The 56610-nt window shown below is 69.7% G+C and carries 53 protein-coding genes (1 of these 53 running past the window's edge); 29 read left to right on the top strand and 24 right to left on the bottom strand.

Features of this window, described 5'->3' with window-relative positions:
* The 5 genes from ACQPWU_RS16380 to ACQPWU_RS16360 all read right to left on the bottom strand — a co-directional run.
* On the bottom strand, window positions 1–319 hold the 5' portion of the coding sequence (locus tag ACQPWU_RS16380; RefSeq protein WP_433440823.1) for an acyl-CoA dehydrogenase family protein. It extends 1229 nt beyond the left edge of the window; only the first 319 of its 1548 coding nucleotides appear in the window; it begins with the start codon at window positions 317–319; its stop codon lies beyond the left edge, outside the window.
* The gene (locus tag ACQPWU_RS16375) at window positions 312–1172 is read right to left on the bottom strand and encodes an FAS1-like dehydratase domain-containing protein (RefSeq protein ID WP_433440821.1); all 861 of its coding nucleotides are present in this window, start codon (window positions 1170–1172) and stop codon (window positions 312–314) included. The genes ACQPWU_RS16380 and ACQPWU_RS16375 overlap by 8 nt, the downstream gene beginning before the upstream one ends.
* Window positions 1169–1909, bottom strand: a complete 741-nt coding sequence (gene fabG / locus ACQPWU_RS16370) for a 3-oxoacyl-ACP reductase FabG (RefSeq protein WP_433440819.1) — start codon at window positions 1907–1909, stop codon at window positions 1169–1171. Before fabG ends, ACQPWU_RS16375 begins: the two co-directional genes overlap by 4 nt.
* A 6-nt stretch (window positions 1910–1915) precedes the next feature.
* Window positions 1916–3208: a CoA transferase gene (locus ACQPWU_RS16365; RefSeq protein WP_433440817.1), complete on the bottom strand. Its 1293-nt coding sequence runs from the start codon at window positions 3206–3208 to the stop codon at window positions 1916–1918.
* 133 nt (window positions 3209–3341) lie between these two features.
* Window positions 3342–4463, bottom strand: a complete 1122-nt coding sequence (locus tag ACQPWU_RS16360; RefSeq protein WP_433440815.1) for an ROK family protein — start codon at window positions 4461–4463, stop codon at window positions 3342–3344.
* Window positions 4464–4576: 113 nt separating this feature from the next.
* On the opposite strand from ACQPWU_RS16360, the gene ACQPWU_RS16355 reads away from it, so the two are divergent.
* From ACQPWU_RS16355 to ACQPWU_RS16335, 5 genes are read left to right on the top strand one after another with little or no spacing between them, the layout of a single operon-like run.
* Window positions 4577–5845, top strand: a complete 1269-nt coding sequence (locus ACQPWU_RS16355) for an ABC transporter substrate-binding protein (RefSeq protein WP_433440813.1) — start codon at window positions 4577–4579, stop codon at window positions 5843–5845.
* Window positions 5846–6745, top strand: coding sequence for a carbohydrate ABC transporter permease (locus ACQPWU_RS16350; RefSeq protein ID WP_433440811.1), 900 nt, complete (start codon window positions 5846–5848; stop codon window positions 6743–6745).
* The gene (locus ACQPWU_RS16345; RefSeq protein WP_433440809.1) at window positions 6742–7557 is read left to right on the top strand and encodes a carbohydrate ABC transporter permease; all 816 of its coding nucleotides are present in this window, start codon (window positions 6742–6744) and stop codon (window positions 7555–7557) included. The genes ACQPWU_RS16350 and ACQPWU_RS16345 overlap by 4 nt, the downstream gene beginning before the upstream one ends.
* Entirely contained in the window at window positions 7554–8855 is a 1302-nt protein-coding gene (locus ACQPWU_RS16340) for a Gfo/Idh/MocA family protein (protein ID WP_433440807.1), read from the top strand. The genes ACQPWU_RS16345 and ACQPWU_RS16340 overlap by 4 nt, the downstream gene beginning before the upstream one ends.
* Complete coding sequence (locus ACQPWU_RS16335) at window positions 8852–11626, top strand: glycosyl hydrolase family 95 catalytic domain-containing protein (RefSeq protein WP_433440805.1); 2775 nt, start codon at window positions 8852–8854, stop codon at window positions 11624–11626. The genes ACQPWU_RS16340 and ACQPWU_RS16335 overlap by 4 nt, the downstream gene beginning before the upstream one ends.
* A 159-nt stretch (window positions 11627–11785) precedes the next feature.
* Here the strand turns inward: ACQPWU_RS16335 and ACQPWU_RS16330 are convergent, their stop codons facing one another.
* On the bottom strand, window positions 11786–14797 hold the full coding sequence (locus ACQPWU_RS16330) for an MGH1-like glycoside hydrolase domain-containing protein (RefSeq protein WP_433440802.1): 3012 nt from the start codon (window positions 14795–14797) through the stop codon (window positions 11786–11788).
* Between the two features lie 169 nt (window positions 14798–14966).
* Here ACQPWU_RS16330 and ACQPWU_RS16325 point away from each other — a divergent pair, with 169 nt between their 5' ends.
* Window positions 14967–15893 (top strand): TIGR03619 family F420-dependent LLM class oxidoreductase, encoded by a 927-nt coding sequence (locus ACQPWU_RS16325; RefSeq protein WP_433440800.1) that lies wholly within the window; start codon window positions 14967–14969, stop codon window positions 15891–15893.
* A gap of 27 nt (window positions 15894–15920) precedes the next feature.
* Here the strand turns inward: ACQPWU_RS16325 and ACQPWU_RS16320 are convergent, their stop codons facing one another.
* The 8 genes from ACQPWU_RS16320 to ACQPWU_RS16285 all read right to left on the bottom strand — a co-directional run bounded on the left by ACQPWU_RS16320 (window position 15921) and on the right by ACQPWU_RS16285 (window position 22984).
* Complete coding sequence (locus ACQPWU_RS16320; protein WP_433440798.1) at window positions 15921–16292, bottom strand: winged helix-turn-helix transcriptional regulator; 372 nt, start codon at window positions 16290–16292, stop codon at window positions 15921–15923.
* A gap of 21 nt (window positions 16293–16313) precedes the next feature.
* Window positions 16314–16985: a TetR/AcrR family transcriptional regulator gene (locus tag ACQPWU_RS16315; protein ID WP_433445222.1), complete on the bottom strand. Its 672-nt coding sequence runs from the start codon at window positions 16983–16985 to the stop codon at window positions 16314–16316.
* Window positions 16986–16992: 7 nt separating this feature from the next.
* Window positions 16993–18198, bottom strand: coding sequence for a cytochrome P450 (locus ACQPWU_RS16310; protein WP_433440796.1), 1206 nt, complete (start codon window positions 18196–18198; stop codon window positions 16993–16995).
* A 67-nt stretch (window positions 18199–18265) separates the two neighbouring features.
* Window positions 18266–19768, bottom strand: coding sequence for a glycoside hydrolase family 43 protein (locus ACQPWU_RS16305; protein ID WP_433445221.1), 1503 nt, complete (start codon window positions 19766–19768; stop codon window positions 18266–18268).
* 26 nt (window positions 19769–19794) lie between these two features.
* On the bottom strand, window positions 19795–20616 hold the full coding sequence (locus ACQPWU_RS16300; RefSeq protein ID WP_433440794.1) for a carbohydrate ABC transporter permease: 822 nt from the start codon (window positions 20614–20616) through the stop codon (window positions 19795–19797).
* Window positions 20609–21556: a carbohydrate ABC transporter permease gene (locus tag ACQPWU_RS16295; RefSeq protein WP_433440792.1), complete on the bottom strand. Its 948-nt coding sequence runs from the start codon at window positions 21554–21556 to the stop codon at window positions 20609–20611. Before ACQPWU_RS16295 ends, ACQPWU_RS16300 begins: the two co-directional genes overlap by 8 nt.
* The gene (locus tag ACQPWU_RS16290) at window positions 21553–22833 is read right to left on the bottom strand and encodes an ABC transporter substrate-binding protein (RefSeq protein ID WP_433440790.1); all 1281 of its coding nucleotides are present in this window, start codon (window positions 22831–22833) and stop codon (window positions 21553–21555) included. The genes ACQPWU_RS16295 and ACQPWU_RS16290 overlap by 4 nt, the downstream gene beginning before the upstream one ends.
* 28 nt (window positions 22834–22861) lie before the next feature.
* Window positions 22862–22984, bottom strand: coding sequence for a hypothetical protein (locus tag ACQPWU_RS16285; RefSeq protein ID WP_433440788.1), 123 nt, complete (start codon window positions 22982–22984; stop codon window positions 22862–22864).
* Between the two features lie 146 nt (window positions 22985–23130).
* Between ACQPWU_RS16285 and ACQPWU_RS16280 the strand changes: the two genes are divergently transcribed.
* The 5 genes from ACQPWU_RS16280 (at window position 23131) to ACQPWU_RS16260 (ending at window position 28249) form a co-directional block, all read left to right on the top strand.
* Window positions 23131–24174: a LacI family DNA-binding transcriptional regulator gene (locus tag ACQPWU_RS16280; protein ID WP_433440786.1), complete on the top strand. Its 1044-nt coding sequence runs from the start codon at window positions 23131–23133 to the stop codon at window positions 24172–24174.
* 137 nt (window positions 24175–24311) lie between these two features.
* Window positions 24312–26336 carry a family 43 glycosylhydrolase gene (locus tag ACQPWU_RS16275; protein ID WP_433440784.1) on the top strand — a complete coding sequence of 675 codons (2025 nt, stop codon included), beginning with the start codon at window positions 24312–24314 and terminating at the stop codon, window positions 26334–26336.
* A gap of 249 nt (window positions 26337–26585) precedes the next feature.
* Window positions 26586–26978 (top strand): YbaB/EbfC family nucleoid-associated protein, encoded by a 393-nt coding sequence (locus ACQPWU_RS16270; RefSeq protein WP_433440782.1) that lies wholly within the window; start codon window positions 26586–26588, stop codon window positions 26976–26978.
* Window positions 26975–27880, top strand: a complete 906-nt coding sequence (locus ACQPWU_RS16265; protein WP_433440780.1) for a hypothetical protein — start codon at window positions 26975–26977, stop codon at window positions 27878–27880. Before ACQPWU_RS16270 ends, ACQPWU_RS16265 begins: the two co-directional genes overlap by 4 nt.
* Before the next feature lie 9 nt (window positions 27881–27889).
* On the top strand, window positions 27890–28249 hold the full coding sequence (locus ACQPWU_RS16260) for a hypothetical protein (protein ID WP_433440778.1): 360 nt from the start codon (window positions 27890–27892) through the stop codon (window positions 28247–28249).
* An 18-nt stretch (window positions 28250–28267) separates the two neighbouring features.
* Here ACQPWU_RS16260 and ACQPWU_RS16255 read toward each other — a convergent pair whose 3' ends face one another.
* The gene (locus ACQPWU_RS16255; RefSeq protein ID WP_433440776.1) at window positions 28268–29305 is read right to left on the bottom strand and encodes a LacI family DNA-binding transcriptional regulator; all 1038 of its coding nucleotides are present in this window, start codon (window positions 29303–29305) and stop codon (window positions 28268–28270) included.
* A gap of 279 nt (window positions 29306–29584) precedes the next feature.
* On the opposite strand from ACQPWU_RS16255, the gene ACQPWU_RS16250 reads away from it, so the two are divergent.
* The 4 genes from ACQPWU_RS16250 to ACQPWU_RS16235 are packed head-to-tail and all read left to right on the top strand — an operon-like array spanning window position 29585 to window position 35142.
* Window positions 29585–30838 (top strand): ABC transporter substrate-binding protein, encoded by a 1254-nt coding sequence (locus ACQPWU_RS16250; protein WP_433440774.1) that lies wholly within the window; start codon window positions 29585–29587, stop codon window positions 30836–30838.
* Between the two features lie 26 nt (window positions 30839–30864).
* Window positions 30865–31752: a carbohydrate ABC transporter permease gene (locus ACQPWU_RS16245; RefSeq protein ID WP_433440772.1), complete on the top strand. Its 888-nt coding sequence runs from the start codon at window positions 30865–30867 to the stop codon at window positions 31750–31752.
* A complete protein-coding gene (locus ACQPWU_RS16240; protein ID WP_433440770.1) occupies window positions 31749–32576 on the top strand; it encodes a carbohydrate ABC transporter permease in 828 nt (275 codons plus the stop codon). Before ACQPWU_RS16245 ends, ACQPWU_RS16240 begins: the two co-directional genes overlap by 4 nt.
* Before the next feature lie 7 nt (window positions 32577–32583).
* Window positions 32584–35142 carry a family 78 glycoside hydrolase catalytic domain gene (locus ACQPWU_RS16235; RefSeq protein ID WP_433440768.1) on the top strand — a complete coding sequence of 853 codons (2559 nt, stop codon included), beginning with the start codon at window positions 32584–32586 and terminating at the stop codon, window positions 35140–35142.
* A gap of 109 nt (window positions 35143–35251) precedes the next feature.
* Here the strand turns inward: ACQPWU_RS16235 and ACQPWU_RS16230 are convergent, their stop codons facing one another.
* The 3 genes from ACQPWU_RS16230 to ACQPWU_RS16220 are packed head-to-tail and all read right to left on the bottom strand — an operon-like array spanning window position 35252 to window position 37360.
* Window positions 35252–36541 carry a cytochrome P450 gene (locus ACQPWU_RS16230; protein WP_433440766.1) on the bottom strand — a complete coding sequence of 430 codons (1290 nt, stop codon included), beginning with the start codon at window positions 36539–36541 and terminating at the stop codon, window positions 35252–35254.
* A gap of 1 nt (window position 36542) precedes the next feature.
* Complete coding sequence (locus ACQPWU_RS16225) at window positions 36543–36743, bottom strand: ferredoxin (RefSeq protein WP_433440764.1); 201 nt, start codon at window positions 36741–36743, stop codon at window positions 36543–36545.
* Window positions 36740–37360 (bottom strand): TetR family transcriptional regulator, encoded by a 621-nt coding sequence (locus tag ACQPWU_RS16220; protein ID WP_433440762.1) that lies wholly within the window; start codon window positions 37358–37360, stop codon window positions 36740–36742. The genes ACQPWU_RS16225 and ACQPWU_RS16220 overlap by 4 nt, the downstream gene beginning before the upstream one ends.
* 234 nt (window positions 37361–37594) lie before the next feature.
* Between ACQPWU_RS16220 and ACQPWU_RS16215 the strand changes: the two genes are divergently transcribed.
* The gene (locus ACQPWU_RS16215) at window positions 37595–37732 is read left to right on the top strand and encodes a hypothetical protein (protein WP_433440760.1); all 138 of its coding nucleotides are present in this window, start codon (window positions 37595–37597) and stop codon (window positions 37730–37732) included.
* Window positions 37733–37851: 119 nt separating this feature from the next.
* Here ACQPWU_RS16215 and ACQPWU_RS16210 read toward each other — a convergent pair whose 3' ends face one another.
* The gene (locus tag ACQPWU_RS16210; protein WP_433440758.1) at window positions 37852–38199 is read right to left on the bottom strand and encodes a YbaB/EbfC family nucleoid-associated protein; all 348 of its coding nucleotides are present in this window, start codon (window positions 38197–38199) and stop codon (window positions 37852–37854) included.
* 488 nt (window positions 38200–38687) lie between these two features.
* Between ACQPWU_RS16210 and ACQPWU_RS16205 the strand changes: the two genes are divergently transcribed.
* From ACQPWU_RS16205 to ACQPWU_RS16195, 3 genes are read left to right on the top strand one after another with little or no spacing between them, the layout of a single operon-like run.
* Window positions 38688–39038, top strand: coding sequence for a hypothetical protein (locus tag ACQPWU_RS16205; protein ID WP_433440756.1), 351 nt, complete (start codon window positions 38688–38690; stop codon window positions 39036–39038).
* The gene (locus ACQPWU_RS16200) at window positions 39038–39364 is read left to right on the top strand and encodes a hypothetical protein (RefSeq protein WP_433440754.1); all 327 of its coding nucleotides are present in this window, start codon (window positions 39038–39040) and stop codon (window positions 39362–39364) included. The genes ACQPWU_RS16205 and ACQPWU_RS16200 overlap by 1 nt, the downstream gene beginning before the upstream one ends.
* Before the next feature lie 40 nt (window positions 39365–39404).
* A complete protein-coding gene (locus ACQPWU_RS16195; RefSeq protein ID WP_433440752.1) occupies window positions 39405–40412 on the top strand; it encodes a hypothetical protein in 1008 nt (335 codons plus the stop codon).
* Between the two features lie 523 nt (window positions 40413–40935).
* On the opposite strand, the gene ACQPWU_RS16190 is transcribed toward ACQPWU_RS16195, so the two are convergent.
* Complete coding sequence (locus ACQPWU_RS16190; RefSeq protein WP_433433055.1) at window positions 40936–42273, bottom strand: IS4 family transposase; 1338 nt, start codon at window positions 42271–42273, stop codon at window positions 40936–40938.
* Between the two features lie 129 nt (window positions 42274–42402).
* Window positions 42403–42855, bottom strand: a complete 453-nt coding sequence (locus ACQPWU_RS16185; RefSeq protein WP_433440750.1) for a nuclear transport factor 2 family protein — start codon at window positions 42853–42855, stop codon at window positions 42403–42405.
* A gap of 81 nt (window positions 42856–42936) precedes the next feature.
* Here ACQPWU_RS16185 and ACQPWU_RS16180 point away from each other — a divergent pair, with 81 nt between their 5' ends.
* The 4 genes from ACQPWU_RS16180 to ACQPWU_RS16165 all read left to right on the top strand — a co-directional run bounded on the left by ACQPWU_RS16180 (window position 42937) and on the right by ACQPWU_RS16165 (window position 47202).
* Complete coding sequence (locus ACQPWU_RS16180) at window positions 42937–43329, top strand: winged helix-turn-helix transcriptional regulator (RefSeq protein WP_433440748.1); 393 nt, start codon at window positions 42937–42939, stop codon at window positions 43327–43329.
* A 273-nt stretch (window positions 43330–43602) separates the two neighbouring features.
* The gene (locus ACQPWU_RS16175; RefSeq protein ID WP_433440746.1) at window positions 43603–43764 is read left to right on the top strand and encodes a hypothetical protein; all 162 of its coding nucleotides are present in this window, start codon (window positions 43603–43605) and stop codon (window positions 43762–43764) included.
* Between the two features lie 304 nt (window positions 43765–44068).
* Window positions 44069–46546 (top strand): hypothetical protein, encoded by a 2478-nt coding sequence (locus ACQPWU_RS16170; RefSeq protein WP_433440744.1) that lies wholly within the window; start codon window positions 44069–44071, stop codon window positions 46544–46546.
* A gap of 440 nt (window positions 46547–46986) precedes the next feature.
* The gene (locus ACQPWU_RS16165; protein WP_433440742.1) at window positions 46987–47202 is read left to right on the top strand and encodes a hypothetical protein; all 216 of its coding nucleotides are present in this window, start codon (window positions 46987–46989) and stop codon (window positions 47200–47202) included.
* A 411-nt stretch (window positions 47203–47613) separates the two neighbouring features.
* On the opposite strand, the gene ACQPWU_RS16160 is transcribed toward ACQPWU_RS16165, so the two are convergent.
* Together ACQPWU_RS16160 and ACQPWU_RS16155 are read right to left on the bottom strand one after the other, a co-directional pair.
* Window positions 47614–48747: a C39 family peptidase gene (locus ACQPWU_RS16160; RefSeq protein ID WP_433440740.1), complete on the bottom strand. Its 1134-nt coding sequence runs from the start codon at window positions 48745–48747 to the stop codon at window positions 47614–47616.
* A gap of 525 nt (window positions 48748–49272) precedes the next feature.
* Window positions 49273–49857: a TetR/AcrR family transcriptional regulator gene (locus ACQPWU_RS16155; RefSeq protein WP_433440738.1), complete on the bottom strand. Its 585-nt coding sequence runs from the start codon at window positions 49855–49857 to the stop codon at window positions 49273–49275.
* Window positions 49858–49943: 86 nt separating this feature from the next.
* Here ACQPWU_RS16155 and ACQPWU_RS16150 point away from each other — a divergent pair, with 86 nt between their 5' ends.
* The 6 genes from ACQPWU_RS16150 to ACQPWU_RS16125 all read left to right on the top strand — a co-directional run bounded on the left by ACQPWU_RS16150 (window position 49944) and on the right by ACQPWU_RS16125 (window position 55658).
* Window positions 49944–50909 (top strand): oxidoreductase, encoded by a 966-nt coding sequence (locus tag ACQPWU_RS16150; RefSeq protein WP_433440736.1) that lies wholly within the window; start codon window positions 49944–49946, stop codon window positions 50907–50909.
* 26 nt (window positions 50910–50935) lie between these two features.
* Window positions 50936–51343 carry a hypothetical protein gene (locus tag ACQPWU_RS16145; protein WP_433440734.1) on the top strand — a complete coding sequence of 136 codons (408 nt, stop codon included), beginning with the start codon at window positions 50936–50938 and terminating at the stop codon, window positions 51341–51343.
* Between the two features lie 92 nt (window positions 51344–51435).
* Complete coding sequence (locus ACQPWU_RS16140) at window positions 51436–52020, top strand: hypothetical protein (RefSeq protein WP_433440732.1); 585 nt, start codon at window positions 51436–51438, stop codon at window positions 52018–52020.
* 49 nt (window positions 52021–52069) lie between these two features.
* On the top strand, window positions 52070–53629 hold the full coding sequence (locus tag ACQPWU_RS16135) for an alpha/beta fold hydrolase (protein WP_433440730.1): 1560 nt from the start codon (window positions 52070–52072) through the stop codon (window positions 53627–53629).
* A 104-nt stretch (window positions 53630–53733) separates the two neighbouring features.
* Window positions 53734–55215: an MFS transporter gene (locus ACQPWU_RS16130; protein ID WP_433440729.1), complete on the top strand. Its 1482-nt coding sequence runs from the start codon at window positions 53734–53736 to the stop codon at window positions 55213–55215.
* Window positions 55212–55658, top strand: a complete 447-nt coding sequence (locus ACQPWU_RS16125) for a MarR family winged helix-turn-helix transcriptional regulator (RefSeq protein WP_433440727.1) — start codon at window positions 55212–55214, stop codon at window positions 55656–55658. The genes ACQPWU_RS16130 and ACQPWU_RS16125 overlap by 4 nt, the downstream gene beginning before the upstream one ends.
* 117 nt (window positions 55659–55775) lie before the next feature.
* Here ACQPWU_RS16125 and ACQPWU_RS16120 read toward each other — a convergent pair whose 3' ends face one another.
* Window positions 55776–56447, bottom strand: a complete 672-nt coding sequence (locus tag ACQPWU_RS16120) for a hypothetical protein (protein ID WP_433440725.1) — start codon at window positions 56445–56447, stop codon at window positions 55776–55778.
* Window positions 56448–56610 lie beyond the last annotated feature (163 nt).

The following is a 56610-nucleotide window of genomic DNA, read 5'->3' as shown; positions in this document are numbered from 1 at the left end:
GTTCCAGGAAGGCCGGGTCGCGTCCGGCGGCGAGGTGGGCCTCGATGCCGTCCAGTGCCGACCTGCCCACGCCCCACTGGGACTCCCTGCCGGTCATCCGGCCGGCCAGGTCCGCGGCGACGTCGGCGGCGTACAGCAGCGCCAGGTCCGCGTCGTGCTCGAGGAGCTCGGCGGCCGCCGCGACCGCCGACGAGATCGACGCCACGTCGTAGGCCACGGCCTGGTCCTGGTTCGCCGGCGCGATGTGTGCCGCCGCCTCGGCGACGACGGACCGCAGCACGTCGACGACGGCCCGCGCGCGGGTGGCCGCGTCAGACATGGCCGGCACCTTCCCACTCGATCGTCAAGGTGCTGTGGGGCTCGGGGTCCGGTCCGAACACGCCCAGAGTGAACGGTTCGGCGTCCTCGACCCGTCGCAGCAGCGCGGGCCGGCCGCAGAACAGGGGCCTGCGGTTCCTGTGGCTCATGCGCAGGACCCGGCCGGGGTGCCCCTCCAGGCGCAGCACCTCCGCCAGGGCGAGCGTCATCAGCGGCCCGTGTACCACCAGGCCGGGATAGCCCTCGACGCGGGTGGCGTACGGCCAGTCGTAGTGGATGCGGTGGGGGTTGGACGTCGCCGCGCTGAACCGCATCAGCAGCGTCGGGTCCGTGGCGAGATTCCAGGCCCACTCCCCGGCCCGGGTGAGGGGTGCGCCTGCCGGGTCCAGGACGGCCGGCTCCGCCGCGGACGGGACGGCTCCGGATTCGCGGTAGACGATGTCCTGCCGCTCCTCGATCGCGAGCCGGCCGCCCTCGTCGTACAGGCGGGTGGCGACCACCACGACGACCAGCTTGCCCGAGCGCCCGGACTTCTCCGTGACCGCCTCCACGGACGATTCGCGGCGTACCGTGCTGCCCACCGCGAGCGGGGCGTGGAAGACGACCTCGCCGCCCGCGAACATCCGCCGCGGCAGCTCCACCGGAGGGAGGAACGACCCGCGCGCCGGGTGGCCGTCCACCCCGAGCGCGGACGAGGCCGGCCAGCGGGCCGGCGCGAGCCAGTGCCACAGCGGCGGCAGCGCGTCTCCCGGACCGGCCGCGGGCGTGCCGTCGTCGAACAGCGCCGACAGCGCCGCCACGGGATGGGGGTCGAGCGTCTCGGTCGTGGTGACGGTGTGCGGTTCCCAGCTCACATGAACCGTCCGCCGGTCACTTCCAGCACCGTGCCCGTCATGTAGGAGGACAGGCTGGAGGCCAGGAATAGCGCGACGGTGGCGACCTCGTGCACCTCGCCCGCGCGCTGCATCGGGATCTCGGCCATCTTCTGGTCCCATGCCTTCGGCGGCATCGCCTCGGTCATGGCCGTACGGATCAGGCCCGGCTGGATGACGTTGACCCGTACGCCGTGGTGTGCCAGCTCCTTGGCGGCGGCCTTGGACAGGCCGACGATGCCGGCCTTGGCGGCGGAGTAGTTGGTCTGGCCCACCATGCCGACCTTCCCCGACAGCGAGGAGATGTTCACGATCGCGCCGCTCTTCTGCTCCCGCATGATCGCGGCCGCCTTGCGCGTGCCGTTCCAGGTGCCCTTGAGATGCACCTCGACCACCTGGTCGAACTGCTCCTCGGTCATCGTCCGCATCGTGGCGTCGCGGGTGATCCCGGCGTTGTTGACCATGACGTCCAGCGAGCCGAAGGCCTCCAGAGCGGCCCCGATCAGGGCGTCCACGTCGGAGGCACTCGTGACGTCGCACCGCACCGCCCGGGCCACCGCGGGACCGCCCAGCTCCTTGGCCACCGCCTCGGCGGCGTCCAGGTTCAGGTCGCCGAGTACGACCTTCGCGCCTTCCCTGACGAAGACCTCCGCGATGGCCCGGCCGATGCCCTGGGCGCCGCCGGTGACGACCGCGGTCTTGTCGGCGAGCAGCGTCATGAATGATCAGCTTCTCTCGTTCGTCTCTTCGTGGTGTTCCGCGCGATCGCCTGGATCACGATCTCGTTGATGCCCGCCCGCGTCCCGGATGACGCCGTTCTCCCGCAGCGTCGCGAGATCCGAGGCGGACAACCCGAGCTCGGCCCGCAGCACCTCACCGGTGTGCTCGCCGACCAGCGGCGACGCCTCGGGCAGTGTCTGCTCCCCGTCCATCACCACGGGCGATCCCGGCGCCCAGTGCTCGCCGATCCCGGGCTGCGTGACCTTCCCCATCAGCGGGCTCTCGGGCAGCAGGGCCGCCAGCTCGGTGAAGCTCCGGTACGTCGCCCACAGCACGCGGGTGGCACGCAGCGCCGACTCGGCCTCGGCGAGGGTACGCGTCCCGAACCAGCCGGCGAGCAGGTCGCCGAGCAGCTTTCGGTGCCGGTAGCGCTCCGACTCCTCGCCGAAGTCCACCCCGAGCGCGGCGGACAGCGCGGAGACCACGTCGGTGAGGCCGGTCGCGGCGAGGAGGTCCCGCCAGTGCCGGGTGGTGAGCGCCACCACCATGAGCCGCCCGCCGTCGGCGGTGGCGAAGTCGCGGCCGAAGGTGCCATAGATGTAGTTGCCGCCGCGCTCGCGCGGAGTGCCGCTCAGCTGCGCCTCGGCGAGGTAGCCGAGGCTCCCGGCGGTCGCCAGGGCGACGTCCTCCAGGGCAACCCGCACCTGCTGCCCCTCCCCCGTCAGCAGGCGGTGCCGCTCCGCGGCCAGCAGCCCGACCGCCAGGTAGAGGCCGGCGGCCAGATCCCAGGCGGGCACCACGTTGTTCACCGGCTGCGGCGCCTCCTCCGGGCCGGTCAGCAGGGGGAAGCCCGTGGCCGCCTGGACGGTGTAGTCCACCGCGGTCTCGCCGTTCCTGCGGCCGGTGAGCAGCACGTGGATCACGTCGGGGCGGCGCTCACGCAACGCCTCGAAAGCGAGCTCCGGGTATCGCTCCGAGTTGACGACCACGATCCCGCCCCGCCGCCCGCCGCTGACGATCAGGTCGGCGACGAGCCGGCGGCCCTGCTCGGACGACAGGTCGATCTCGATGGCGCGCTTGCCCTTGTTGAGCCCGGACCAGTACAGGCTCGTCCCGCTCTCGGCCAGCGGCCAGCGGGTGCGGTCGGGGGCGCCGCCGATCGGCTCGATCCGGATCACGTCGGCGCCCAGCTGGGCCAGCGTCATCCCGCTCAGCGGGGTGGCCACGTACGTCGAGATCTCGACGATCCGCATGCCGCGCAGCGGGCGCGAGCGCCGTGGCGCGGAGGTATCCGTCATCGGCCCTGTCTCCTTGGTGACCATGTCCGGCAAACGCCATGATCCCACTGGGAGTCGTACACGTCCTCGGGCACCCGCCGTGCCGCCGGGGATCGCGTGGTCGAGCGCCGGCCGTACCGCGCCCGCGCGTGGGTCACACGCCGAAGATCGTGTGCTCGACGTGGTCGAGCGCCAGGCGCACCGCGCCGAGGGCGACGGACTCGCCGCCCAGCTCCGAGGTCTCCACGCGTACGGGGAAGAGGCAGAGCTCGGCGAGCTCCTCGCGCAGGGGCGCGGCCAGCAGCTCGCCCGCGCCCGACAGGCCGCCGCCCAGGACGACCAGCTCCGGGTCCATCGTGAGCACGGCGGCGCCGACGCCCTTGGCCAGGTCGCGGGCGAAGGCGCGGACGATGGCCGCCGCCTCCGTGTCGCCCTGCCGCACGGCCTCGAACACCCGCTCGGCCGCCTCCGCGGCGGGGGCGTCCCCGCCGTAGGCGAGGAAGCGGTCGAACGCGGTGTACCACCCGAAGGCGCGCATGACGCCGATCTCCCCCGCGGCGCCGTTGCGGCCCGCGTGCAGCTTGCCGCCGATGAGCAGGCCCGCCGCGATGCTGCGCCCGGCCAGCAGGCAGATCACGTCCTTCGCCCCGACGGCGGCGCCGCACCAGTGCTCGGCCAGGGCGGCCAGGTTGGTGTCGTTGCCCACCAGGACGGGGCCGTCCAAGAGGCCGTTGAGCGCTGTGGACAGGTCGACGCCCGCCCAGCCGGGCAGCCGGTCGCTGATCAGTATCCGGCCGTCGGCGGGGTCCACCACGCCCGTCGTGGCCACCCCTAATGCGCGCACCCGGCCGGGCTCGACGCCGGCCGCGCGCAGCGTCCTGCGCACCACGGATTTGGCCGCGGCGATCCTGTCGCCGGTGCTGGTCTCGGGTGTGACGACCGTGCGCCTGCGGTCGACGATGCGCCCCTTGAGGTCGGCGGTGAGCGCCAGGACCTTGTGCGGGCCGATGTCGAGGCCGACGACGTGGCCGGCCTCCGCGCGGAAGCGGTAGCGCTTGGCAGGCCGGCCGACCGGGCGCGGGTCTCCGACCTTGATGCCGACCTCCTCGACGAGCACGTCGAGCCCAGCGATAACGTCCTCGACGGTCGCCCGGGAGATCGAGGTGGTCTTCACGAGCTGCGTCAGAGTCAGCTCGTCCGCGGCGTGCAGCGCGCGCAGGACGGCGGCGGCGTTGAGGCGGCGCAGCAGCGCCGGATCCTGTCCGGTCAAGGTCACGATCCGATGTTAGGGCATTGCGAATTATTTGAGGAACTACTAAAAATAAGGCTCACAGCGGCACGGCATCCCACCCCGCCGCGATCGGCCACCCCTTGAGAGAGGACCCCCAGGTGAAGAAGGCCATCGTGCTGGCCACCGCTGCCCTGGCGCTCGCCGCGTGCGCGCCGGCAGGGTCACAGCAGCCAGTGGCGAACGGGAAGAAGGAGATCTCCTTCCTGGTGTTCGAGACGCCCAACCTGACGCCGGAGTACTGGGACGCGGCCATCAAGCGCGTCACCGACAAGCACCCCGACATCGCGGTGAAGAAGCTCGTGGCGCCGAGCGCGGGCGAGCGCAACGCCTATGCCAAGCAACTGCTCGCCTCGGGGCAGCTGCCCGACGTCATGCAGGCCATCGCGCCCAGCGGGCTCGCCGAGAGCGGCAACCTGTACGCCTGGAGCGACGAGGAGCTGAAGAACTACACCTACCCGCGCTCCAACCCGCTGGGCGGCAAGATCTACCAGCTCCCCTACAACTCCCAGCCGACGCCGCTGGTCTACTACAACAAGAAGCTCTTCGCCGAGGCCGGCATCGACGCGCCGCCCAAGACCTACGCGGAGCTGCTCGACGTCTCGGCCAAGCTCAAGGCCAAGGGCGTCAACCCGTTCGTGGTGGGCGGCGGCGGCAAGGACGCGTTCGCGGCCGGCTACATGTGGATCGCGCTCGTGGGCGCCGACGTCTACGCCCAGCAGCCGGACTTCCTGGTCAAGCGGCGCGCCGGGCAGGTCAAGTTCAGCGACCCGGTCTTCGTCAAGGCCACCCAGAAGTTCGCCGACCTGGTCGGGAAGGGCTACATCGACAAGGCCGGGCTGTCGCGCGACTACCCGTCGACCGAGAAGGCCTTCCTCGACGGCAAGGGCGCGATGTACCCGATGGGGTCCTGGTTCGCCGCCTCGGCCGACGCCGGCAAGCCGGCCTTCGACATCGGGGTCTTCGCCTGGCCCACCGACGACGGCAAGGTCGTGGTGCCCTCGTTCACCGGCGGCGGCCCCGTCGTGAACGCCAAGTCCAAGAACCTGGAGGCGGCGAAGACGTTCGCGCTGGAGTTCAACCAGAACGCGGCCAACAACGACGTGCTCGTCAAGACCGACGCGGCCATCATCGCGATCAACGGCTACCAGCCGCCGCGGATGGGCCCGGTCTACAACGCCACGCTCGACGTCTTCAAGTCGGGGCAGGTCGTCAACGCGTTCACGGTCGAGACCGGCGACGACTCCCTGCTGCCCGGGGTGGGCGACAAGGTGTTCGCGCTGGCCCAGGAGATCATCGCGGGCAAGACCGACGGCGCCGGCGCGGCGAAGGCGCTGGACGAGGAGTGGGTCAAGGCGGGCGGCCAGTAGATGTTCCTCGACAAGCGGGCTGCCACGCGCACCGCGGCCGTCCCCTGGCAGCGGCTGACGTACCTGCTGAGCTTCGTCGCGCCGGGCGTGCTGGTCTACGCCTGTTTCGTCCTCGCGCCGATCCTGCTCAGCTTCGGCTACAGCCTCACCAACGCCAGCCTGTTCACCACGGAGACGCGCTTCGTCGGGGTGGACAACTACCTGCGTCTCCTGGCCGACCCGGCCTTCCTGACCTCGCTCAAGGTGACCACGATCCTGACGCTGATCATCGTGATCGTGCCGAACGTGGCCGGCGTCGGCGTGGCCGTGCTGCTCGACCGCGCCGGCTGGCTCTACCGGGTGCTGCGCAGCGTCTTCTTCATCCCGGTCGTGCTGAGCTCGGTGGTGGTCAGCGTGGTGTGGATGGCCATGCTGCAGGACGAGGGGTTGATCAACCGGCTACTGGGGGTCCGCGTCGGCTGGCTGTCGGACCCCGATCTGGCGCTGTACTCCATCGGCTTCATCATCAGCTGGCAGATGCTCGGCTTCTGCTCGGTGGTCTACCTGGCCGCGCTGCAGGGCGTGCCGCAGTCGCTGCACGAGGCGGCGGCGATCGACGGCGCGGGCTCCTGGACGCGTTTCCGCAAGGTCACCTGGCCGCTGCTGGCGCCCGCGTTGACCACGAACACGGTGATGCTGCTGATCACCGGCTTCAAGGCGTACGACCACATCCAGGTCCTGACGGCGGGCGGCCCGGGGCTGGGCACCACGGCGACGGTGGCCTTCAACGTCATCCAGGTGGGCTTCACCGCCAACCGCACGGGCGAGTCCTCCGCGATGGCGATCCTCATGCTCGTGATCGTCGCGACGGTCTCCGCCGTCGTGCTGCGCGTGCTCAACCGCAGGGAGGTGAACCTGTGAAGTGGCTGCGCCCGCTGGTCTCGATCGTGGTGGCCGGCGCGTTCTTCCTGCCGCTCTACCTGGTCGTGGCCAACGTCTTCAAGCACGGGGCCGACATCACCGCCTCGCCGGCGGCGCTGCCGATCCCGCCGACGCTGGACAACCTCACGCAGGCGCTGACGCGCCCCGACCACCTGTTCTGGAACGGCCTGATCAACAGCGTCACCGTGACGCTGCTGTCGATCGTGATCCTCACGGTCGTCTCGGCCATGCTGGGCCACTACATCTGCCGCACCCCGTCGCGCTTCGCGCGGATCACGCTGCTGGTGCTGCTGGCCGGGCTGATGATCCCGCCGCAGGTGATCCTGGTGCCGGTCACGCAGGTGCTCAACCTGACCGGCCTGATGGGCACGATCAGCGGCCTGGTGCTGTTCAACGTCGGCTATTACGTGCCGTTCGGGGTGTTCGTCTTCTCCGGCTTCATCCGGGCCATCCCGGTCGAGCTGGAGGAGGCCGCCGCGCTCGACGGGGCGGGCAAGTTCGGCACGTTCTGGCGGGTGGTCTTCCCGCTGCTGCGCCCGGCCACGGCCAGCGTGCTGATCTTCCTGGGCGTGTGGATCTGGAACGACTTCCTCAACCCGCTCATCATCCTCGGCCCGGCGGGCGGCACCACGGTCACCGTGGGCGTCTACCGCGCGCTCGGCCAGTTCCAGCGGGACTACGGCGACATGTTCGGCCTGATGGTGCTGTCGGCCCTGCCCATCCTCATCTTCTACTTCGCGCTGCAGAAGCACTTCGTCAAGGGACTCACCGGGGGAGCGGTCAAAGGATGATCAATTTGAGGGACCACATCGGGGAGGTCCTCGACCGGCCGATCACCCTGGCCGTGGTGGGCGCGGGCGCGCGTGGCGCGGCCTACGCCGAGCTGGCCGCCGCGTTGCCCGGCCGCGTGCGGGTGGTGGCCGTGGCGGAGCCGCGCGCCTCCGCCCGGCAGAAGTTCGCGGTACGCCACTCGCTCCCGCCCGAACGGGTCTTCAGCGACTGGAAGGAGCTGGCCGGCCTGGGCAGGATCGCCGACGCGGTGATCGTGGCCACGCTGGACGGCGATCACCTGGCGCCTACCGAGGTCTTCGCCGAGCAGGGCTACGACATCCTGCTGGAGAAGCCCATCGCCCCCACCGAAGCGGAGACGGTGGCCATCGGTGAGGCGGCGGCCCGTACCGGTGCCATGATCGCGGTCTGCCACGTCATGCGCTACACCGCCTACACCCGGCGGCTCCGCGAGGTGCTCCCCCGGATCGGTGACATCGTCACCGTGGAGCACCTGGAGCCGGTCGGGTGGTACCACTTCGCCCACTCGTTCGTGCGCGGCAACTGGCGGCGCGAGGACGAGGCCGCCTTCGCGCTGCTGGCCAAGTCGTGTCACGACATCGACTGGCTGGGCCACATCGTGGGCCGCAGGGCCGAGCGCGTGTCCTCCTTCGGCGGGCTGCGCCACTTCCGCGCCGACCGGCGGCCTCCGGGGGCCGCCGACCGGTGCCTGGAATGCTCGATCGAGCCCGAGTGCCCGTACTCGGCCGTGCGGGTCTACCGCGACGGGCTGCGCAACGGCGGCACCAAGCAGTACTTCACCCGCGTCATGACCGGAGGCCCGCTCACCGAGGAGGCGGTCACCAAGGCGCTGGCCGAGGGCCCCTACGGGCGCTGCGTGTACGCCAGCGACAACGACGTGGTGGACCACCAGGTGGTGACCATCGAGTACGAGGGCGGGATCACCGCCTCCTTCACGATGACCGCGTTCACGCCGCTGGAGAACCGGCACACCAAGCTGTTCGGCACGAATGGCCAACTGACCGGCGACGGCCGATTTATCCACATTTATGACTTTTTGTCGGAAGAAACGACCACCATCGACACCTCGCTGGACGGCTCCAGCGCGGCGGAAGGCCACGCGGGCGGGGACGCCGCCCTGATCGAGTCGTTCGTCACCGCCCTGCACGAGGGCCGGCCCGAGCTGATCCTGTCCGGGATCCAGGAGAGCGTCGACAGCCACCGCGTGGTCTTCGCCGCCGAACGGGCCCGCCGTACCGCGACCGTACAAACCCTCTTGAATGGAGAGCACCCCCTATGAGGCACCGCGCCTTGCTCGCCCTCGCCGTGCTGACCACCTCGGTGGTCGGCCTCACCCCGGCGCCCGCCCAGGCCGGCGCGTCGGAGTGGCAGGACATCCGCAAGATCCTGTCGGCCATCGACGACGCCTACACCACGCCCCCGGCGCTCAACACCGTGCAGACCGCCCGCTACACCGCCGGTCTGCTCCTGGGCAACGGCGACCTGCACGTCACCGCCGACGCACGCGACCAGCAGCAGACGTACTACCTGTCCAAGTCCGACTTCTGGCACAGCAGCAACGGTCAGATGCCCTTCGGCAAGATCTCCATCGGCCCCGCGCACGCCGCCGCCGCGACCTCTGCCGCCAAGGACACCCTCGAGTGCACCGCCGCCTGCGTGATCGACGGCGACCCCGAGACCCGCTGGGTGTCAAAGACCAACGCGAGCGCGTCCGACCCGCAGTGGGTCACCGTCGACCTGGGCGAGGTGAAGACGATCGACCGCTGGGCGGTCAGGCACAACGGCTACCAGGGCAGGGCCGACAACTTCCAGGCGCTCAACACCCAGAACTTCGCCCTGCAGAAGAGCGACGACGGCGTCACCTGGACCGACGTGGACACCGTCACGGGCAACAAGGCCGAGCTGACCGATCGGACCGTGCCCGCCTTCACCGCCCGCCACGTGCGCCTGCTGATCACCGGTGCGGTGCGCAATCCCGCCGACCCGAACCAGAAGGCCTACATCCGCGACCTGCAGCTGTTCGACGGCCAGTCCAACGTCCTCACGGGCGCGCTCGGCACCGACCCGAACTACCGCCAGCAGCAGGACATCCTCAACGCCGAGGTCAACGGCTCCCAGACGGTCGACGGCCGGGTGCTGAGCACCCGCACCTGGACCGCCGACGGCGAGGACCTGCTGGTCACCGAGCTGTCGATTCCCGAGGACGCGCAGCCGCTGCCGCTCCAGATCGACCTGGCCGTGGCCGCCGGCACGACGGGTGTCGCCGGTGACGGGCAGGTGTGGATCACCCGTACGACCGGGGCGGACGGCGAGAGCGGCTGGGTGTCCAAGGCGGCCGCGTCAGCCAAGATCATCGGCTCGCGCACCCCGGTCACCGCGAGCACCCCGTCGAGCAACCTCGCCCGCCTCGCCTTCGAGCTGGCCCCCGGCCGGCCCGTACGGCTCGTCACCTCGCTCCACGGCAACGGCAGCTACGCCAACCCCACGCCGCTGAACGACTTCGTCACCAAGGCGGTGGACCGGGTGGACGACGTCGACGGCCGCGACCTCGACAGGGTCCGCTCCGCCCACCGCGAGTGGTGGAAGAGGTTCTGGCTGAAGTCGTACGTCGACACCGGCGACACGACCCTGAACAAGTACTACTACGGCGCCCTGTACGCGATGGGCGCGGCCAGCCGCGAGGGCTACTTCCTGCCCGGCACCTACTCGCCGTGGCGCACCATCGACCAGACGGGTGGCTCCAACCGCTACTGGCTGAACTACAACACCCAGGCCCCGTTCTACGGCGTCTACTCGTCCAACCGGCCCGAGCTGGCCGCGCCGTACTACAAGACGGTGGCGGCCGAGCTTCCGTACCAGCGCAACACCACGCATGCCGCGGGGTACAAGGGTCTGACCTTCAGCCGGACCATCTACCCGTACAACCAGACCCGTCCCGCCCCCGCCGAGGTCCCGGTGACGGGTCCCAAGTCGCCGAAGAAGCTCGCCGACCAGAAGACCAACGGCACGTTCGCCGCGATCCCGTTCCTGTGGAACTGGGAGTACACCCGGGACGAGCAGTTCCTGCGCACCACGGCCTACCCGTTCCTGAAGGATCTGGGTGAGTTCTGGATGGATTTCGTGGTCAAGGGCGACGACGGCAAGTACCACGTCCTGAACAGCGCCGTGAACGAGGGCGGCGACGACGTCGACTCGACCTACGACCTCGGCTACATCCGGCGGACGCTGACCGCGCTGATCGAGTACAGCCAGGTGCTCGGCGTGGACGCGGAGCTGCGGCCGGTCTGGCAGAGCTACCTGGACGACCTGGCCCCGTACCCGACGGCGACCATGGACGGCCTGGACGTCATCCTGCTCGCCTCCAAGATCGAGAACCCGATCAAGGGCAACGCGCTGCTCAACAAGAACGACCAGCCGATCAACCTTGAGGGCGCCGTCCATCCCAGCGACAACCTGGCCATCGGCGGCGACCCCGAGCAGTTGCGGAAGGTCCGCAACACCCTGCAGTGGGTGGACCCGTTCCTGCCGGGCTCGCGCGGCTCCTCCATCAACGGGTTCCCGAAGACGTTCACCATCGCGGCCCGTGCGGGCTGGGATCCCGAGGACCTCATCGGCAAGTTCACGACCGTGATCAAGTCGTTGTGGCGGCCGAACCTGACCGTGGCGCAGTCGGGCGGCGGACTGGAGACCTCGGGCTCGCTCGAAACCGTGAACTCGATGTTCCTGCAGACGTTCGAGGACGTCATCCGGGTCTTCCCGGACTGGCCCGCCGGCCGTGACGGCAAGTTCGTCCGGCTGCGCGCCAAGGGCGCGTTCCTGGTCTCCGCCGAGCGCAAGGCCGGGCGGGAGGTGTCGGCCATCTCGCTGACCAGCGAGAAGGGCGGGCGTGCCACGCTCGCCAGCCCGTGGCAGTCGGGCCGCCCCGTCGTGGTGGACGCCGCCACGCACCGGACCGTGGCGCTCACGTTCGGCCGCGCCGCGAACACCGGGGAGGTGACCTTCTCCTTCGACACCCAGTCCGGCCACACCTACACGGTGACCGCGCGCTAGAAGGCGCTCATCGCGGGCCCGCCACCACCCATGGCGGGCCCGCGTTCGATGACCACTTCCCCTCCGCACCTCGGCCGAGGCCCCTTGGGAAAGGGGAGGCGGGCGGTGCGGGCCCGGGTGCTCGAAGGGTGCGGCTGGTGCGGCGGGACAGGTGGGCGGCTAGGCGGCGCGGCCCTCCAAGCCGACGATCGTGATCGTGCCGGAGGTGGCGCGCAGGCCGATGCCGTACCGGAAGCCCTCGCGGGCCTGCGGCGTGGCCAGCGTGGCGCCGATGCCGGCCGTGCGGAGCCGATGCCACTGACCGCCCGTGTGGGCGAAGGAGGTGATGGTGTCGCCGGACAGCACCAGCGCGAAGCGGTCGCCCGGCGCGAGCGTCAGCGGCGCGTCGCCGGGCGTGTCCAGGAAGCGGCCGCCGACCCGCACGTTGATGCCGGACTGCTTGCGGGTGTTGTTGTACCAGGCCGTCACGTAGGTGTCCCGGTCCTTGACCCAGCCCACGAACAGGCTGTCCTCCGGGCTGCCGGTCCCGGCGAACGAGCCGACCGTCACCACGCTGATCGCCTCGGCCGACGACGGCCCCGCCGGGCCCGCGACCATTCCGAAGAAGGGCTGCGTGCCGCTGCCCGCGAACCGGCCGCCGCCGGCCGAGGTCGCCGGCCTGGCCTCGCCGTCGAAGGGCTGGTACACGGTGTAGCCCGCCGAGGTGTCAGTGGTGAACGCGTCCTGGGCCTCGGCCTTCGGGTAGGAGGCGGGGTCGAGCGGCACCTCCACGTGCGCGTACGCGCTGGCGGCCCGCGCCGACCGGTCGTACGTCGCGAAGGCGCGCACCGGGTAGGCGTCCGGGCGCGGTGAGGTCCCGGGCGGCGGCGTCACCCGCCAGCGCACCGCGAACCGGCCGCCGGGCCGCACCACCGGCGTCTCCGCGCGTCCGAGCGGCTCGGCCGACCAGCCCGGCGGCACGGCGGGCGCCACCTTGACGTGGGTGGCGGGCTTGCGGCCGTCGTTGGCGAAGGTGGCGGTCACCACGGCGGGCACGCCCGGCTCGGTGACGGCCGCGTCCAGCCGGGTGTCGCCCGCGGCGGGCGACCACGCCTGCAACTCGGTGACGCCGACGTACGCGCCGGGCGGGTTGCCGAACGCCAGCCGGACCCTGGTCGTGGTCAGGGCGGGGAACGTGATCCGGTTCAGCGCCGCGCTCGGCTCTCGCGGCGTGCGCACCTGACCCGGCACCTCCCGCCACGCCGCCCCGTCCCAGAACTCCAGCCGGTAGGACGCCGGCGCCCGCACCCCGCCCCCGTCGTCGTAGGCGTAGAACCGCACGTCACTCACCTCGGTCGGCACGCCGAAGTCCACGCCGAGATGGTCCTCGGGGTTCGGGGAGCGGTAGTTGGTCCACCGGCTGTGCGGGATGTCGTCGTAGAAGATCCGCCCGTCCACCGCGTCCCACACGTTGTCGATGCCGTTGGTGTACGACGCGAACGGCTTGGGGTAGCCGGTTCCGTACGGGTTGGCGGCGTCGTTGCCGGGACGCGAGGAGCGGTCGGGCGCGACGGCGGCCGGCACGCGGGCGGTCAGCTCGCCGAGCGCGGGCCGCGCGGCGGCGAGCCTGCCGTTCACGTAGACGCGCAGTCCCTTGCCCTGGCCGTACCTCGTGCCGTCGCGGTCCCACAGCACCGTCACGTTGTGCCCGTGGTAGGGCACGTTCTCCAGCGCGAAGTGGTCCCACTCCGCGGGCGCCAGCGGGTTCACCACGACCTCGCCGTCCGCCTGCGGGCGCAGCCCGATCAGGCCGCTGATCACCAGGTCGTTGAAGGTGGAGTGGTTGTAGTGCTCGCTGTGCCCCCGCGCGTCGTAGATCCAGCGCGGCTCGTCGGGGTGGTGCGCCTCGGCGACGTACGGCCGGCCGTCCTTGTACTGGGTGAGCGCGTAGCCGCGCAGCATCCGGTAGTAGTCGGCGGCGGTGACCACGTCCTGGTCGCGGTCGTTGAGCAGGTTGGCCATGGCGGTGAGCGTGGTCGAGGTGGAGTACGGCCAGCTCGGGCCGTCCCAGTGGCAGCAGCCGCCGAGAGCGTCCCGCATGAAGAAGGGGCTGCGCCGCTCGGCCGTGGTCGGCCCGTACGGCGCGGCGAACCCCTGGGGGTCCAGCAGCTGTGCCCACGCCTTCTCGGTCCCGGGCTTGGCCATGCCGAACGCCCACGGCACGAACCCGATCTGCTCCCTCGTGGAGACCAGCTTCCGCTGCGGGTCCAGGTCGGCGCGGGCCTTGTGGTAGAAGAACTGCCGCTCCGGGTCCCACAGATAGCGGTGCAGCGCGTCGCGCAGCGAGGCGGCCCGCTGCTCGAACGTCCTGGACAGGGCTCCGTCGCCGCGCATCCGGGCGATGGCGGCGATCGCCCTGGCGTCGCCGTACTGGTAGGCGTTGAGCGTCGGCCGGTAGCCCGCGCCGCCGTGGTAGGGATCGGCCGGGTCGGTCTCGTAGGAGGAGGCGGTGTACTCCATCGCGTCCCACACCGGCACCGACCAGTACAGGCCCAGGTCCTTGTCGTACTGGCCGCCCCACTTGTCGTACTGGCGGACCAGGTCGGGCAGCAGGTTCTCGACGAAGGACGCGTCGCCGGTGACGAGATAGCGCTGGTAGGCGGCGTCGGCCGCCCACCAGGCGTACTCGTGCGCCCAGTCGTCGGTGTCCTTGTTGAGGTACTCCTCCTTCGGCTTGGGGCTCTTGCCGGGGCCCTGCAGCCAGTAGGTGAGGTAGTCGTCGAGCGGGCGGGTGTCGCGCAGCCAGCGGCCCTCGTACACATGGTGGCCCGCGGCGGCGACGATGCCGCCGAGCGGCGCGGCGTAGCCGGGGGCGTTGTGGAACTCGGTGATGATGTCGCCGGTCGCGGAGTCGGTGTAGCGGATGTGCCGCTTGTAGGTGCTCCAGCGGTAGTAGTAGACGTCCTGGATCTCCCGGTCGGGCACCTCCAGGAAGGGGATGTTCGCCTCGTACCACTCCGGCTCGGCGTACCCGGCCAGCAGGGCCCGGTGGTCGAGGAAGGCGGTGCCCGGGCCGGGCTCGGGGTATGCCGGAGGGGGCGCCGGAGTGGCGGCGTTCGCCGGGGTGAGGGTCAGGGCGGTCGGCGCGACCAGCGCCGCGAGCATCGCGAGCGCCACAGCCGTGCGTCTCATGGTCACCTCAAGCGTTCGGATTCGATCCCTATAAGCGATCGGATCTGACCGATATTGCCCACATATTGACCAGTCGCGAGCGAAAGCACAAGATCTGTCCAGAAATGTGTGCCGACACCTCGGCTATAGATTGCCTAGCTAACTACAAAAAACATAGTAGTCTGCGGACATGGAACTAGGTATCGCCCTGCCTACCTCTGGACCGCTGGCCGGTCCCGCCAACATCGCCCGCGTCGCGCGTGAGGCGGAACGGCTCGGCTACGACTCAGTGTGGACCTATGAGCGGCTGCTGCGGCCGACCGCGCCCATTCCGATGGGCGGGGGCGAGCCGCAGCCGGTGCCCGAGATCTACCGGGTCGTCTACGAGCCGTTGGAGACGCTGAGCTACGTGGCGGCCATCACGGATCGGATCAAGCTCGGCACCAGCATCGTCGACGCCCTGCTGCACCCGGCGGCCGTCCTGGCCAAACGGTTCGCCACCCTCGACCAGTTCAGCGGCGGCCGGCTGATCGCCGGGCTCGGCCAGGGCTGGATGCCGCAGGAGTTCGACGCGGCCGGCGTGCCGATGAGCCGGATCGGGCGCGGCATGGACGAGGTCATCGCCGCCATGCGGGCCTGCTGGGGGCCGGACCCCGTCTCGTACGACGGCGAGTTCACCCACATCGCCGAGTCGGAGATCAACCCCAAGCCGGTGCAGGCGCACATACCGATCCTGCTCGGCTCCATGACACCGGCCGGCCTGCGGCGGGCCGCCCGCATCGCCGACGGCCTCAACCCGGTGGTGCTCTCGCGCGAGACGCTGGTCGACCTGACCAAGGCGTACCGGTCGGCCGTCGAGGGGCTGGGCCGCGACCCCGGGTCGGTCACCGTGGTCGCGCGGGCCAACGTGCCGCTCACCGCCGAGCCGCTGGGCGACGACCGGCCGTTCCTGGGCGGCTCCCCGCGGCAGATCGCCGACGACCTGGCCTCGATCGAGGGCACCGGCGTCGACCACGTCCTGTTCGCCGCCTCGGGCCGCGAGCAGGAAGGCGGGGTGAGCGGGATCGACGAGACACTCGACCTCTACGCCGAGCTCATCGGCCTGGCCCGCCGGTAGCCGGGACCGCGTCCACCCCCGTCGGTCTCAGGGGTCGCAGAGCTCGCTGATGTTGTTGCGGGCGGCCCAGGCGTGGAGCTCCTGGAAGGCCCCGCGCAGGTCCTGCCCGACGGGGGTGAGCCGGTAGAGGACCGCGGTGGCCGGGCCGTCAGCCAGCTGGCGCTCGACGAGCCCGGTCGCCATCAGTTCGCGAAGCCGGTCGGCGAGGATGCCGTCGGTGATCCCGGAGATCGCCTTCGCGAGCTCGCTGAACCGCGCCGGCCGCTCCATCAGAGCGACGATGATCATGCCGTTCCAGCGCTTGCCGAGCACCTTGAACACGTCCGCGAACTGCATGTCGCAGGACAGGCTCCGCGGGCTCTCGTCCGAGGCGACGCTCCCGGAGACGTGTTCGGCCATGGCCCTCAGCCTACCTGCGGGTCAGAGGGCCCGGGGGTCCGCTCGCAGGGCACCGAGGAGCCCGCAGACGGCCATGACGAGGTGCTCGCCCAGCCGCCGCCAGGACGCGGCGGCGTGCTCGGCGGTGTGACCGGTGGCCAGATCGCCTTCCAGTTCGGCGCACATGTGCACGATGAGCACGCGGGTCATCGCCTCGCGCTGTGCGCGCCCGCAGGGGTCGGGCTCGCCCTGCCCCTGGGTGGCCCAGTGGGTGGCGTCGTACAGGCGGCGCAGGGACGGCGTCTCGAGGTTGGCGCGGACGGCGTACTCGCGCAGGGCGGGCTCGACGACGACCTGGCCGAGGAAGCGCCCGTACCAGGAGGGGACGCCCAGGTCGATGTGGTGCTCGATGTGGGGCAGCACCACACACCGGATCTTGTCCTCCAGCGCCATGTCCCCCGGCTCGCCGAGGCGGCTCATCATCGCCACCCGGTGCCGCTCCATGGCCTCGGCGTGCTCGGCCAGGATGGCTTTGACGAGCTCGTCACGCCCGGTGAAGTGGTACTGCACCGCGGATTTGTTGCGTTGCCCGGCGGCTTCGCCGATCTGCCGGATCGACACCCCGGCGAAGCCATCGGCGGCGTACAGGCGTTCCGCCGCACGCATGATCGCGCCCCTCGCGATCAGCGAACGCGCGGACGCCTGCAGCGGCATCACGAGATCACCACGTGACCCAGACGTCCTGGAGCCCACCCGACAGCAGCCCGGTGCGCAGGCGCAACTCGTCGGCGCTGTCGCGCAGGCGCAGGGTGGGCAGCCGGCGGATGAGCGTGCCGAGCACGACCTGCAGCTCGAGGCGGGCCAGCGGCTGGCCGAGGCAGTAGTGCGGGCCCGCGCCGAAGCTCAGGTGCTGGTTGGCGTTGTCGCGGCGCGGGTCGAACCGTTCCGGGTCGTCGAACTTGCGCGGGTCCCGGTTGGCCGCGGGCCGGCACGGGATCACGGTGCTGCCCGTGGGCACGGCAGTGCCGCTGAACTCGCTGTCCTCGGTGGCGACCCGGGGGAAGCCGATCACGCTGAGCGTGGTGTCGAGCCGCAGGACCTCCTCGACGGCGCCCGGGATGAGCTCGGGGTCGTCGATGACCGCCTGGTAGCGCTCCGGCTCCGACAGCAGCATCGCCGCCATGATGGCGATCATGTTGGAGGTGGTCTCGTGCCCGGCCAGCAGCAGCGCCATCACGGTGCTGATCAGCTCCTCGTGGCTGAGCCTGCCGTCCTCGCTGTCGGAGATCTGGGTCAGCTCGCTGAGCAGGTCGTCGCCGGGGTTCGCCCGCTTCTCGTCGACCAGAGCCGAGACGTACGCGCCGAACTCCTCGTACGTCTGCCGCACCTCCTCCTGCGTGTAGCGCGTCAGCGTCAGCATGACCTGCGACCAGTGCGCGAACTTGTCCTGGTCCCGGCTGGGGGCGCCGACCAGGGCGCAGATGACCCGCACCGGCAGCGGCAGCCCCAGCTGGACCGACAGGTTGGCCGGTGAGCCGGACTTCAGCAGGTCGTCGACGAGCTCGTCGGCCATCCCCTGCACCCGGGGCCGCCACGTCTCCATCTTGCGGATGGTGAAGGACTTGCTGAGCAGCCGCCGCCACCGCAGGTGGTCCTCGCCCTCCCTGAATCTCGTGTTGCCGCTGCGGGAGAAGATCCCGCCGTCCTCCGTCGTGGACACCCGCGCGGCGCCCTCGCCTCCGCGCCGGAAGCGCGTGTCCGTGAGCACCGAGCGGACGTCGTCGTAGCGGGTCAGCAGCTGCGCGGAGTCGCCGCTGGGCAGCCGCACGTGGGCCACGGGACAGCGGGACTGCAACTCGGCCCACTCCTGCGGCGGCTCCAGGGCCGTCGTCCGAGGGAAGGGGTATTCGGGCATGGTTTCGGTCATGACGTCCCCTATGTCGTTGACGAGTCACCGCCAACAATAAGGAGACCGCCTTAATAAGGCAAGGACCTTAAATGTCCCGGTTCACCGGCTGGTAGTCGAACCAGTCGAAGCCGGCGCTCCCCTCCGTGACGTACATGCCGATCACCCGTCCCGTGAAGCCGGTCGCCACCTCCGTGGACAGGTACCGCCCGTCCAGCGAGGCCAGGAGAGCGCCGTCGGCGGAGAAGGCGATGGTGTCCGGCCCCCTGCCGTCGACGCCCATCGGCTCGGCGACCGGCTCGATGGCGGAGGGCGGCAGGATGTCGCGCGTACGGATGTCGAGGGTCAGGGTGATCGGCCCGGGCGGGACCGGTCGCTCGGCCACGCACTGGCGCACCGGGCCGATGCGCGCGATCACCCGCGCCCGCCCCTCGCCCACCTCCAGGTCGTAGTGGTGGGCCTCATCCAGGCGCACGGACAGCCCGGCCGTGCCGGATCCGGGGTCCAGACGGGCGGCGACACGGCAGTCGTGGTGCTGCTGGCGGCGCCCCACGAAGGTGTGGCCGGGCCGGTCGAGGGTCGGGCCGGTGGCGTGCAGGGTCAGCCAGCCGGGACGGGCGCCCAGCGACCAGGACCCGTCGGGGCGGCTGCGCGGCGAGATCCAGTACGGCGCGAGCGCGCCGGCGTCGAAGTCGTCGCGGTACGGCTCCTCGGGCAGGGGGTGCCAGGCGGCGGGCGCGGGGTGGCGTTCCTCGACGGGACCCACGACCGGCCAGCCGTCCTCCCACCGCACGGGGGTGAGGAAGGTCTCCCGCCCGAGTGCCTGGTACTCGGGTGTGTAGCCGCGCGGGCGGGCGCCAAGCAGGACCATCCACCAGGTGCCGTCGGCGGCCTGCACGAGGTCGGCGTGGCCGGTGCTCTGGATCGGCCGGTTGGTGCCGCGGTGCGTCAGGATGGGATTGACCGGCCCGGGTTCGAAGGGCCCGCGCGGCGAGCGCGCGCGGGCGATCGACACGGCGTGGCCGCGCTCGGTGCCGCCTTCGGACATGAGCAGGTACCACCAGCCGTCCAGCTGGTAGAGGTGCGGCGCTTCCGGATATTTCCCGCCGGTGCCCGACCAGATCGGGTACGGCCCCTCCAGGACCTTGCCGCCGTCCGGATCGATGCGCGCCACCTGGTTGCCCGAGGTGGTGCACCAGCACGAGCCGTCCTCGTCCCAGGCCAGGTCGGGGTCGACGCCGGGCAGGTCGATCCAGATCGGGTCGGACCAGGGACCTTCCGGACGTTCGGCGGCGACGAGGAAGTTGCCGCCCGCTCTCACGTTGGTGGTGATCAGGTAGAAGCGGCCGTCGTGGTGGCGGATCGTCGGCGCGAAGATGCCGCCCGAGGCGGGCACGTCCGCGGGCAGGTCCAGCTGCGAGGGCCGGTCGAGCACGTTGCCGATCTGGCGCCAGTGCACCAGGTCCCGGCTGTGGAAGATCGGCACGCCGGGGACGTACTCGAAGCTGGAGCAGACGAGGTAGTAGTCCTCGCCGACCCGGCACACACTGGGGTCCGGGTGGAACCCGGCCACCACCGGGTTGTCGTACATCTGCACTGAAGAGGCCTTTCAGAAAGTCAGCCCTTGAAGGCGCCGTCCATGATCCCGGCCACCATGCGCCTGCCGACGAAGACGAACAGCACCAGCAGCGGCAAGGTGGCCAGGAACGAACCGGACATGGCCAGCCCGAGGTCGACGTCCAAGCTGTTCTGCAGCGCTTTGATGGCGATCTGCGCGGTGTACATCTCGGGCGACTTCAGCACGATGAACGGCCACAGGAAGTCGTTCCAGGAGGTGACGAAGCCGAGCAGCCCGAGCACGAAGGCGGCCGGCCGCACCAGCGGGAACGCGATGCGCCAGAAGATCTGCCAGCTGGTCGCCCCGTCGATGCGGGCGGCCTGCAGGATCTCGTCGCTGATCGTCGAGGACAGGTGCTGGCGCATCCAGAAGATGCCGAACGCGCTGGCCAGGCCGGGCACGATGAGCGCCTGCAACGTGTCGACCCAGTTCAGGGACGAGATGATCATGTACTGCGGGATGACCGCGAGCTGCGTCGGCACGGTCATGGTCAGCACCACGATCAGGAACAGCACGTTGCGGCCGGGGAAGCGCAGCTTGGCGAAGGCGAACCCGGCCAGCGAGCAGAGCACGGCGTGCCCTACGCCGATCGTCCCGGCCACGATCAGGCTGTTGAGGATCGAGCGCACGAACGGCACCGTCGAGAACACCAGCCCGGCCAGGTGGAAGAAGTTGCCGCCCGGCACGATCTCGGGCGGCAGCTGGGTGGCGGTCGCCGAGTCGGTGGTGGCCACCACGAACATCCAGTACAGCGGGAACAGGCAGGCGAGCGCGGCCAGGCCGAGCAGCAGGTAGGCCCACCAGCGGACCCGGTCATTCATGATTGCTCCTGCGGGTGCGGGTGGACAGGAAGTAGTTGAGCGTGGCGACGGCGATGATCAGGACGAACAGCGCCACGCCGATGGCAGCGCCGTAGCCGAACTGGAACTGGCCGAAGCCCTGCTCGTACAGGAACAACGTGAGAGTCTGACACTGCCGGATCGCCCCGCAGGTGTACGAGGAGCGGCCCATCAGCAGGGGCTCGGTGAAGATCTGCAGGCCGCCGATCGTCGAGGTCACGATCGTGAAGACGATGACCGGCCGCAGCGACGGGATCGAGATGTGGCGGAACTGCTTCCACCCGCCCGCGCCGTCCACCGCCGCCGCCTCGTAGATCGCACGCGGGATCGCCTGCAGCGAGGCCAGGTAGAGCAGCGTCGTGTAGCCGAACCAGCGCCACGTCACCATGACGGCGATCAGCAGGTGGCTGCCCCACACCGACTGCTTGAAGTCGATCGGCCCGATGCCGGCGAAGCCCAGCAGCCAGTTGAGCAGGCCGTAGTCACGGTCGAACATCTGGGCGAAGACGATCGCGGTGGCCGCCACCGAGGTGATGTACGGCACCAGCATCGACATCCGGAAGAACACCGCCAGCCGCAGCCGGGCCTGGTTGAGCAGGTGCGCCACGCCCAGCGCGATCACCAGCTGCGGGACGGTGGACAACACCCAGATGCTGATGGTGTTCCGGAGGGCGTTCCAGAACCGGGGGTCGCCGAACAGGCGGCTGAAGTTGTCGAAGCCGACGAAGACGTGCTCGCCGATGGGGTTCCAGTCGAACAGCGCGACGTAGAACGTGAAGAGCAGGGGGACGAGGCCGAACACCGCGAAGATCAGGAAGAACGGCGCGATGTAGGCGTACGGGGCGATGCGCTCGCCGATGCTCTGCCGCACCCGTGTCGTGAGCGCGGGCGTCCCCGCGACCCTCTCGAGAGTCGCCGTCACTTGCCGATCGCCGTCTTGACGTTGGCCAGCGCCGTGTCCCAGGCCTTGGCGGCGTCACCCTTGCCCAGCTCGACGTTGTTGAGGGCGTTCTGGAGCTCCTGGCCGATGGCCGAGCTGTCGGGGCCGATGTAGAACGGCTTGAGCCCGAGCAGGGAGTCGGTGTAGATCTTCCCGATCGGCGCGCCGGAGAAGAACTCGTCCTTCTGCCCGGTGAGCTTGGGGTCCTGGTAGACCGACGGGGTCGTGGGCAGCGAGCCGGCGTTCAGGAAGTGCGCGAGCTGGCCCTGCGGCGACTGCATCTTGGAGATGTAGTCCCAGGCGGCCTTGGCGTTCTTGGCGCCCTTGGGGATGGCCAGGTAGCTGCCGCCCCAGTTGCCGGCCCCGCCGGGGATCGTGGCGATGTCCCACTTGCCCTTGGTGTCGGGGGCGGTCCTGCGGATCGAGCCCAGCATCCACGACGGCGCGGAGATCACCGCGAACTGCCCCTTGCTCATGCCCGCGCTCCACCCGTCGGTGAACGAGCTCTGCTTCGCCGTGATCCCGGCCTGAATGGCCTTGATCGCCAGGTCGAAGGCCGTCTTGACCTGCGGGCTGGTGCTGTAGACGACGTTGCCGGACGGGTCGTAGTACTTCTGCGGCCCCTGGTTGACCGCCTGGTAGAACACGCTGGTGGACGCGTTGTCCACGAACGCCTTGCCGGTCTTGGCGACATACTTCTTGCCGGTCTCGATGAACGCGTCCCAGGTGGGCCAGAGCTTGCCCACCTCCTCGCGGTCGGTCGGCAGCCCGGCCTCCTTGAACAGGTCCGTCCGGTAGGCCACGGCCATGCCGCCCACGTCCGTCGGGATGCCGATGATCGAGCCGTCCTTGGCGGTGGGCTGGCTGATCACCCAGTCCAGGTAGTCGCCCTTGATCTTGTCCGCGCCGAGCTGCCGCAGGTCGTAGAAGTTCTGCGACTGCTGCACGAACTTCGGCAGGTCGTCCCCCTGGATGAGCACGAGGTCGGGGACCTTGCCACCGGCCAGCGCGGTGGTCAGCGCCTGCGCCGTCTCCGTCGAGCTGCCCACCTCGGTGAGCTTGACCTGCACGCCCGGGTTGACCTTGTGGTACTCGTCGACCGAGGCCTTCTGGTCGATCCCGGAGAACGACCAGAACTCGAACGACTTGCCGTCGCCCGAGGGCTGCGAGGGGGTGCCACCGGAGCCGCCGCCGCAGGCGGTGGCGGTCAGGGCGATGGCCGCGGCGAGCACGGCGGGGGTTGCGATACGGAGCTTCACGGTTGTTCTCTTCCAGTGGGATGGGGTGTCAGGAGCCGAAATAGCGGCCCTTGGCGGCGGCGAGTCGCCCCAGCGTGGTGGCCACGTCCGCGGGCGCGGCGAAGGCGAGCGTGACGGCGCCGGCGAGCAGGAGGACCGAGCTCCGGTGCATGCTGCGCTCCTTCGAAGGGGTCCGAGGGCGTCTGAAACTTTCGATTACAGGCCCGATCGTTAATCGGGGACTCTAAGCAGCCATGACGAAACCCGTCAAGAACATGAACGTAAGATCACCGAAATCAATCGGGCTAGACTGCGCCCATGACCGCGACCGAGGAGCCGTTCGACACCGACGCCACCCCCGCCCGGCCGCTGACCATCACCCAGCTGGCGGAGCTGGCGGGCGTGTCCACCGCCACCGTCTCCAAGGTGGTCAACGGCCGCTCCGAGGTCGCCCCCGAGACCCGGGCCCTCATCGAGGGCCTCATCCGGCGGCACGGCTACCGCAGGCAGCGGCGGCGCGTCAGTCCCGCCCCCCTGGTGGAGGTGGTGTTTCACGAGCTGGACGGCGAGTACCCGGTCGAGATCATCAAGGGTGTCGACCAGGTCGCGCGCCAGCACCACCTGGCCGTGGTGGTCTCCGACAGGCCGTACCGCGAACCCGCAGGCCACGGCTGGATCGACGGCGTGCTGAGCCGCCGCCCCACCGGGGTGATCGGGGTGTTCTCCGGGCTGACCGACGACCAGCGCGAGCATCTCGTCACCCGCGACATCCCCATCGTCCTGCTCGACCCGTCCGGCGACCCAGGACCCGGGGTCCCCTCGGTCGGCGCGGGAAACTGGAGCGGCGGCCTGTCGGCCACCCGCCACCTGCTCGACCTCGGCCACCGCCGCATCGCCATCATCACCGGCCCCGAGTGGGCCCTGTCCAGCAGGGCCCGCCTCGACGGCTACCGCACTGCGCTCGACCTGGGCGGAGTGGCCGCCGACGCCACCCTGATCGGCTCGGGCGGCTTTCTCATCGAGGGCGGCCGCGCCGAGGCCCACCGGCTGCTACGCCTGCCCGACCCGCCGACCGCGATCTTCGCCTGCAACGACGGGCAGGCCACCGGCGTCTACCGCGCGGCCCACGAGCTGGGCCTGCGCATCCCCGGTGACCTGAGCGTCGTCGGCTTCGACGACCTGCCCCCGATGGAGTGGATGAACCCGCCGCTGACCACGGTCCGCCAGCCGCTCACCGAGATGGCCGCCGCGGCCACCGGCATGCTCATGAAGCTCGCGCAGGGCGAGCCGCTGCCGCAGAGCCGGGTCGAGCTGGGCACCGAACTGATCATCCGGGGCAGCACCGCACCTCTCGTCGGCTGACCGAAACTTTCTGGATTCTTGCCGAACGTAACGAGGGTTGACAGCCTCATGACGGCTGCCTAACGTGACGCAAATCGCGGCCGTTGGCTTCGAATATAAATTGTTAGCGTTAACAGCACAGTCGGGAGAGGACGCAGATGCCATTCCGCGGCTCCTTGCAAGCGTGTGACCGCGTCGTTCTGCCGCCGGTCCTCGTCTCGGGGACGTCCGTCGGCCCGGACTTCGTGCTGAGCACCGGCCATCCGGACGTCGAGGTGCGCGAAGGCGTGATCACGAGCCGATCGGCCGGCGCAGTCCAGGCGACGATCTCCGTGGCCGGCGCCGGGGACTTCGCCGTGACGGTGCTCCCTGAGGCGTCGACGTCCCATGTGGTGAGCTACACGCGGGAGCCCGACCCCGATCCCGCGGTGTACAGCGCGCCCCTCGCCTTCAGCATGCACCTGGCCATGTCGTCGCCGGGCGGCGAGCCGAGCCCGCTCAACGACGACCACGGCGTGCTCTTCCCGCGCGCCGTCATGACGGACGTCCTGGACGTGCGGCGCATCCGCACGCTGGCCGATCCCCATCTCTTCCACACGCCGGCGGGGTACGCCGTCGTGGCCTCCCCCGGCCTGCCGGACGGGACCCCGGAGCCGTCCGTTCTGATCTTCACGACGCCCGACCTCATCGATTACGAGGAGGTCGGCGTGGTCGACCTCGGTACGGGCGACCGCGTCTGCCGGCCCCGCGCGGTCTATGACGGCGCCCACGACGAGTACGTGCTGTGGTGGACGAACGGCGCGGGCGACCAGATGTTCACCACGATGAGAACGCTCGACGCCCGCCCGCTGCCCGCCCGGCCTGGGGCCCCGCTGGTCCCCGGCTGCGAACCGCCCCCGCTCGGCGAGGGCCGCCGGGCCGTCACCTCACTCCCGGTGGACCAGGAGACGGCCGACCGGCTCGCCCGCCGGTTCCAGCGGGTCAGGAACGTGGCGATCATCGTGCCCGAGCTGCGGGTGCACGCCGGCGAACGTACGCACCTGCCCTCGGCGCGACTGTCCTACTCCGACGGCTCGACCGCCGACCGGCCCGTCGACTGGGACACCGACACGGTGGACTGGGACACACCCGGGGAGTACCCGATCACCGGCCGCGTCCGGCAGCGGGAGTATGCCTTCCCCTTCATCCCCGAGCGCGCCGACCCCACCGTGCTGCCCTACCGAGGGCGTTACTACTTCATCGCCACCGACGACGCCGGCGGGGACTGCGTCAACACCACGCGCTTGATGATCCGGGTCGCGGACACGGTCGAGGGCCTGGCCGCGGCGCCGGACCACACCGTCCTCACCGTGGGCGAGGCGGGGATCGGCGGCTGTTTCTGGGCGCCGGAGCTCCACGTGCTCGACGGACGCCTGCACTGCTTCTTCTCCCCCAGCGTCGGGACGGCCAGCTGGGACCGCGTGCAGAGCCATGTCATGCGGCTCCGCACGGACGGCGACCCGGTGCTCGCCTCGGACTGGGAGGCGCCCCGGCCGGTGCTCCAGGCCGACGGCAGCCCTCTCCAACTGGACCGGGACCACCCCGGGATCTCCCTCGACATGACATATTTCGAGGACGCCGGCCGCGCCTATGTCGCCTGGTCCCAGCGCTACATCACTGATCACGTGGGGGACGCGGAGATCTGGATCGCCACCATCGATCCCATCGACCCCTGGCGTCTGACGAGCGACCCCGTCCGTCTGATCAGCGCCGAGTACGGCTGGGACGTCAACGACGGGAACGTGGCCGAGGGCCCCTTCGTCGTGCGGCACGGAGACCGGATCGTCATGACCTACTCCGGCTCCGCCGTCGGCCCGACGTACGTCGTGGGTCTGGCCACCGCCGCGTCCGGCAGCGACCTGCTCGACCCTGAGAACTGGACCAAGCTCAACTCCCCCGTCCTCGCCACCGACGCCCGCACCGGGCAATGGGGACCGGGACACAACACCTTCAGCCACGACGAGGACGGCCTGCCGCTCGTCGTCTACCACGCCCTCACCGCGCCGGCCGCACAGGGCAGGAGCACCGCCGTCCGCCGCGTGCACTGGGCGGCCGACGGGCGTCCCGTCCTGGACATGCGGCCGGACGAAGAGGTCGCCCCGCATCTCAGGAAGGTGTCCACGAGAGTCCGGGTCGTGGCCTAGAGCTCACACCCCTTGTTAACGCTGACTTCGTGGAGGGACCCCCACTCATGAAACTGACCTCCTGAGCGGGAGGCGGACCACCGCAACCGGCCCGCCTCCCGCCGATCATCCCTGCGTCGCACACCCCCTGAGGGCTGCCTGGACCAAGGACATCAGCCACGGCGAGACGATCCGCTCGGGGCTCGGCCAGGCACTTTTCCGGAATAGCCGTCATTTCCTGTCTGTTAATCGGTAATCTAAGATCAGCGGATGAGTCAGGAGACCGGAATGACACCACCGGGCGATCCCTTCAACGTCGCAGGCGATCAGGAGCTTGGCAGGCTGCTGAAGGACTACCAGCGGGATGTGGCGGCGCTGGAGCGGCTGGGCGACGAGATCGCCACGGTCAGGGGCCGGGGCGAGGCCGCGGAGGGACGTGTGGTGGCCGAGGTGACACAGGGCGGAGCGCTCGCCGGGCTCACCATCGATCCGCGCGCCATGCGGCTCGGCTCCGCCGAGCTGGCCGCGGCGGTCCTCGAGGCCGCCGCCGCGGCGGCGCGCGACGCCGAGCAGGGGGCGAACGACCTGCTGGGCCCGTTCATCGCCGGCACGCTGCTCGACGGCGGGGATGACGGCCCCGCACGCGAGGCTCGCCGACGTTGAGGATCAGTCCCGGCCGCGCCGGCATCTACGGCTTCGGCACCCTCGGCATCGCGGCCTTCGTGTTCAAGATGCTCGCCGTCGAATACCCGGACGGCGACCCGGACAAGGCCCGCCAGGCCGGCGCGGCCTGGGCCCGGCTGGCGGACCGCATCGAGCAGAGCCCGGACAAGACGTTCCCCGCCGCCGCGTCGGTTTGGCAGAAGAACAGCGGCGGCGGGGTGGACGCCTTCAAGTCGGCCGTCACGGCGGGGCTCTACCCGCGGAATCCGGATGACGGGTACGCCGCCAGGCTGGCCCGGCGCTGCCGCCAGAACAGCGCGGCCTGCGCGGAGTTCGCCGAGGTGATCGAGACGGCGCGGCACGCGTACTGGACGCTCGCCTGGGCGAACTTCGCCAGCTTCATCTACATCACCACCTTCCCTTGGCAGGCCGGGGTGGCGTACAAGATGAGCGAGTTCCTCATGGGGCGGGTGAAGGCGCGCCTGCTGTCGAAGCTGCTGGAGCACGCCATCGCCAAGATCGTGCTGACCAAGCTGACGGAGTACACGATCGGCAGCATCTTCTTCGCCGTCGGGGACGTGACGGTGGTGGCCGGCGTCAAGGCGCTGCGGGGCGAAGACCCGGGCTCGTTCAAGGCGAACGCGACGCAGGCGCTGAAGGAGTTCGCCGCCTCGGTGGCCTTCTACGGCGCGTACGACGCCGCCGCGCCGCTGACCAGGCAGTTCACCGGCAACAAGGACGTCCAGGCCTTTTTCAACCGGCTCCTCGGCGGGTCCCTCGGCTACGGCCCCTCGTACGACGCCATGAACGGGCAGGAGGGCACGGACCTCGTTCCCACCTGGAAGGAGACCCTCGGCAGGGTGCTGCTGTATTTCACCATGGCGCACAAACCCATGCGCTGAGAGGACGACATGGAGTTCCATCGGGAAGTGTTCCGCACGGCGGCGGACTCGTTCGACATCGAGAAGTACGAGCTGGACAAGCTGGTCCAGGAGGCGTCCGGGGAGCTGGAGGCCATCGGGGACTTCTGGGGCAGCAGCAAGGAGGGTGCGACCTTCTACAAGGGCGAGGGCGGCGGCTCGGGGTACGAGGCGGTGACCGGCCAGATCATGGAGGGCGTCGACGTGCTCCTCGAGGCCCACGAGGAGATCGCCAAGCGCCTGCGCATCATGAAGGACAACATCGAGGTCACCGACTGGGACCTGGTGTCCGTCATCCTGTCGAAGTTGCCCTCCGCCGATCCCGACCGGCCGATCTGGGGAGCGGGCTAGCCCCCTGGGCGCCGCGGTTCAGACACGGGGCGGGGCGGTGGAGCGGCGGGCGACCAGCGTGGGCGTGACGGAGAAGCGGACCGAGGACGTGCGCCCCTCGATGCGTTCGAGCAGCAGCCGCCCGGCCGTCTTCCCCATGATGGCCCCGTCCTGGTCCACGCTGGTCAGCGAGATGTGCGCGAGCGCGGTCACGCGGGCGTTGTCGTAGCCGACCACGGAGACGTCGCCGGGCACGGCGAGCCCGGCCTCGTGGATGGCCGCGAGCGCGCCGAAGGCGGCCTGGTCGGATCCGGCGAAGACGGCGGTGGGGCGGGGCGTGCGGGCCAGCAGCTCGCGCGTGCCCTGGTAGCCGCCCTCCTCGGTGTAGGAGGTGGCGGCGATGGCGATGTGCTCGGCCAGTCCGTGCTCGGTCATCACCCGCTCGTACGTCCTGGCCCTGATGGTGTGCAGCAGCGCGACGGAGCGGGACGGGCCGACGTCCTTCTGAGCGATGTGCGCGATGCGGCGGTGGCCGAGCGCGATGAGGTGCTCGACGGCGAGCTCGGCCCCCACCTCGTCGTCGTCGAGCACCGAGTCGTAGACCGCCGAGCGGTCGTGGCGGCCGAGCACGACGGTGGGCGTGCTGCCTGCCATCTCCTCGAGCTGGGCCCTGGCGATGATCGGGGCGACGATGAGGATGCCGTCCACCTGCCGGTCCACCAGGGCGTCCATCGCGCGGCTCTCGGCCTCGGCGTCCCGGCCGCTGCCTTGGACGATGATGGCCTGGTAGCCGGCGCCGGCGATCTGCTCGTCGAGGCCGTCGAGGATGTCGGCGAAGAACGGGTTCCTGATGTGCGGCAGCGCCACGCCGATGGTGAACGTGCGCCCCCGCATGGCCCGGGCCGCGGCGTGCGGGCGGTAGCCGAGCTCGTCGATGGCGGCCTGCACCTTGGCGCGCATCGCCTCGCTGACGCCGTAGGCGTTGCGCAGGACCTTCGACACCGCGGTGGTGGAGACCTGGGCATGGCTGGCCACATCGGTGATCGTCACCCGCCGCCGCCCGTCGCGCGTGACCATCTGCCGCACCTCGTTCGACTAGACGCGACCTGATTGTACGAGCTCAAGCCCGATGCCGCGATGAGTAACGATACCCATTTCAAACATCCGATGACCGTCAGATCAGCGGTCCCACGTGGGTCACGATTGGGGACCGTTCCTCAAATCGAGCCTTGACGCCATACCGAGTAACGCCTACGTTAACTCGCATCGGGGGGCGTTAAAACGATTCAACGGACCCGGAGGGGCGTTGTGAAGACCTCTCATCGCGTGGCGGGAGCGGCTCTGGCCGTTCTCACGATGACTGCCCTGACCTCTTGCGGCTCGGGCTCCGAGCCGGCCGCCGACGGCACTGTCACCCTGAAGTTCCTCGTTGACAACGGCCAGGGGGCGGTCGACATGGCCAAGGCCATGACGGACGCCTTCATGCAGGCCAACCCCAAGATCAAGATTGAGACGGAGACGCGCCCGGCCGGCAGCGAGGGCGACAACATCGTCAAGACCAGGCTCTCGACGGGCGACATGTCGGATGTGTTCTTGTACAACTCCGGGTCGCTGCTCCAGGCGCTCAACCCGTCCCAGACCCTGGTCGACCTCACCGGCGACCCGGTGCTGCAGAACGTCCAGAAGGACTTCCTGCCGGTGGTGACCCAGGGCGACCACGCGTACGGCGTGCCCGCGGGCACCGCCATGGGCGGCGGCATCCTCTACAACCGCAAGGTCTACGACAAGCTCGGCCTGAAGGTGCCCACGACCTGGGACGAGTTCATGGCCAACAACGACAAGATCAAGGCGGCCGGGATCACGCCGGTGCTCTCGACGTTCAAGGACACCTGGACCTCGCAGCTGTTCGTGCTGGGCGACTACTACAACGTGCAGGCCGCGGTGCCGAACTTCGCCGCCGACTACACGGCGGGCAAGGCCAAGTTCGCCACCACCCCTGCCGCGCTGGCCGGCTTCCAGCACCTGGCCGACGTGAAGGCCAAGGGCTACCTCAACGAGGGCTTCGGCTCGGCCACCGCCGACCAGGGCATGAAGCTGCTGATCGAGGGCAAGGGCGCGCACTACCCTATGCTCAGCGCCCAGGTCCCGCCGCTGGTCGCCTCGATGCCGCAGGCCGCCACCGACGTCGGTTTCTTCGGCATCCCCGGCACCGATCCGGCCAAGAACGGCGCCACCATCTGGGAGCCGGCGGGCATCTACATCCCCAAGACCACCAAGAACCTGGACGCGGCCAAGAAGTTCCTGGCCTTCGTCGCCTCGCCCGCCGCCGCCGACGCCATCAGCAAGGCCGTGCAACCGGCGGGGCCGTACCGCATCCAGGGCGCCAAGCTGCCGGACAACGCCGTGCAGGTGGCCAAGGACCTGCAGACCTACATCGACAAGGGCGCCACGGCGCCGGCGCTGGAGTTCGTCTCGCCGGTCAAGGGCCCGTCGCTGGAGCAGATCACCGTCGCCGTCGGCTCCGGGCTGACGCCGGCCGCCGAGGGCGCCGCCCAGTACGACAAGGACGTGGAGAAGCAGGCCAAGCAGTTGGGGCTCGCGGGGTGGTGACCAAGCAGGCGGCCAGACCCCATGTCATGCCCGAGCAGGAGTTCGCCCGCCCGGCCAGGCGCAAGTCCGCCTACCCGTACGCGCTCTACCTGCCGGCCGCCGTCGTCTACCTCGTCATCTTCCTGGTGCCGACGGTCATGGCCTTCTACTTCGCGCTCACCCGCTGGACCCTGTTCGACAGCACCTTCGTCGGCCTGGACAACTTCCGCGACTTCCTGTCCGAGCAGAACCTGCGCATCGGCTTCGCCAACACCCTCTTCTACGCCGTGGTCACCAGCGGTCTCAAGGTCGTCATCGGGCTGCTGCTCGGCGTGCTGCTCACCTCGAAGCTGCGGCTGCGCGGCTTCCTGCGCTCGGTGGTGTTCTTCCCCGTCCTCGTCTCAACGGTCGCGGTCGGCATCACCTTCAGCGCACTGCTGCGGCCCGACACCGGCCTGGTCAACAAGGCCCTGGCCGTGGTCGGCATCGACGGCCCCGACTGGCTCGGCGACGCGAGCACGGCGCTGCTGTCGGTCGCCCTGGTCGACGTCTGGAAGGGCGTCGGCATCGCCACCGTCATCTACATCGCCGGCATCCTGTCCATCCCCCGCGACTACTACCAGGCCGTCGCCGTGGACGGCGGCAGCGCCTGGCACCGCTTCCGCCACGTCACCCTCCCCCTGAGCTGGCCCGCCACCTACTCCGTCATCATCCTGTCGTTCATCGGCGGCCTGCGCTCCTTCGACCTCATCTGGACGATGACCCGCGGCGGGCCCGGCTTCACCAGCGACACCATCGCCTCGATCATCTACAAGCAGTACCAGGCCGGCTTCTTCGGCCTGTCGACCGCGGGCAACGTGCTGCTGTTCGTCGTCGTCACCGCCATCGCCGTCCCGCTCAACTACTTCCTCGGCAAAAGGCAGGTGGCCGCATGACAGCTCTGCGAAGGCTCGGCGCCGAGGCCGTCGCCCTGGTCCTGGCCGCGGTGATCTTCCTCATCCCGTTCGCCCTCATGCTGCTCACCGCGGTCAAGGACCAGACCCAGGCCACCGACCTCGACTTCGCCTGGCCGGCCAACTGGCCCATCGTCCAGAACCTCACCGAGGTGATCGAGGCACGCGACTTCGTGCTCCTGCGCGCGTACGTCAACAGCACGGTCCTGACCGTGGCGTCGGTGGCGCTGCTCGTCGTCTTCGCCGCGATGGCCGCGTTCGTGCTGCAGCGCCGCGCGGGCAGGCTCGGCTCGGTGGCCAACTTCCTGGTGCTGTCCGGCCTGATCATCCCGCCCGCGATCGTGCCGACGATCTGGCTGCTGCAGGCCCTCGGCCTGTTCAAGACCCTGCCCGGGTTGATCCTGATCGAGGTGGCCTTCAACCTGGCGTACGCGGTGCTGCTGTTCCGCGCGTTCGTCGCGGCCATTCCGCGCGAGCTGGACGAGGCCGCCATGATCGACGGCTGCACCGGGTTCACCCTGTTCTTCCGGGTGATCTTCCCCTTGCTCCGGCCGGTCACCATCACCGTGATCCTGACCAGCTCGGTGGCCATCTTCAACGACTTCGTCAACCCGCTCTACTTCACCCCGGGAGACGAGAACGCCACCGTGCAGGTCACCCTCTACAACTTCCAGAGCCAGTACAACACCCAGTGGAACCTGCTGTTCATGGACATCGTGCTCATCACGATCCCACCGTTGCTGCTGTTCATCTTCTTCAACCGCAAGATCGTCGCCGGCATGACCGCCGGCGCCATCAAGGGCTAGGAGACCCATGCACGTCTGTACGACGCCCGCCTTCGAACACCACCGCGACCCCCTCGGCATCGGCGAAAGCGCTCCGCGCCTGTCCTGGACCGTCACCACCGAGATTCCCGGCTGGCAGCAGCAGGCGTACGAGATCGAGCTCAGCGACGGCACGGCCACCGGCCGGGTCGAGTCGGCGGAGTCGGTGCTCGTGCCCTGGCCGGGCGGCGAGCTGAGCTCGCGCGAGCGCCGGGCGGCCCGGGTACGCGTGCACGGCCGCGACGGCTCGGCCAGCGACTGGAGCGAATGGTCGTGGACGGAGGCCGGTCTGCTGGACCCGGCCGACTGGAAGGCGGGCGCGGCCGCGCCGCCGCTGGAGCTGCTGGGCGTCCCCGACGGCCCCGCGCTGCTGCTGCGCCGCGACTTCACCGTCCGCGGCCCCGTCCGACAGGCCCGCCTGTACGTCACCGCCCACGGCATCCACGAGACCGAGATCAACGGCCGGGTCGTGGGCGACGACGTGCTGGCCCCCGGCTGGACCAGCTACGGCCACCGCCTGCGCTACCGCACGCACGACGTCACCGATCTCCTGACCGCGGGCGCCAACGCCATCGGCGCCACCCTCGCCGACGGCTGGTACCGCGGACGCGTCGGCTTCGCGGGCGGCAAGACCGCCGTCTACGGCGACCGTACCGCGCTCATCGCCCAGCTCGAGATCACCTACGAGGACGGCACGACCGACGTGGTCGTCACGGACGGGAGCTGGCGCTGCGCGAGCGGCCCCGTCACCGAGGCCGGCCTGTACGACGGCGAGAAACACGACGCCCGCCTGGTGCCGTCCGGCTGGTCGGAGCCCGGCTTCGACGACGCGGCCTGGCTGCCCGCCGACGCGCTGCCGTACGACCCGGCCCTGCTCGTCGCGCCGACCGGCCCGCCGGTCCGCCGGGTCGAGACGCTCGCCCCGGTGGAGGTGCTGACCGGTCCGGACGGGGAGACGATCCTCGACTTCGGCCAGAACATCGCCGGCCGCCTGCGCATCCGCGTGCAGGGCCCGGCCGGGCACACCGTCACGTTCCGGCACGCCGAGGTCCTGGAGGGCGGCGCGCCGGCCCTGCGGCCGCTGCGCGACGCGGCGGCGCTCGACCAGTACACGCTCCGCGGCGACGACACGCCAGAGGAGTGGGAGCCGCGTTTCACCGTGCACGGCTTCCGCTACGTCCAGGTCGACGGCTGGCCGGGCGAGCTGGACCCGGCCGACGTCCAGGCCGTGGTCTGCCACACCGACATGCGGCCCACCGGCGACTTCGACTGTTCCGACCCGCTGCTGAACCGCCTGCACGACAACGTCCGCTGGAGCATGCGCGGCAACTACGTCGACCTGCCCACCGACTGCCCGCAGCGCGACGAGCGGCTCGGCTGGACCGGCGACATCCAGGTCTTCGCCCCGGCCGCCGCCTTCCTGTACGACTGCGCGGGCCCGCTGACATCCTGGCTCGCCGACCTGGCCGCCGACCAGGCCGAGCAGGGCACCGTGCCGCACTACGTGCCGTGGGTGGAGCTGGTGTTCGGCACCGCTCCCACCGCGGCCTGGGGCGATGCCGCGGTGCTGGTGCCGTGGACGCTCTACCAGCGTTTCGGCGACCTCGGGCTGCTGCGGCAGCAGTACCCGAGCATGAAGGCGTGGGTGGACCAGGTGGCCCGGCTGACCGGCGACGACCACCTGTGGGACGAGGGCTTCCAGTTCGGCGACTGGCTGGACCCGGCCGCGCCGCCGGACAACCCGGGCAAAGCGCGCACCGACCACGCGCTCGTCGCCACGGCCTACCACGCCTGGAGCGCCGGGATCCTGGCCGAGACGGCGGCGCTGCTGGGGCACTCCTCCGATGCCGAGCACTATGCCGCGCTGGCGGGGGCGGTGCGCGAGGCGTTCCGCCGCGAGTTCGTCACCCCGTCGGGGCGGCTGGCCTGCGACACCCAGACCGCCTACGCCCTGGCCCTGACGTTCGACCTGCTGGACGGGCCCGCGCAGCGGGAGCGGGCCGGGCGGCGCCTGGCCGAGCTGGTCGAGTGGGACGACTACCGCATCGGCACCGGCTTCGTCGGCACCCCGCTCATCTGCGACGCGCTCTGCTCTGTCGGCGCGTACGACACGGCGTACGCGCTGCTGCTCCAGCGCAACTGCCCGTCCTGGCTGTACCCGGTGACGATGGGCGCCACCACCATCTGGGAGCGCTGGGACAGCCTGCTGCCCGACGGCTCGGTCAACCCGGGCGAGATGACCTCCTTCAACCACTACGCCCTCGGGGCGGTGGCCGACTGGCTGCACCGCACCGTGGCCGGCCTCGCCCCGGCCGCCCCCGGCTACCGCCGCCTGCGCGTCGCGCCCCGGCCCGGCCGGGAGCTGACCCACGCCTCGGCCCGCCTCGACACCCCGTACGGTCCGGCGTCGGTCTCCTGGTCCAGGGAGGGCAGGACGCTCACGGTCACCGCGACCGTGCCGCCCGGCACGGTCGCCGAGGTGGACCTGCCGGGAGCCGTTCCGCAGGAGGTGGGCTCCGGCACCCACACGTTCACCACCCAGATGTGAGCCGCTGCCCGGCCCGTCGAGACGGTCTGCGGCGGGCCGGGCAGCGCTACCTGGATGGGATCAGCGCCGCTCGGCGGCGCCCAACCCTGGCGAGCCGCCCCGAAGATGATCAAGACTCGGTCATGTAACGACCGATGCGTACGGGGAGCGTGCGCGGCCCGCGTACCTGGCCCGTCGCCCAGGTGACCGCCGCCGGGTCGTCGAGGCTGAAGTCCGGGATGCGCTCCAGCCACACCTCCAGGGCGACCCGCAGCTCCATGCGTGCCAGATGCGAGCCCACACAGCGGTGGATGCCCAGCCCGAAGGCGGCGTGCCGGTTCACCTGGCGGTCGATGAGCACCTCGCCCGCCCGCTCGAACTGCTCAGGATCGCGGTTGGCCGCCGGGAACGACAGCAGGACCCAGTCGTCGGCCTTCATGTCCACGCCGTTCCAGCGCATGTCCTCCTTGACCAGCCGCGCCATCGTGACCGGCGCGTAGGCCCGCAGGAGCTCCTCCATCGCGGTCGGCAGCAGCCCGGGCGCGGCCACCAGCCGCCGGCGGTCGGCAGGCGTCCTGGCCAGGTGCCACAGCGACGCCCCGATCGCGCTCCACGTCGTGTCGATGCCCGCGATGAGCAGCAGCGCCATCGTCCCTGCCACGTGCGAGGGGGCCAGTTTCCGGCCGTACAGCTCGGCGTCGATCAGGTACGTCGTCAGGTCGTCACGCGGGTGGTCCACGTGGTCGCGGATCTGGGCGAGCAGGTAGTCGAAGAGCCGGCCCATCCGCGCGATGCGCTCTTCCGGCGGCAGGTTGACGCCTTCGAGCGTGTTCTCGACGAACTCGCGGAACCGGGGCCCGTCCTCGGGAGGGAAGCCCAGCATGTCGGCGATGACCCGCATCGGGATGTGCTGGGCGTAGTCGCGGGCGGCGTCGACGACGTCCTGCCCCTCTAACGCGTCGATCAAAGAGTGGCAGAACGCCCTGGTCGCCGCCTCCCGCTTGGCGACCGCCGTCTTGGTGAACGCCGGGAGCAGCAGCTTGCGGGCGTCGTGGTGGAAGGGCGGGTCGGAGGAGATCGGCGGCGAGCCGCCCATGGGGGCCAGCTCGCGGGGCGGCCGGAAGTTGCTCATGATGATCGAGCGCGATGAGAAGCGCTCGGTGTCGTAGGCGATGGCCGCGACGTCCTCGTGGCGCGTCGGCAGCCAGCCGCCGCCGAAGCGGTCGGTGTGCGCGATCGGGCAGCGCTGCCGCAGGTCGTCCTGGATCGGGTACGGGTCGGCCGCCCATTCGGGCTCGAGGTGCGAGAAGTCGGTCGCCCAGTCGGAGACAGGGCCGGTGACGATCTCGCTGCGCGTGCCCATGGGCTGGTCCGCCCGGGCCTCCTGGTAGTCCCGCGCGAAGCGGTCGTCCGCGGTCATCTCACGGCTCCTCGATGACGACGATCGCCCGTTCAGGACAGTTGGCGACGGCCAGGTGCGCCGCCTTCTCCTCGTCCGCCGGCACGACGCCGTCGCCGATCACCTGCCCGTAGCCCTCGTCGTCCTCGCTGAACAGGCCGGGGGCCAGGTCGTAGCAGCGGCCGTGTCCCTGGCAGCGGTCAAAATCGATGCGTACTTTCACTGCGAGTGCTCCGCTTCCGTGTGCGGTGTCGTCGGTCGGGCAAGGGCGGCCACGACGCGGGTGAGCAGCGCCGCCCACTCCCCGTCGTCCACCGCGTGCAGGTCCGGCGTGATGAGCGCGCTGCCCATGGACAGCAGCAGGCAGAAGTGGGCCAGCGCGTCCGGGGACAACGCGGGGTCCAGCTCACCGCCGCCCTGGGCAGCGCGTACCAGCTCGGCGAGCCAGGCGGCACGTTCGCCCACGTAATCCCGCATCGGGCGGGCGACGTCCTCGTCGCGGCGGGCCGCCACCAGCGCCTCGACGATCAGGTGGCCGGGAGCCCCTTGACGTCGCGGCAGCCAGCGGCCGATCACGAGGAGCAGCTCCGTGACCGACCGGTCGGGGTCGGCGGCGAACAGGTTGGCCAGCATCCGCCGCCCGTGCGCCTCCAGCGCGGCCACGAGCAGGTCGGCCTTGGAGCCGAAGTGCGCGTACAGCGCGCCGTTGCTGACGCCGGCCGCCGCGGCGATGTCGGCCACGCGCGTGCCGTCATACCCGCGCTGGGCGAACACCTCGGCGGCCGCCTGCAGCAGACGTTCACGCGTCTCAGCTGCGGTGACGCCCGCGATGCGGCCCATGGAGGAAATTTAAAGTTCGTTCATTTCATACGTCAAGACGCCCCGACAACGCGGCCGCTGTCTGGCGTCGCTCAACTTGATAGTTCGGCGCGGTTCTTGACAGTCGACCTGATAGTGAGAGCTCAAGGTGGCAGTTGGCCTCCCCCGGCGTCCGGCACTGGTGGCTGAGCCACGGCCGGGTGAATCGTTCGCCTCATGGGCTGATCGGATGGCGGCGCGGAACGGATGTCCGCCGTGGATGATCGCCGAGGCGCGCGACCTGGAGCCGAAAAGCTGGTACTGCTGCCGGGCGGCCACTTCGATCCCTGTCTGTCCGGGTTCGCGGAGTCCAGCGCGGCGGCACGCGACTGGTTCCGCCGCCACCTGCGCTGAGGCCCCGCCGCCGTACGACCCAACGAACTACCGGCCGAGGCCGGACATCCGCCGGCTCCCCGGCCGTGTAGCGCAGGCGTCAGCACGGCCGACTCCCGCCCATCGTTTGACGTGATGTCTCATTTCTCTTCCAGGCGGCGGAGCGTCTCATCGAGGCTCGATGTCAGACGGGCGAAATCCTGGGCCGCCTGGGCCTCCATGTCGTCCAGTCGGCGAAACAACTGCTCCGGGTCGACAGCCTCCTCGGGGGATGCGGCGGACTCGCCGGCCCGCCTCAGCTGATCCTTCTGCGCCGCCCGTACGGCGGCGATGATGTGGTCGGCCAGGTCCTTGGATCCGGAACGCATGGCGCGTGCGTCCAGCCGGAGCCTGTCCAGCAGGCCGTCCTGGCCCACGACGGCGCTCACCAAGCCGCCGGCGGCTTCGCCTTCGCCGATGGGGTCCTCATCCTCAGATGTCGCAGCCATTCATCACTCCAGTCCCAAGGGCCACATCTGGCGCACCGGGGTCCAGCGACATTAAACCGCCCATCCTGCGTCGCCGGCCACCGAAGGGCGAGCGGCGCGGTGGCCGTACACGTCCAGCCGCGTCCGAGGACGCCGCGTACCCGCAGGGGCCGAGCGCAGAAGACCTGGTCAAGCCCTATGCGCGAGTTCGGGCACCTGACAGGTCTCCACGTCATCCGCTACGATAACCGGCGATAACGGCAAGTTGATCATCGTTGACTGCTCTGGACAACCCCACTGATATGGCCGCTGACAGCGTCGGATCGCCCTGACAACCAGGCTGGATACGGGTGTCGGCACTGATCGTTCACCGAACCGAGAACTTGATGTTTCCCCTACGCACATGGAGTGGCCGCCGCCCTGACCATTCCGGGCACAAGACTCTGAGCCTTGATGGTCTGCCTGCCTGATCCGCGTCTGTGATGGGCGTTCGCTTATTGGAGAGTCGCGTGGCTTCCCTCGGAGACGATGACGGATTTCGCGGAGTCGGAGAGGCGGCGGATGGCCTGGTCAAGGCCTTCGTCGCGGACGACGGGCTGCTGGAGGGACTGTCCGTTGGGGCGCGGGCCATGAGGCTCGCCCCGGAGGTCCTGGCGAGGCACGTCGTGACCGCCATACGGCAGGCGCAGGAAGACCGCCGCGGACAGCTCGCCGAGAAGAAGGCCGAGGAAGAAGTCAAAGCGGTCGCCCTGGCCGAAGCCCTGGATGCGCGGCTCGACGAGTTCGAATCCCGGCACGATCGGGAATTCGCTCGGATCACCACAGCTTTGTACGAGACGGTGCGGAAACTGGAGGGCTGATGAACAAGTTTTCCAATGACGGGGCGATCATTGATGCCAAGGGTCGCCGGGCGGCGGGCCGCAATATGGGAGTGCTCGCCGGGGAGTACCGCGAACTGCGCCAGCAGTTGGACAGCATCCTGGCGAATGGTTGTGGCCTGCCCCACGAGGAGATCAGCGTTCCCTATGCGAAGTTGGCGACCAACCTGAGAGCAAAACTCGCACGGATCGCCGACGACCTGGAACACGCCGGCTCCGGCCAACTCACCATGGCGGCGAACAACGACACCGCCGAGGAAGCCGGTCTGGAGTACATCAACCGAGTGAAACAAGCTCTCGGAGGCTGATCACTGGTCTCGTTCGAAGCCGGCTGGTCGAGCAAGGCTGATGAACGCCGAGATTCTGTTCGATGGCGAGGAAAGACGTGAAGCGGTCGCCAGAGGGGCGAAGATGAGTGATTCGACGATTGCCCAGGGGCTTGCGATCCTGGGGCTTCCGCCGCTTACCGATACGGGTCCGCTTCGGGAGCGGCTTGAGGAGTTGCTGGGTCCGGTGAGCTCGCACGAGGGGTTTTCCGGGAGTACGGCACAGGCCCAGCAGGGTGCGGCCGTCAATCAGGGAGTCGCCGCAGATACCTCGAACGCCTTCGCAGAGGGCCTGATGCGCGACATCGACGATCTGCAGCAGCGGCTCGCCGTCGCCACGAACAACATGGCCACCGCGGGGAACGCCGTCGAGTGGGGCAATGCCGCCCTTGGCTTCCTGGCGGTCGCCGCGTGTACCGCCGTCTATATCGTGGCCACGAATCCCGCCATCGGAGCTCGGCTGCTGGACAGGCTCAAGGCGCTGGCGAACAAGGTGATGATCAATCTTGTCAAGATGAGGCAACTCGCCGGCCGGATATTCGGCGCGCTGATCAGGCAGGAAGCGCGACCGTCGAGCAGTCTGGAAGCGCAGGTCGTGCGTAGCCGGATTCCGCTGGGCAGAGCAGACGCGGCGGTGGGGCGTGCCGGGAGGAAAGTCCAGGGCATCGAGGATCGTATGGCCGCTACGGGAGCGTCGTCACCTGAGGACGCGGCCTACTACGCCGGTCAGCTGAACAGGGCGGGCCGCCCCCTCAACATGGCCCGACAACATCTGGACGACGCCCAACGCCGTGTCGACGACGCCTGGCGAAGTGTGCGCGTACCAGAGGACGGGCCGCTGCCTCCAGATGTAGCCAACCTGGAAAGAACGAGCTACGACGTCTCCGCCGTCCGGCAGCAGGAGCAGGCTCTTCAGGAACATGTCGGCAGACGTGTCGCGGAGACCACGGAGGAACAGTGGGGGAGAATGGACCCAGAGGAGTTCCTGGCCTACTACAACGGCAGAACGCCGCCTTCCGCCTTCGGGTAACCCGCTCCGTCATGTGCAGGATAGGGCGCACACTATGTGGTTACTGCAGTCGGCATGGTCCCGCACTGAGGTAAAAGGCGTTCGCGGTGGCCGGCTTGCCGAAAGCTCGGCGGGAAATCGCCGATTCGGGCGTCGATCTGACTGACCTCCGACCAGATGCGCCAGGTTGCGGCGAGCGGCGCGCGAACTCAACGCAATCTGGTCGAAGACTATGGCGATGCCCTTGGAGTGACCCGTCGCTTCCCGGCGATCGCTGCGTCCAGGCAGCTCTTATCAGTGGACTTGGCACCAGGCCGTCGGGGATGGCAGCAGGCGCGTTACGGCAGGAGGGTCTGCCCACAATGATGGCGGTCCGACCTGGCGGTTGGCGCTAGTGATCGCTCCCGTGGCTGGCGAGTCGTTCGCGTCGCCCGGATTGGCTTCATCCGCAGTGCTGGTCTACCGGTGCGTCCTCGGGCGATGGCGCCTGGGGTCGGCGCCGTTCTAGCCCCAATGCCAGAAAGTTAAGGGTTCGGGCTGTGGGTCAAGGGTCTGTGATGAGGATGTCGATGCTGATGGTGGCCTTGTAGCTGGTCCGGTCGACGGTGCCCTTGGCGTTGTATTTGGAGATCGCACGTTTGACGACGCGTGGCCGGGTCCGGATGCGCCGGGCGGGCATGAGGTCGGCTAGAACGTGGCGGCCGATGGTGCCAACGAGGTCGATGACGGTGTCGGCGATGATGCCCGTGGCTTGGATGACGAGGTCGCGGGCGGTGTGCAGGGCGGTCGTGAAGCTGGCCCGGTCAGGGTCGATCTCGGGCTGGGTGCCGGTGGCGTCGGCCATCGCCAGGCGCAGGAGTTGGTAGGTGAGTAGCAGGGCGTAGATCTCCTGGTCGATGCCGTCGGGAGTGCGGGCGCGCAACACTCGACCGCCGAGGATGGTGGATTTGATCTCCAGGAAGGCTGTTTCGATCTCCCACCGCTCGTGGTAGAGCGTGACCAGTTCGGCGGCGGGGTGGGTGCGATGATCGGTCAGGGTGGTGACCAGCCGGTACAGGCTGGTGCGGCGGCCGGTGGCGGTGGCGATGGTGATCTCGCAGTCGATGACGCGGACCGCGACGGTGCCCAGCATCGACCGGTAGGAGCCGTCGGCCAGGCGGCGCAGCACGGGCAGCCGGCGGCTGTTCTTGATACGGACCAGTGTCTGGGCACCGGTTGCCACGATCGCCGCTATCAGGGACTGGTCGGCGAAGCTGCGGTCCAGCAGCACGATCATGCCCGCGTGCAGGCTGCGTAACAGACGCGGTGCATACGTGGTCTCTCCGTGCGCGGTCGTGCCGAACACCGCGTCCAGCAGGGCGCGGGTGCCGCAGGAGACCAGTACCAGCAGCCGGATCTGCGGATAGCCCGAGCCGCCGTTGTTGCAGCGATGCTTGGTGAACCTGCTCAGATTGGCCGCAGTGTCGGGCGCCGCCATGGTGGTGCCGTCGATCGCGCAGATGCGCAGTCCCCGCCACCACACGCCTGTGGTGGCGATCCCCGCGGCCGGGCCACGCAGCAGCTCCCACAGCCACCGCACCGGTTCGACACCCACCCGTCGGCGGGCCTGCACCAGCGCAGCCGCGGTCGGGACGGCGAGCTTCAGTCCGGTCAGCCCGGCTGTCAGCCGCTGCCAGACCTGCCGCCACCCCAACTCGGGGAACAAGCATCCGGCCAGCAGCAGATACACCACCACCCGCGAGGGCAGATCCCGCACCCGCACCTGCGTCCTGCCGGTGCGTGTCAGCGCCTCATCGACCATTTCGAACGGAATGAGCCGGGTCAGTTCACCCAGATGGCCGGGCGCGAACGCGCCTGCGGCCACCACAACATCACGACGCATGACAGACTGGACATCCAACGGAGCTCCCGCCGAACAGTGATCTTGGTCGACACCGTTCTAGCAGGAGCTCCGTTGTCGTCTTCACGAGCTTGACACGGCCGCCACCACGTTAACTAAGCGGCATTGGTTCTAGCCCAGGACCACGGCGGGGTCGCCGTGGCTCCACACGCTGGTCAGTCTGCGGTGGGTGAATCGCCAGCCGTCCGGCGTACGGCGTAGGTGGTCGTTATAGCAGCCCGCGCCGAGATACTTCTCGCCATCGAAGCGGACGTGCTGGGCCTGGACGTAACACGTGTGCTCCGCCTCGTCGCCGTCCAGCCGCACCGTGTGGTTGCCGAAGAGGTGCTGGGTGACCTGGAGAGGCTGCAGAGTCTCAGCGATCCGCGCCACGATCGCGTCCGGGCCGGACAGTAGTTCGCCGCCTCCCACGTACTCCCAGGTCGCGTCCTCTGTGAACAGTGATCCGAGCGCCGTCCAGTCTTTGGTATCCAAGGCGGTGGCATACCTGGTCACCACTTCCACGATGGCGGAGCGGTCCGCGAGCTGTTGAAGCAGATCCTCTTGGTGCGCTGTCGGGGGCATGAGAAGTCCTTTCTGGCGGTTGTGACTCGATACCGACCAAATGAAGCGCAGCCGCAGGTCCGCAGGGAAGAAGGCACTTTTATGTCCCACCGGCACATCGATGTGACAGCCCAGGTCACGGACGCCTGCCTGGTCGCGGCGGTTCTCGACCGCGTCGCCGGCAAATGGAGCATCGGGATCCTCATCGCCGCCGGGCAGGGCCCGGTGCGTTTTACCGAGCTCGAACGCTCCATGACGGGCATCAGTCGGCGCATGCTCACGCTGAACCTGCGCAGGCTGGAGCGCGACGGCCTGCTACTGCGCACGGTCCACCCGACCGTGCCACCCCGGGTCGAATACACCCTCACCGACTGCGGCCGTGAGCTCCGCGAATCGCTCCTGACGCTCTCAGGCTGGGCCGAACGTCACGGGGCCACGATCGCCGCGGCCCATGAGGCATACGACCGAGAGCATGCCGACACCACGGCGGAATGAGCTCCGCCGGCAACTCTTGGCCAGATAACCTCAGCTCACGCACGCTCATGACACTTGATCTTCGGCTGGGTACTGCCGACGTCGATGACGCGAATGCCGCTGTTTCGACACCCGCCGAAATGACAGTGACCAGATCAGCCGCAGGCCCCGCTGTCATGTTCAGTGGCGCCAGACAGCCGCCATTGGAGATGGCAGTAGGGACGGGTACGGCAGGAGGCTCGGCCCGGGAAATGATGGCGATCCGGCCCCAGGCCGACCATCCACCCGTTCACCGTGACGCCGGCGCATCTGGGTTTCGAGGAGTACGACGTGGCGTCCCAGATCGCCGTCTCCCATCACTACTGGCTGGTGGATGGCCAGTGGGAGACGCGCTCGTCGCCGCACCGCTATGTATGGCCCTTCGAGCTCGACCTGATGGCTCGGCTGCTGGGATGACCTTGCGCGAGCGGTGGGCCGGCTGGAAGCGCGAGCCCTTCACCAGCGACAGCAGGAGCCACGTTTCGGTTTGGCAGAAGACGCCGTGACGGTCAACGCCGCCCCAGGATTCGTGCCGTATGCGGATCCGGCGTGTCGAGGGCACGCGTGCGCCCGCCATTGACGGCGACCGTTCACAAGGTTACGGTCAGGACCGGAATCGAGCACAAACGAACACACCGCGGAGGTGGCGCGTGCGAATTCCCGTGGAGGGTCCATTAGCTTGGCCGATCCGGCAGCATGCCCGCACGAGAGGTGACGGCGCGTGAGCCGGGCCCTGCGTGGGGCGGTGGCGACGGCGTTCCTGGCGGCGCTGCTCGCGGTGCCGTTCACGCCGACATCCGCCGCAGACCTGCGGATCGTCAACGAGGGCTTCGACGAGGGGCTGACCGGCTGGAGCGGCTCGCACAGCCCGGGTGGCGTCGACGCCGTGGTCTGGGACGGGCGCACCACGGCGCGCGTGACCGACGCCGACCCGGCTGCCGCCTATGGCAGGGAGAGCATGCCGGGCCTGCCCGCCACGGCGGGGACTCGCTACACCCTGCAGGCCCAGGTCTGGGCCGACAGCGGCACCGCGTACCTGTATCTGCGCTTCAGGGATGCCTCCGGCAACCTGCTGGCCGGCGGCGCGAACGCCCCGGCGACGGGCAGGCGCTGGAACCGCGTCACGACCTCGGGCGTCGCGCCCACCGGCACGGCCACCGTCTCGGCCCTCATCTACTCGGGTGTGGCCGACGTAGGCACCGCCTACTGGGACGAGGTGCTGATCACCAAGGACGTGACCGATCTGGGCGTGCAGATCGACAGCAGCGTGCCCAACGCCACCACCTTCGCGGGCGGCAGCGCGTACGCCCTCTACACCGGCACCGCCGACGCGAACCCGCAGCTCGCCGTGATCGACGTGGCCACCGAGAAGGTGACCCAGAAGATCACCATTCCCGACAGCGCTGCCACTCCCACCGTCGGAGGCTGGGCGGCGGCCACCGCCACCGACGGCAGCGTCTACCTCGGCACTTACCCCAACTCCAAGCTCTACCGGCACATCCCCGGCCAATCCACGGTCACCGACCTCGGGCGGGCGGAGGGCGGTTACTCGTTCATCTGGGACCTGGAGCCGGGAGCGGGCGGGAAGGTGTACGGCGGCACCTACAACGACGGCCGCTACTTCAAATACGACAACGGCACCTTCACCACGATCGGGAGCGTGCCCATCGTGGCCGGCGCCCAGTACGTGCGCAGCCTCGCCCACGACCCGGCCGCGAACGCCACGTACCTGGGGACCGGCACGAACGCCGCGCTGATCAGGTTCGACAACGTCACGGGGCAGGTGGACAGCCTCCTTCCGGCGGCCTACGCGCACAACTCCATGGTCGGCGGGCTCACCTGGACGGGGGGCAGGGTGTTCGCCTGGATCGACCGCACGCTGCTGGTTCTGCGCGTCGCGCGCAACGCCGACGGCTCGTACACCGCCGCCACCGACGCCGCGATCACCGACGTGGACCTGCACCACTCGCCGGCCCGCGACGGCAAGGTCTGGTTCGTCAAGGAGGGCCTGCTGCACTCCTACGACGTGGACACCAGGTCCGTGCAGGCGACCTCCGTCCAGCCCGGGCTCGACGTCACCGGCTACACCTGGGCCGATGGCACGCTGGTCGGCCTCGGCGCGGCCGCGGACGGCACCAGGATCTTCAAGTACGAGCCCGCGAGCGGCCGCTGGAGCAGCAGAGTCGTCTCCGGCACCCCGGTCCTGCCTGCCGCGATCAACGCGCTCGGCACGGGGCCGGACGGCCGCATCTACACCGGCGGCTACCTGACCGGCGGCACCGGCGTCTACGACCCGCTGCGGGGCGACGGCGACGACGGCCGGCCGGACACGCCGACTCTCAACGGGCTCAACCAGACCGACAGCCTGCTGGCCCACGACGGCCTGCTCTACATCGGCGTCTACCCCTCGGCCAGACTCTACAGCCACGACCCTGCGAGCCCCTGGCCGCCCACGCTCAGGTACACCGGCGGCGAGGCGGGCGACAAGGCCGACGACTGCGAGCCGGGTAAGGGCCCGCCGCCGCAGGACCGGCCGTACGCGCTCGCCGGCGGGCCGGACGGCACCGTCTACATGGGTACGGTGCCGAAGTACGGCAAGCGCAGCGGCGCCCTCACCGTCTGGAAGCAGGGCACGGCCGGACGGACCCTGTGCGTGGTGGCGAACCAGTCCGTCGTCTCGCTGGCCTACTCGGGCGGCAAGCTGTTCGGCGGCACCTCCACACGCGGCGCCCTGGGCGTCGACCCCGTCTACGCGCCGGGAGCGTCCGCCACGCTGTTCTCCTACGACCCCGCCACCGGTGCCGTACGCACGCATCCGCTCCCGCTGACGGCGCCCAAGGCCGTCACGGCCCTCACGGCGGTGGACGGCGAGCTCTGGGGCCTGGCGGGCGGTTCGCTGTTCACCCTCGACCCGGCCCGGCCCGAGCAGATCACGGCCACACGACTGTTCCCCGACCCCGACTACGCCACCAAGCCCAGCCTGGCCTGGCGTGACGGGGTGCTGCTGACCGTGCCCCAGGACCCCCTTCGCGTGTACGGCACGGCCGGCGACCAGATCTTCACGATCGACAAGTCGACGAAGGCGCTGACCGTGCTGCTGACGGTCCCGGGGATGGAAGGGCTGACGGCCGACGGCTTCGGCAACCTCTACTACAAGATCAACGAGCGCCTGTACCGGCTCGCCCTTCCCCGGCCGTGAGGAGAACCTCTCCCTATTTCGGCCTGAACCGATATGACATCGGCGAGGGCTCATCGTCTGTATACGCGACAGGCTGAAGGCGAAGGAGCCGGCGCGGGCCCGGCACTGCTGCATTGCGTCCGGGAATGCTCACATGTCCCGCCCTTTGTGGCGATCGTCGAGGTGTTCCCCTCATCCGAGGAGCGCTATGCCCACGTTGGAAGCAGCGGCAGCCGCGGCGGCGAAGGCCGTTGCCCAGAGTGCTGTGCAGGAATGGTTGTCGGTCCGCTCCTTCCCCGGTCGAGCGGAATTCGGACCTGACAGCCTTGATCAGGAGTGAGCTTCCGATCGCCTGGTCAGGCGCAGCTTCCAGCGCCAGATGGAGGCGATCGCCGACGGAGTGGACCGACGGGACCCTTGTCGAGCGGGAATACGGCGGCCTGTCCGATAACGACAGGTGCGTGGTGCGCATCCTGCAGCAGCTTCCGCAGTACCTGCCGAGGCTCGCCACCGAGCTGCTCGGCAGGACGGCCCAGCTCGACGAGCTGGGCAGGCAGGTCTCCACGGTCCCGGCCGGGCTACCCGTACGGACATTGGATGCCCCGTCGGGGGCTCAGGACGACGCTGAGTTCGAACGGCGGCACCTCGAACACGACGCTCCGACAGCGCGCAGATAGCGACCACAGAGGGCGAAGGCGACGACGGTCCAGACGGTAACGTTCGGCGACAAGTGGGGCCTGAGCTCACTGGCGATCACGGCGGGCGTAGATCCACGTGCCTTCCTGAACCGGTCGATCTCGCCGACCGGCCGGCCCGGGGCGGCCAGCTTCTCCAGCGGCACCGGCGCGGCCTCGAAGTTGGCCGACCGCTCCTCGAAGCGCCCGAACTGCCACCGCCTGAGGAACATGAAGGCGGGGATGGGACCAGCAGCACGGCAGGTTGCGGCGGTGATGGCGGGTTGGACGGATCGCGCGGACCCGCTTCCCAACGCCGCCATCGCCCTGTACGTGAGCACCAGCGGCGTCAGCCTGCGAACCGATGGTATGCCACGTCGTGTCCGGCCTACCCGTGGGTGATACGGCTGGGTCTCATGACGAGATCGCCCAGGCGCTGTCGCTCAACTCCGCTCCCAAAGCCGCGTGGAAGAACTGGTCCATGGTGAGATTCTCTTCTCGCGCGGTACCCGGGTCCCACACCTTGAAGTTGTCCGGTACCCACGGCCAGAAGCCCGGCTCCGACCACTGGTGGCCGCCGAATCCATGGATGACGATGTAATGCCGATAGCTGCCGGGGGCGTCGGGAGACCAGGGAAGCTGGCCGGGTTTGACCAGCACCGCCACAGGCCTGCCCCGCGACAGCGACTTCACGACCACCTCCAGGCCTCTGATACTGGGCAGTCCGCTGGCGGCAACCTCATAGTCCTTGTAGGGAAAGTCCTGGGGCACGTACGCGTTGAGGCTGCCTTTCATCATCCACGGCATCGTCCCCAACGCGGTGGTCTCCATCTTGTCCGCCAGCGTGGACTGCGGGGGCGCGGAGATGCCCATCGTGGCGATGATCGTCTGGGCGGCGGCGGGCCCGCACCAGTTCCCCTTCTCCTGTTCCTTGCCCGACAGTTGCATGTCCAGGGCCCGGATGGGCGTCATCCATGCGCCGGCGATGCCCACGTCGGCATCGGCCACGACGTACGTTCGCCTGAGGGCGGTGAATCCCGTGTAGCAGGCCCGGCTGGCGTTCGTGGTCATAGTAGGACACGAGTCGGTGATGGTCGGGCCGCCGTCGCCGAACGCGAGCCGCAGGTTGACCTGGAAGTTCGTGTACGCCCCCGGGTTGATGAAGGCGACGGCGCGCACCTGCGTGCGAGCGTCGTTGAACTCCAGGCACACCTGGTAGGCGGTTCCGTTGTACGTCCGGGTGGCGCTGCAGGTCCGGTTGGCCGAAGAGGGATACTCGTGCCAGATTCCGGCCTGAGCAGGAAACGCCGGCACGGCGACAAGTGCGACGGTCGCTCCAGCGAGGAGCGAGAGTAACGCCGACAGCAGTCTTTTCACAAGCTCACATCCTTGACGGTCATGGATCGCGCCTTTTCGGCCATGACCGTAACGTTCTGCACAGGAGTGGTCAATAGCGGACTCGACCATCGGCCGAGGACGCCGATCATCGAGCGCGGCATCCGGGCGCGGGCGACCGGAGCCGAGATGCAGGTCGAGGCCATCCTTCACGTCCAGGGGCGAGACTCGCGCAGGGCGGCACTGGAGGCGATCCCGTTCTGGACAGCGACGCGGAAAAGGGCGCGTTCAACACCTGGAAGGGGTTTCCCCGACCTTACTCCGTGCTATCAGATGGACAGCGGATCAAGGGCTTGACGAAACTTGCACAGAAGATCACACTATCGATCGTCTACGAGCGCCATGGACGATACAACCGCTCTTGTGGTGACGATTCAGTTGTTCATCGTTCGGCCCGAGGGATCCGAAACTTTACGGCCCCATCCGTTATTCGGGCATGCCAACTGTGGTGCTCCCGCATCCTCCGTCGTTCGCTCGGCCCATTTCGGAGGTCACATGCGGCTGGTCAAAGGCGTCACCGTCTCCTTATCCGCATTCATCGTCTGCCTGACGCCCCTCGTCCCGGCGTCAGCCGGCCAACCCGCCGGCATTCGAGAGCATCGCGCCCTGACCTGCAAGAAGAGGTCAACAACCCCAGATAACTATGGGGTTGACGGGTCCCGTAGGGGATGACGGGAGTCAGCGGGCGCCCGCGACGTCCGGACCAGTGGAGTGGGGGGTGGTGGCGCGCAGGCCGGCGGAGGCTATGGCGATCATGCGTTCACGGGCCTCCGGGTCGAGGGCGTGGCGTTCACGGGCGAGGCAGCCGACGATGAGGGCTTTCACGTCGGCGATGGTGACGTCCGGGCGTACCGCGCCCGCCTGCTGCGCGCGCATGAGCAGGTCGCGCTCGACCCCGTCGAGGTCGGGCTCGGTGCCGGAGGCCGCCGCCTGGATGTCGAACCCGTCGCCGCTGAGCGCCTCGGCCAGGCCGCGGTTGGCGGCGGCCTGGCCGACCATGTAGGCGAAGAAGTCGAAGAACGCAGCGCCGGGATCGCGGGTCGCGGCCAGGTTGGTGGCGCGCTCGACGATCTCGGTGACGCGTTCCAGCACGATCGCCTCGTACAGGGACTCCTTGGTGGGGAAGTGGCGGCTGACGGTGCCGGTGCCGACGCCGGCGCGGCGGGCGATCTCGGCCACCGGCACCGACAGCCCTTCGTTGGCGAACGCCTCCATGGCGGCCTTGAGCACCCGCTTGCGGTTGCGTTCAGCGTCGACGCGCATGGAACCACCTTCCCACTCGACAACCGGGATGGCCGTCCCGTATCTTTCTAGGCGGGACGACCATCCCGATTATAGGAGGTTTCCGCATGTCCGACCCTGCCTGGACCACCGCCGACGTGGGCGACCAGCGCGGCCGCATCGCCCTGATCACGGGCGCCAACTCCGGCATCGGCTTCGAGACGGCCAAACTGCTCGCCGAACACGGCGCGACCGTCGTGCTGGCCTGCCGCGACGAGGCCAAGATGAGCGAAGCCGCGAAACAGCTGAGAAGCGCCGCCCCGCGAGGCGAGATCGCTACGCTCGGACTCGACCTCGCCTCGCTGGCCTCGATCCGCGCCGCAGCCGAAGCCTTCCACGACCGGCACGCCCGGCTGGACCTGCTGATCAACAATGCGGGGCTCATGATCCCCCCGTACGGCAAGACCGCCGACGGCTTCGAATCCCAGTTCGGCGTCAACCATCTCGGCCACTTCGCCCTCACCGGGCTGCTGCTGGACCGGCTACTGGGCACCCCCGGCTCGAGGATCGTCACGATCAGCAGCAACGCCCACCGGCGGGGCACCATCAACTTCGACGACCTACAGGCCGAGCGCCGCTACCACCCGATGACCGCCTACGCGCAGTCCAAGCTGGCCAACCTGCTGTTCACCTACGAGCTGCAGCGCCGCCTGGCCGCCGCCGGCACCGGCACGATCGCCGTGGCCGCCCACCCCGGCGCCGTCCGTACCCGCCTGTTGCGCCACAGCCCGTGGCACTTCCGGTTCGTCGTCCACCCCCGCGCCCGGATGCTGTTCTCCTGGCTCATCCAGGACAAGGACACCGGCGCCCTGCCCACCCTGCGCGCCGCCACCCACCCCCGCGCCCGCGGCGGCGACTACTACGGCCCCGACGGCTGGAACGAGTTCACCGGCCGCCACCCCGTGCCAGCGCGCTCCACACCCCGATCGCACGACGCCGACCTGCAACGACGGCTGTGGCAGGAGTCCGAACGGCTCACCGGCATCCGCTACGACCTCGCGACGACCGGCATCGACGCGCCGACCGCCCCATGACCGCTCGTCTCATGACCGCGCGTCTCATGACCGCGCGTCTCTGGCTGCGAATCTCCGCGGTCTACCTCGGGCTGCTCGGCCTGGCCTCCCTCCTCGCCCCACAGGCCGCCGCCTCCGGGCTCGGGCAGCCCATGACGCCGTTCGACATCTTCGCCGCACGCACCGTCGGCGTGATCCTCATCGCCTTCGCCGTCGCCAACTGGTCGACTGGCATACGGTCCGCCACCGGGACGGTGCTGGCCAACGCTCTGCTCAACGCGGCCCTGGCGGCGCTCGACGCCCTCGCCATCCTCGACAAGACGATCAGCGCCGGCAGTTGGGGAGGCATCGCCGCCCACCTCGTGCTCCTGACCGCCCTCCTGGTGCACCTGTTCACCGCCCGCGCCGCCACCGGCGCGACCGCACCAGCCGTCCCGTCGGAGGAAGGAGCCTGACCCGTCGCGGATTCTCCCGTGGCATGTGCCCGGGTAGGTCGCCTGGCAGGTGGCGCGCTCGGGGCGTGCAACCGCCGGGGAAGTGAACGACGATGAGCCAGGACAGCACGCAGGCTGAGACCGCGCGCACCATGAGGCTGCCGACCCTGATGGCGATGGTGATCGGCTCGATGGTCGGTGTCGGCGACTTCTTCGACTACCTCCGCGACGAGCAACGGCTTCTGCTGAAGCCGGCCCAGCTTCCGGCCGAGATCGCCCTCTGCGAGGAGCGTCCGGAGGCGGACCGAGCCGAGCCGGCTGCCGCTGCTCAGCGCCGCCGCGATGCTCATCATCGACGAACTCAGCTTCGCCGGCAGCCTGCTGGACGCCCTGTGCTACTTCCTCCAGCTGGTCATGGCCCTGATCGCCCGCTTGGCGGGACCGGCCCCGCCAACGCCGTTCTTACCGGTGCGGGCGCGGCCGCCACCAGAAGCGAGCCGGCGCCACCGGCCGGGCCTGGAGTTCAAGCTGTCGACGCGCAGGCCGCCGTCCTCCCGGGACGGATCGTCCGCTCCGTCCATCTCCCAGCGGCTCCACTCGTCCTGGATGACCGGGCCGTCACCGGCGGCATCCCGGCCTACGTCGCGTGGCTGCTCACCGATCTGCTCGTGAGCGTTGATCGGCGATCATCCTCATAGAACTCATAGAAACGGCAAGGAAACAACCGCTGCTCTACTACTGGTCCGCATGACGTACCGAACTTCACTGACGGCACTGGCCCTGGCGCTGGCCGGGTTGGTGGCGCATCCTTCCGCGGCGGGCGCCACCGCTACCGTCGGCGCGAGCGCGAGCCCCCGCGTATCTTCCGTGCAGTGGAAATCCTGCCCGGCCTATTCCGATGAGGTGATCCGCAGCCTGGGGGTGACGGAGGACAAGGTCGCGGCCTTCCGCTCCTTGATGAAGCGCCTGGAGTGCGGGACGGTCAGCGTCCCGCTGAACCACCGTGACCCCACCGGGCGGAAGATCGACGTCGCGGTGACCCGGCTGGCCGCGACGGACGAGGCCCACCGGCTCGGCGCCATCGCCGTCCTGCCGGGCGGGCCGGGCAACAGCGGATACCTGGACCCCGTCCTGCGGGCCGCGCTCAGGAACGAGGAGATGGCGGGGCTCAACGAGCGATACGACATCATCGGCTTCGACCCGCGCGGGGTCGGGTACAGCACCAAGGTCGCCTGCCCCACCTCGCCTGTAGGCCCGCCGGAGCCCGGCACGCTGACCAAGGAGGCGGCCAGGAAGATATACGACGCCCAGGTCGCCGCCAACCAGAAGTGCGGAAGCTCCGACCCCGCCTTCCTCGGACAGCTCACCACCGAGAACGTGGCCAAGGACCTGGACCTGGTACGGACCGCGCTGGGTGAGAGCGAGCTCAACCTGCTCGGCTTCTCCTGGGGCACCTATCTGGGCATGGTGTACCGCAGCCTGTTCCCCGGGCACACCGGACGGGCCTTCCTGGACAGCGTGGCGCCGCCGTGGACCCGTATTGACGAGCACGCCAAGGACAGCGCGGAGGCGGCCGAGCGTAACTTCGGGCGCATGGCCGCCTGGCTGGCCCGCCGCGATCAGATCTACGGTCTCGGTGCCACCGCTCGGCAGGTGCGCGAGGAGGTGGCGAAGCTGGTCCGCGCGTACGACAAGAGCCCCAAGACCTACACCGACCTGCAGCGGCCCATCGACGGCTCTTCCGTCGCCGACCTGGCCAGGCGCAACTCGACCGAGTGGGCGCGCGCGGGCAAGGCGCTGGCCGAACTGCGGAAGGCGACGGGCAGCACCGCCCCGCCCACCGTCAAGGAGCTGCTCGGCGCTTCGATGATGGGAACGCCCGCTCCCGGCGCGCCCGAAGCACTGAACATGACCATGAACTTGGCCGTCGCGTGCAACGAGGACAGCAGCCGGGCCGGTTTCGACACCGCCTGGCGTGCCTACCAGCAGCTCGTGAAGCGCCATCCGGCGACCGGCCGGTCCTGGGGACTGCCTGTCATGTGTCCCGGCTGGCCGCTGCCGGTGCAGCAGGCCACGTTGAAGCGGGGCAGCGGGTCACTGGTGCTGGCGGGACACCTGCACGAGTTCATGTCCGTCTACGACTGGACGCTGCAGACGCGGCGCGCCATCGGCGGCACCGTCTACACGGTCGCCGACGACGTGCACGTGTCGACCACCCGGGTGCCCGAGTGCGCCGCCGACGTGGTGCGGTACTTCGAGACGGGCCGGATCGGCAGAGGTTGCGAGGGCAGCGCAATCCCGAGCTGACCACCGGTTTCCGGCCGCAGCGGTGCAGGGCGATCAGGCCGCCGCCGCATCGGACCCGAGGGGCCTTCGGACATATCTTTTAGTTATGCGAATATAATCGTTATATGCCTATAACCAGCAGGGTGCCCGCCCCGCCGGCGTCCGCCCTCGCGCTCGGCCCCCGCCAGCGGATGCTCGTCCTGGCCATCTGCTGCATGAGCCTGTTCATCGTCGGCCTGGACAACACGATCGTGAACGTCGCACTGCCCGCCATCCGCCGCGACCTGAACGCCTCCGTCTCCGGCCTGCAGTGGATCATCGACGCCTACACGGTGGTGCTGGCGAGCCTGCTCATGCTGGCCGGCTCGACCGGGGACCGGATCGGCCGTCGCCGCACGTTCCAGATGGGGCTGGCGCTGTTCACGCTCGGCTCGCTCATGTGCTCGCTTGCGCCCGGTCTCGGCTGGCTGATCGCGGCGCGGGCGCTGCAGGCCGTCGGCGGCTCCATGCTCAATCCAGTCGCCATGTCGATCATCACGAACACCTTCACCGAGCCACGCGAGCGGGCGCGGGCCATCGGCGTGTGGGGCGGCGTGGTCGGCGTCAGCATGGCGCTGGGCCCGCTGGTCGGCGGCTCGCTGGTGGGCTCGGTCGGCTGGCAGGCGATCTTCTGGATCAACATCCCGGTGGGGCTGGCCGCGTTCGTGCTGTGCGCGCTGTTCGTGCCGGAGTCGCGCGCGCCGCGCCCGCGCCGGGTGGACCCGGTCGGGCAGGTGCTGGTCATCGTGCTGCTGGCCACCCTGACGTACACCCTCATCGAGGCGCCGGAGGCCGGCTGGGGGTCGCCGCGGACGCTGGGCGGCTTCGCGGTCGCGGCGCTGGCGCTGGCCTGCCTGCTGCCGTACGAGTTGCGCCGCGCCGAACCCCTGATCGACCTGCGCTTCTTCCGCAGCACGCCGTTCACTGGCGCCACCGTCATCGCCGTGTGCGGCTTCGCCGCGCTGGGCGGGTTCCTGTTCGTCAACACCCTCTACCTGCAGGACGTGCTGGGCCTGTCCGCCCTGCACGCCGGGCTCTACACGCTGCCCATGGCCGGGCTGACCGTGGTCTGCGCGCCGCTGTCGGGCCGGATCGTCGGGAACGCCGGAACTCGCGTCCCGTTGCTGGTGGCCGGGGCCACCATGGCGGCCAGCGGCCTGATCATGACGGGGCTGTCGGCGGACACGCCGACCTGGCGGCTCATGGCCGCGTACGTGCTGTTCGGGCTGGGCTTCGGCATGCTGAACGCGCCAATCACCAACACCGCCGTGTCCGGCATGCCACGCACCCAGGCCGGGGTGGCCGCGGCCGTGGCCTCCACCAGCCGCCAGATCGGCCAGTCGCTCGGCGTCGCGGTCATCGGCTCGCTGGTCACCTCGGCGGTGTCCGGCCCGTTCGCCACCGGGTTCCCGGCGGCCAGCCACGTCGGCTGGCGGATCGTCGCCGGGTGTGGGCTGGCCATCGTGCTGCTCGCTATTCTGACCACGACCGGCTGGGCCCGCCGCAGCGCCGCCCGTACCGCCGAACGGCTCGCCCACGCTCCCGACAGAACGGCGGACGCCTCATGAGCGACACCCGCGACCAGGAGGCGGTGGCCCGCGTCTGGGCCGCCATGTACGACCTCGTCCTGCGGCAGGAGGACCGCCGCAAGGAGGTGGCCGAAACGCTCGGCGTGAGCTTCTTCCGGGTCAAGGCGCTGCGCCGCCTGCTGGCCGGGCCGATGACCATGCGGGAGCTGACCGCCGACCTGTCCACCGACAAGCCGTACACCACGCTGATGGTGGACGATCTGGAGCAGCGCGGCTACGTGACCCGCAGCGTCTCCCCCGACGACCGCCGCAGCAAGATCGTCGCCCTCACTCCGGCGGGGACGGCCGCCGCCGAGGCGGCCGAGCGCATCCTGACCCGCCCGCCGCGCTCCCTGCTCGCCCTGGATCCCGGCGACCTGGTCGCCCTCGACCGCATCATGGCCAGGCTCCGCGCCCCGGAGGAGTCCGCGCGACGGTTATGAGCCATCGGCTTCCGCCCGGTGGGATCCCGGTGGCTCTGGAAACGCGAAATCCCGCCCGGTTGAGATGATCGGACGAGATCCCGTCGACTTCCTTGGCCTCCTGCAGCGGCGGCGTCGTTATCCGCCGCAGTTGCCCCAGCTCTGGCGCCCGCCCTGGGCCACGGCCGGGTCGTGCCCGTTCGCCTTGATGGTGCCCCGGAACTTCACGCAGGCCTGCTTGGCCCAGTACTTGACCGGTCCCGCGTAGTACTTGTAGTTGCCGCTGTCCCGGCGCACGGTCGGGTCCTGCTTCGTGTCCTTGATCGCCTTGGGCATGACGGTGAGCTCGGCGCTCATCCGGGTCTTCGCACCGACGAAGCTGGACTTGATCGTGACCACGCAGTTCTGCTGGGTCTTGCCGTTGTAGAGCAGGTAGACCGTGCCGTACCGGCGTCCGCTGGGCGTCGAGACGGCCTTCGTACCGCCGGAGACGCGGCCGAAGCCCGCCCCGCAGATGCCCTCCGGGCTGCGTGCGGCAGCGGCGTTCGCCGGGGTCGCCAAGACACCCCCATGCAGAGCGCCGTCGCGAACAGGATTGCCTTGCCAACGGTGACGTCCCACCTGCGCCGCCAGCGCCACCCGGGCCTGCTGTTCGCGGGTGCCGGCGCCGATCCGTTCAGACATCACGCTGAGTATCGACAGGATCGCGATGGTTCCCACGATCACGAGCAGGCCGAGCCGGACGTCGGCCATGCCCAGCGCGACCGCCGTGATCAGCACCGCGACCAGTGAGCTGATCAGCAGCGGCACCACCTCGATGATGTCCGCGGTCTGGTCGGCGTCCTCGGCGGCGACCCGAGGCCCGGACGCATGACGATCCAGGCCATGAGCTCCTCCCCGTACTTCTCGTCGGGCACGCGACCGGCCTCACCCTGGCCTTCAGACATCTGCCCGCCCTGCTCCTAGGGGCATT

The sequence above is a fragment of the Nonomuraea sp. CA-141351 genome, from assembly GCF_050944675.1.
Classification (GTDB): domain Bacteria; phylum Actinomycetota; class Actinomycetes; order Streptosporangiales; family Streptosporangiaceae; genus Nonomuraea.
Note: the sequence above shows the minus strand (reverse complement) of the source record. Positions and strands in the feature narration are given on the sequence as shown.

Bases quoted from the DNA above. Each gene is read 5' to 3' on its own strand.
- fabG (WP_433440819.1), bottom strand. From the start codon at position 1,909: ATGACGCTGCTCGCCGACAAGACCGCGGTCGTCACCGGCGGCGCCCAG.
- ACQPWU_RS16365 (WP_433440817.1), bottom strand. From the start codon at position 3,208: ATGACGGATACCTCCGCGCCACGGCGCTCGCGCCCGCTGCGCGGCATG.
- ACQPWU_RS16350 (WP_433440811.1), top strand. From the start codon at position 5,846: ATGTTCCTCGACAAGCGGGCTGCCACGCGCACCGCGGCCGTCCCCTGG.
- ACQPWU_RS16340 (WP_433440807.1), top strand. From the start codon at position 7,554: ATGATCAATTTGAGGGACCACATCGGGGAGGTCCTCGACCGGCCGATC.
- ACQPWU_RS16335 (WP_433440805.1), top strand. From the start codon at position 8,852: ATGAGGCACCGCGCCTTGCTCGCCCTCGCCGTGCTGACCACCTCGGTG.
- ACQPWU_RS16330 (WP_433440802.1), bottom strand. From the start codon at position 14,797: ATGAGACGCACGGCTGTGGCGCTCGCGATGCTCGCGGCGCTGGTCGCG.
- ACQPWU_RS16325 (WP_433440800.1), top strand. From the start codon at position 14,967: ATGGAACTAGGTATCGCCCTGCCTACCTCTGGACCGCTGGCCGGTCCC.
- ACQPWU_RS16320 (WP_433440798.1), bottom strand. From the start codon at position 16,292: ATGGCCGAACACGTCTCCGGGAGCGTCGCCTCGGACGAGAGCCCGCGG.
- ACQPWU_RS16315 (WP_433445222.1), bottom strand. From the start codon at position 16,985: ATGCCGCTGCAGGCGTCCGCGCGTTCGCTGATCGCGAGGGGCGCGATC.
- ACQPWU_RS16310 (WP_433440796.1), bottom strand. From the start codon at position 18,198: ATGACCGAAACCATGCCCGAATACCCCTTCCCTCGGACGACGGCCCTG.
- ACQPWU_RS16305 (WP_433445221.1), bottom strand. From the start codon at position 19,768: ATGTACGACAACCCGGTGGTGGCCGGGTTCCACCCGGACCCCAGTGTG.
- ACQPWU_RS16300 (WP_433440794.1), bottom strand. From the start codon at position 20,616: ATGAATGACCGGGTCCGCTGGTGGGCCTACCTGCTGCTCGGCCTGGCC.
- ACQPWU_RS16285 (WP_433440788.1), bottom strand. From the start codon at position 22,984: ATGCACCGGAGCTCGGTCCTCCTGCTCGCCGGCGCCGTCACGCTCGCC.
- ACQPWU_RS16280 (WP_433440786.1), top strand. From the start codon at position 23,131: ATGACCGCGACCGAGGAGCCGTTCGACACCGACGCCACCCCCGCCCGG.
- ACQPWU_RS16275 (WP_433440784.1), top strand. From the start codon at position 24,312: ATGCCATTCCGCGGCTCCTTGCAAGCGTGTGACCGCGTCGTTCTGCCG.
- ACQPWU_RS16270 (WP_433440782.1), top strand. From the start codon at position 26,586: ATGAGTCAGGAGACCGGAATGACACCACCGGGCGATCCCTTCAACGTC.
- ACQPWU_RS16260 (WP_433440778.1), top strand. From the start codon at position 27,890: ATGGAGTTCCATCGGGAAGTGTTCCGCACGGCGGCGGACTCGTTCGAC.
- ACQPWU_RS16255 (WP_433440776.1), bottom strand. From the start codon at position 29,305: ATGGTCACGCGCGACGGGCGGCGGCGGGTGACGATCACCGATGTGGCC.
- ACQPWU_RS16250 (WP_433440774.1), top strand. From the start codon at position 29,585: ATGACTGCCCTGACCTCTTGCGGCTCGGGCTCCGAGCCGGCCGCCGAC.
- ACQPWU_RS16245 (WP_433440772.1), top strand. From the start codon at position 30,865: ATGCCCGAGCAGGAGTTCGCCCGCCCGGCCAGGCGCAAGTCCGCCTAC.
- ACQPWU_RS16240 (WP_433440770.1), top strand. From the start codon at position 31,749: ATGACAGCTCTGCGAAGGCTCGGCGCCGAGGCCGTCGCCCTGGTCCTG.
- ACQPWU_RS16235 (WP_433440768.1), top strand. From the start codon at position 32,584: ATGCACGTCTGTACGACGCCCGCCTTCGAACACCACCGCGACCCCCTC.
- ACQPWU_RS16230 (WP_433440766.1), bottom strand. From the start codon at position 36,541: ATGACCGCGGACGACCGCTTCGCGCGGGACTACCAGGAGGCCCGGGCG.
- ACQPWU_RS16220 (WP_433440762.1), bottom strand. From the start codon at position 37,360: ATGGGCCGCATCGCGGGCGTCACCGCAGCTGAGACGCGTGAACGTCTG.
- ACQPWU_RS16210 (WP_433440758.1), bottom strand. From the start codon at position 38,199: ATGGCTGCGACATCTGAGGATGAGGACCCCATCGGCGAAGGCGAAGCC.
- ACQPWU_RS16200 (WP_433440754.1), top strand. From the start codon at position 39,038: ATGAACAAGTTTTCCAATGACGGGGCGATCATTGATGCCAAGGGTCGC.
- ACQPWU_RS16195 (WP_433440752.1), top strand. From the start codon at position 39,405: ATGAACGCCGAGATTCTGTTCGATGGCGAGGAAAGACGTGAAGCGGTC.
- ACQPWU_RS16190 (WP_433433055.1), bottom strand. From the start codon at position 42,273: ATGCGTCGTGATGTTGTGGTGGCCGCAGGCGCGTTCGCGCCCGGCCAT.
- ACQPWU_RS16185 (WP_433440750.1), bottom strand. From the start codon at position 42,855: ATGCCCCCGACAGCGCACCAAGAGGATCTGCTTCAACAGCTCGCGGAC.
- ACQPWU_RS16180 (WP_433440748.1), top strand. From the start codon at position 42,937: ATGTCCCACCGGCACATCGATGTGACAGCCCAGGTCACGGACGCCTGC.
- ACQPWU_RS16155 (WP_433440738.1), bottom strand. From the start codon at position 49,857: ATGCGCGTCGACGCTGAACGCAACCGCAAGCGGGTGCTCAAGGCCGCC.
- ACQPWU_RS16150 (WP_433440736.1), top strand. From the start codon at position 49,944: ATGTCCGACCCTGCCTGGACCACCGCCGACGTGGGCGACCAGCGCGGC.
- ACQPWU_RS16145 (WP_433440734.1), top strand. From the start codon at position 50,936: ATGACCGCGCGTCTCTGGCTGCGAATCTCCGCGGTCTACCTCGGGCTG.
- ACQPWU_RS16140 (WP_433440732.1), top strand. From the start codon at position 51,436: ATGAGCCAGGACAGCACGCAGGCTGAGACCGCGCGCACCATGAGGCTG.
- ACQPWU_RS16135 (WP_433440730.1), top strand. From the start codon at position 52,070: ATGACGTACCGAACTTCACTGACGGCACTGGCCCTGGCGCTGGCCGGG.
- ACQPWU_RS16130 (WP_433440729.1), top strand. From the start codon at position 53,734: ATGCCTATAACCAGCAGGGTGCCCGCCCCGCCGGCGTCCGCCCTCGCG.
- ACQPWU_RS16125 (WP_433440727.1), top strand. From the start codon at position 55,212: ATGAGCGACACCCGCGACCAGGAGGCGGTGGCCCGCGTCTGGGCCGCC.